This window comes from Microbacterium saperdae, from assembly GCF_006716345.1.
Classification (GTDB): Bacteria; Actinomycetota; Actinomycetes; order Actinomycetales; family Microbacteriaceae; genus Microbacterium; species Microbacterium saperdae.
Map to the genome: position 1 here is coordinate 334472 of NZ_VFOX01000002.1, position 57671 is coordinate 392142.

49 protein-coding genes, 2 tRNA genes and 1 pseudogene (2 of these 52 running past the window's edge) are annotated in these 57671 nt (G+C 66.8%); 32 read left to right on the forward strand and 20 right to left on the reverse strand.

Annotation, left to right across the window (positions count from 1 at the left end; all coding sequences use genetic code 11):
- Window positions 1–1219 carry the 5' portion of a CCA tRNA nucleotidyltransferase gene (locus FB560_RS16250; RefSeq protein ID WP_141873555.1) on the reverse strand. The gene continues 209 nt to the left of window position 1, outside the view, so the window shows 1219 of its 1428 coding nt (coding positions 1–1219); it begins with the start codon at window positions 1217–1219; its stop codon lies beyond the left edge, outside the window.
- A gap of 39 nt (window positions 1220–1258) precedes the next feature.
- Between FB560_RS16250 and FB560_RS16255 the strand changes: the two genes are divergently transcribed.
- Window positions 1259–1873, forward strand: a complete 615-nt coding sequence (locus FB560_RS16255; RefSeq protein WP_325058565.1) for an HD domain-containing protein — start codon at window positions 1259–1261, stop codon at window positions 1871–1873.
- Between the two features lie 13 nt (window positions 1874–1886).
- Here the strand turns inward: FB560_RS16255 and FB560_RS16260 are convergent, their stop codons facing one another.
- Window positions 1887–2177: a hypothetical protein gene (locus tag FB560_RS16260; protein ID WP_141873556.1), complete on the reverse strand. Its 291-nt coding sequence runs from the start codon at window positions 2175–2177 to the stop codon at window positions 1887–1889.
- 201 nt (window positions 2178–2378) lie between these two features.
- Here FB560_RS16260 and FB560_RS16265 point away from each other — a divergent pair, with 201 nt between their 5' ends.
- The 11 genes from FB560_RS16265 to FB560_RS16315 all read left to right on the forward strand — a co-directional run bounded on the left by FB560_RS16265 (window position 2379) and on the right by FB560_RS16315 (window position 15459).
- Window positions 2379–4922: a purple acid phosphatase family protein gene (locus tag FB560_RS16265; RefSeq protein ID WP_141873557.1), complete on the forward strand. Its 2544-nt coding sequence runs from the start codon at window positions 2379–2381 to the stop codon at window positions 4920–4922.
- A gap of 174 nt (window positions 4923–5096) precedes the next feature.
- A complete protein-coding gene (locus tag FB560_RS16270; protein ID WP_141873558.1) occupies window positions 5097–5753 on the forward strand; it encodes a hypothetical protein in 657 nt (218 codons plus the stop codon).
- Between the two features lie 186 nt (window positions 5754–5939).
- A complete protein-coding gene (locus FB560_RS16275; RefSeq protein WP_141873559.1) occupies window positions 5940–6965 on the forward strand; it encodes an Lrp/AsnC family transcriptional regulator in 1026 nt (341 codons plus the stop codon).
- A 114-nt stretch (window positions 6966–7079) separates the two neighbouring features.
- A complete protein-coding gene (locus tag FB560_RS16280) occupies window positions 7080–8570 on the forward strand; it encodes an aldehyde dehydrogenase family protein (protein ID WP_141873560.1) in 1491 nt (496 codons plus the stop codon).
- A complete protein-coding gene (locus tag FB560_RS16285; RefSeq protein WP_141873561.1) occupies window positions 8567–9325 on the forward strand; it encodes a gamma-glutamyl-gamma-aminobutyrate hydrolase family protein in 759 nt (252 codons plus the stop codon). Before FB560_RS16280 ends, FB560_RS16285 begins: the two co-directional genes overlap by 4 nt.
- The gene (locus FB560_RS16290; protein WP_017829890.1) at window positions 9322–9792 is read left to right on the forward strand and encodes a DUF3830 family protein; all 471 of its coding nucleotides are present in this window, start codon (window positions 9322–9324) and stop codon (window positions 9790–9792) included. Before FB560_RS16285 ends, FB560_RS16290 begins: the two co-directional genes overlap by 4 nt.
- Window positions 9793–9832: 40 nt before the next feature.
- Window positions 9833–10912: an extracellular solute-binding protein gene (locus FB560_RS16295; protein WP_141873562.1), complete on the forward strand. Its 1080-nt coding sequence runs from the start codon at window positions 9833–9835 to the stop codon at window positions 10910–10912.
- Window positions 10909–11736, forward strand: coding sequence for an ABC transporter permease (locus tag FB560_RS16300; RefSeq protein ID WP_141873563.1), 828 nt, complete (start codon window positions 10909–10911; stop codon window positions 11734–11736). The genes FB560_RS16295 and FB560_RS16300 overlap by 4 nt, the downstream gene beginning before the upstream one ends.
- 2 nt (window positions 11737–11738) lie before the next feature.
- Window positions 11739–12539: an ABC transporter permease gene (locus FB560_RS16305; protein WP_031205837.1), complete on the forward strand. Its 801-nt coding sequence runs from the start codon at window positions 11739–11741 to the stop codon at window positions 12537–12539.
- Complete coding sequence (locus FB560_RS16310) at window positions 12539–13582, forward strand: ABC transporter ATP-binding protein (RefSeq protein WP_141873564.1); 1044 nt, start codon at window positions 12539–12541, stop codon at window positions 13580–13582. Before FB560_RS16305 ends, FB560_RS16310 begins: the two co-directional genes overlap by 1 nt.
- Before the next feature lie 116 nt (window positions 13583–13698).
- Window positions 13699–15459 carry an alkaline phosphatase family protein gene (locus FB560_RS16315; RefSeq protein WP_141873565.1) on the forward strand — a complete coding sequence of 587 codons (1761 nt, stop codon included), beginning with the start codon at window positions 13699–13701 and terminating at the stop codon, window positions 15457–15459.
- A 12-nt stretch (window positions 15460–15471) separates the two neighbouring features.
- On the opposite strand, the gene FB560_RS16320 is transcribed toward FB560_RS16315, so the two are convergent.
- From FB560_RS16320 to FB560_RS16330, 3 genes are all read right to left on the reverse strand, one after another.
- A complete protein-coding gene (locus FB560_RS16320) occupies window positions 15472–17424 on the reverse strand; it encodes an MSCRAMM family protein (RefSeq protein WP_141873566.1) in 1953 nt (650 codons plus the stop codon).
- An 89-nt stretch (window positions 17425–17513) separates the two neighbouring features.
- Window positions 17514–18569 (reverse strand): LLM class flavin-dependent oxidoreductase, encoded by a 1056-nt coding sequence (locus FB560_RS16325; protein WP_141873567.1) that lies wholly within the window; start codon window positions 18567–18569, stop codon window positions 17514–17516.
- Between the two features lie 29 nt (window positions 18570–18598).
- Complete coding sequence (locus FB560_RS16330) at window positions 18599–20107, reverse strand: DUF7059 domain-containing protein (RefSeq protein WP_188895004.1); 1509 nt, start codon at window positions 20105–20107, stop codon at window positions 18599–18601.
- Between the two features lie 98 nt (window positions 20108–20205).
- On the opposite strand from FB560_RS16330, the gene FB560_RS16335 reads away from it, so the two are divergent.
- The 4 genes from FB560_RS16335 to trxA all read left to right on the forward strand — a co-directional run bounded on the left by FB560_RS16335 (window position 20206) and on the right by trxA (window position 25512).
- Complete coding sequence (locus tag FB560_RS16335) at window positions 20206–22401, forward strand: DUF6049 family protein (protein ID WP_141873569.1); 2196 nt, start codon at window positions 20206–20208, stop codon at window positions 22399–22401.
- A complete protein-coding gene (gene murJ / locus FB560_RS16340; RefSeq protein ID WP_141873570.1) occupies window positions 22394–24025 on the forward strand; it encodes a murein biosynthesis integral membrane protein MurJ in 1632 nt (543 codons plus the stop codon). The genes FB560_RS16335 and murJ overlap by 8 nt, the downstream gene beginning before the upstream one ends.
- A 119-nt stretch (window positions 24026–24144) precedes the next feature.
- Window positions 24145–25125, forward strand: coding sequence for a thioredoxin-disulfide reductase (gene trxB, locus FB560_RS16345; protein WP_141873571.1), 981 nt, complete (start codon window positions 24145–24147; stop codon window positions 25123–25125).
- Window positions 25126–25188: 63 nt separating this feature from the next.
- A complete protein-coding gene (gene trxA / locus FB560_RS16350; RefSeq protein WP_017203843.1) occupies window positions 25189–25512 on the forward strand; it encodes a thioredoxin in 324 nt (107 codons plus the stop codon).
- A gap of 87 nt (window positions 25513–25599) precedes the next feature.
- On the opposite strand, the gene FB560_RS16355 is transcribed toward trxA, so the two are convergent.
- From FB560_RS16355 to rpmH, 11 genes are all read right to left on the reverse strand, one after another.
- On the reverse strand, window positions 25600–26127 hold the full coding sequence (locus tag FB560_RS16355; RefSeq protein ID WP_141873572.1) for a GrpB family protein: 528 nt from the start codon (window positions 26125–26127) through the stop codon (window positions 25600–25602).
- A gap of 2 nt (window positions 26128–26129) precedes the next feature.
- Window positions 26130–26465, reverse strand: coding sequence for a tryptophan synthase subunit alpha (locus FB560_RS16360; RefSeq protein WP_141873573.1), 336 nt, complete (start codon window positions 26463–26465; stop codon window positions 26130–26132).
- A gap of 9 nt (window positions 26466–26474) precedes the next feature.
- On the reverse strand, window positions 26475–27923 hold the full coding sequence (locus FB560_RS16365; RefSeq protein ID WP_188895006.1) for a sugar porter family MFS transporter: 1449 nt from the start codon (window positions 27921–27923) through the stop codon (window positions 26475–26477).
- A 62-nt stretch (window positions 27924–27985) separates the two neighbouring features.
- Window positions 27986–28948 carry a ParB/RepB/Spo0J family partition protein gene (locus tag FB560_RS16370; protein ID WP_141873574.1) on the reverse strand — a complete coding sequence of 321 codons (963 nt, stop codon included), beginning with the start codon at window positions 28946–28948 and terminating at the stop codon, window positions 27986–27988.
- On the reverse strand, window positions 28948–29874 hold the full coding sequence (locus tag FB560_RS16375) for a ParA family protein (protein WP_141873575.1): 927 nt from the start codon (window positions 29872–29874) through the stop codon (window positions 28948–28950). The genes FB560_RS16370 and FB560_RS16375 overlap by 1 nt, the downstream gene beginning before the upstream one ends.
- A 1964-nt stretch (window positions 29875–31838) precedes the next feature.
- Window positions 31839–32471, reverse strand: a complete 633-nt coding sequence (gene rsmG / locus FB560_RS16380) for a 16S rRNA (guanine(527)-N(7))-methyltransferase RsmG (protein WP_141873576.1) — start codon at window positions 32469–32471, stop codon at window positions 31839–31841.
- Between the two features lie 25 nt (window positions 32472–32496).
- Window positions 32497–32988, reverse strand: a complete 492-nt coding sequence (locus FB560_RS16385; protein ID WP_141873577.1) for a Jag family protein — start codon at window positions 32986–32988, stop codon at window positions 32497–32499.
- On the reverse strand, window positions 32985–34055 hold the full coding sequence (yidC, locus tag FB560_RS16390; protein WP_141873578.1) for a membrane protein insertase YidC: 1071 nt from the start codon (window positions 34053–34055) through the stop codon (window positions 32985–32987). Before yidC ends, FB560_RS16385 begins: the two co-directional genes overlap by 4 nt.
- 3 nt (window positions 34056–34058) lie before the next feature.
- The gene (gene yidD / locus FB560_RS16395) at window positions 34059–34409 is read right to left on the reverse strand and encodes a membrane protein insertion efficiency factor YidD (RefSeq protein WP_141873579.1); all 351 of its coding nucleotides are present in this window, start codon (window positions 34407–34409) and stop codon (window positions 34059–34061) included.
- Window positions 34406–34762, reverse strand: a complete 357-nt coding sequence (gene rnpA, locus FB560_RS16400; protein ID WP_141873580.1) for a ribonuclease P protein component — start codon at window positions 34760–34762, stop codon at window positions 34406–34408. Before rnpA ends, yidD begins: the two co-directional genes overlap by 4 nt.
- A 6-nt stretch (window positions 34763–34768) precedes the next feature.
- The gene (gene rpmH, locus FB560_RS16405; protein WP_045278552.1) at window positions 34769–34906 is read right to left on the reverse strand and encodes a 50S ribosomal protein L34; all 138 of its coding nucleotides are present in this window, start codon (window positions 34904–34906) and stop codon (window positions 34769–34771) included.
- Window positions 34907–35225: 319 nt separating this feature from the next.
- On the opposite strand from rpmH, the gene dnaA reads away from it, so the two are divergent.
- The 13 genes from dnaA to FB560_RS20995 all read left to right on the forward strand — a co-directional run bounded on the left by dnaA (window position 35226) and on the right by FB560_RS20995 (window position 49309).
- Window positions 35226–36638: a chromosomal replication initiator protein DnaA gene (gene dnaA, locus FB560_RS16410; RefSeq protein WP_141873581.1), complete on the forward strand. Its 1413-nt coding sequence runs from the start codon at window positions 35226–35228 to the stop codon at window positions 36636–36638.
- A gap of 493 nt (window positions 36639–37131) precedes the next feature.
- Window positions 37132–38274, forward strand: a complete 1143-nt coding sequence (gene dnaN / locus FB560_RS16415; RefSeq protein ID WP_141873582.1) for a DNA polymerase III subunit beta — start codon at window positions 37132–37134, stop codon at window positions 38272–38274.
- A gap of 73 nt (window positions 38275–38347) precedes the next feature.
- The gene (gene recF / locus FB560_RS16420) at window positions 38348–39571 is read left to right on the forward strand and encodes a DNA replication/repair protein RecF (RefSeq protein WP_141873583.1); all 1224 of its coding nucleotides are present in this window, start codon (window positions 38348–38350) and stop codon (window positions 39569–39571) included.
- Window positions 39564–40073 (forward strand): DUF721 domain-containing protein, encoded by a 510-nt coding sequence (locus FB560_RS16425; protein WP_141873584.1) that lies wholly within the window; start codon window positions 39564–39566, stop codon window positions 40071–40073. The genes recF and FB560_RS16425 overlap by 8 nt, the downstream gene beginning before the upstream one ends.
- 118 nt (window positions 40074–40191) lie before the next feature.
- A complete protein-coding gene (gene gyrB, locus FB560_RS16430) occupies window positions 40192–42306 on the forward strand; it encodes a DNA topoisomerase (ATP-hydrolyzing) subunit B (RefSeq protein ID WP_229672915.1) in 2115 nt (704 codons plus the stop codon).
- Between the two features lie 74 nt (window positions 42307–42380).
- Complete coding sequence (gene gyrA / locus FB560_RS16435; protein WP_141873585.1) at window positions 42381–44942, forward strand: DNA gyrase subunit A; 2562 nt, start codon at window positions 42381–42383, stop codon at window positions 44940–44942.
- Complete coding sequence (locus tag FB560_RS16440; RefSeq protein WP_141873586.1) at window positions 44939–45343, forward strand: DUF3566 domain-containing protein; 405 nt, start codon at window positions 44939–44941, stop codon at window positions 45341–45343. The genes gyrA and FB560_RS16440 overlap by 4 nt, the downstream gene beginning before the upstream one ends.
- A gap of 148 nt (window positions 45344–45491) precedes the next feature.
- On the forward strand, window positions 45492–46760 hold the full coding sequence (locus FB560_RS16445) for a sensor histidine kinase (protein WP_141873587.1): 1269 nt from the start codon (window positions 45492–45494) through the stop codon (window positions 46758–46760).
- The gene (locus FB560_RS16450) at window positions 46748–47437 is read left to right on the forward strand and encodes a LuxR C-terminal-related transcriptional regulator (RefSeq protein ID WP_141873588.1); all 690 of its coding nucleotides are present in this window, start codon (window positions 46748–46750) and stop codon (window positions 47435–47437) included. The genes FB560_RS16445 and FB560_RS16450 overlap by 13 nt, the downstream gene beginning before the upstream one ends.
- Window positions 47434–48366 (forward strand): DUF4097 family beta strand repeat-containing protein, encoded by a 933-nt coding sequence (locus FB560_RS16455; protein ID WP_141873589.1) that lies wholly within the window; start codon window positions 47434–47436, stop codon window positions 48364–48366. Before FB560_RS16450 ends, FB560_RS16455 begins: the two co-directional genes overlap by 4 nt.
- Window positions 48367–48451: 85 nt before the next feature.
- Window positions 48452–48525, forward strand: a tRNA-Ile gene (locus tag FB560_RS16460).
- Window positions 48526–48551: 26 nt separating this feature from the next.
- A tRNA-Ala gene (locus FB560_RS16465) sits at window positions 48552–48624 on the forward strand.
- Window positions 48625–48757: 133 nt separating this feature from the next.
- Window positions 48758–49309 (forward strand): hypothetical protein, encoded by a 552-nt coding sequence (locus FB560_RS20995; protein WP_229672925.1) that lies wholly within the window; start codon window positions 48758–48760, stop codon window positions 49307–49309.
- Here FB560_RS20995 and FB560_RS21000 read toward each other — a convergent pair.
- A pseudogene (locus tag FB560_RS21000) lies at window positions 49229–50269 on the reverse strand (recombinase family protein); the annotation flags it as partial. The gene FB560_RS20995 and the pseudogene FB560_RS21000 sit on opposite strands and share 81 nt — an antisense overlap.
- A gap of 415 nt (window positions 50270–50684) precedes the next feature.
- Here FB560_RS21000 and FB560_RS16475 point away from each other — a divergent pair.
- Entirely contained in the window at window positions 50685–51380 is a 696-nt protein-coding gene (locus FB560_RS16475; protein WP_141873590.1) for a hypothetical protein, read from the forward strand.
- A 43-nt stretch (window positions 51381–51423) separates the two neighbouring features.
- Here FB560_RS16475 and FB560_RS16480 read toward each other — a convergent pair whose 3' ends face one another.
- Window positions 51424–52110 (reverse strand): DUF6036 family nucleotidyltransferase, encoded by a 687-nt coding sequence (locus FB560_RS16480; RefSeq protein WP_188895008.1) that lies wholly within the window; start codon window positions 52108–52110, stop codon window positions 51424–51426.
- On the reverse strand, window positions 52107–52598 hold the full coding sequence (locus tag FB560_RS16485) for a hypothetical protein (RefSeq protein WP_141873591.1): 492 nt from the start codon (window positions 52596–52598) through the stop codon (window positions 52107–52109). Before FB560_RS16485 ends, FB560_RS16480 begins: the two co-directional genes overlap by 4 nt.
- 339 nt (window positions 52599–52937) lie before the next feature.
- Here FB560_RS16485 and mobF point away from each other — a divergent pair, with 339 nt between their 5' ends.
- A complete protein-coding gene (mobF, locus tag FB560_RS16490) occupies window positions 52938–56405 on the forward strand; it encodes a MobF family relaxase (RefSeq protein WP_229672928.1) in 3468 nt (1155 codons plus the stop codon).
- A 481-nt stretch (window positions 56406–56886) separates the two neighbouring features.
- On the forward strand, window positions 56887–57228 hold the full coding sequence (locus tag FB560_RS16495) for a hypothetical protein (protein WP_141873592.1): 342 nt from the start codon (window positions 56887–56889) through the stop codon (window positions 57226–57228).
- Window positions 57229–57274: 46 nt separating this feature from the next.
- On the opposite strand, the gene FB560_RS16500 is transcribed toward FB560_RS16495, so the two are convergent.
- Window positions 57275–57671, reverse strand: partial view of an ISL3 family transposase gene (locus FB560_RS16500; RefSeq protein ID WP_141873593.1) — the 3' end only. It continues 911 nt past the right edge of the window; the window shows 397 of its 1308 coding nt (coding positions 912–1308); its start codon lies off the right edge, out of view; the stop codon is at window positions 57275–57277.

Consider the following 57671-nt stretch of genomic DNA (forward strand, 5'->3'; position numbering starts at 1 on the left):
GCGACTCGATGTCGTCGTAGGCCCCGGCGAGGCGCGCGGCCTTGCGCTTGTTGCGCGTGGTCACGTCGGCGCGCGTGAGGATGTGCAGCCGTTCGAGCTGGTCACCCGCGTCGCGCACGTAGCGGCGCACGGCGGCATCCGTCCATGCGCCCTCCGCGTAGCCGAAGAAGCGCAGGTGCAGCTCGATGAGGGTGGCGACGGCATTCGTCGTCGCGGTGTCGAAGCGCAGGGCCTGCATCCGCTTGCGGGCCATCCGCGAACCCACCACGTCGTGGTGATGGAACGTGACGATGCCGCCGTCCTCGAGCTTGCGCGTGCGGGGCTTGCCGATGTCGTGCAGCAGCGCGGCGATCCGCAGCGCCACGTCGGGCTCCGCACCCGGATTGCGCGCCTGCTCCAGCTCGATCGCCTGGCTCAGCACGGTGAGCGAGTGCTCGTAGACGTCCTTGTGGTGGTGGTGCTCATCGACCTCGAGCCGTAGGGCGCTGACCTCGGGAAGGAACTCCTCGATCAGGCCGCTGTCGACCAGCACGCGGATGCCGCGCACCGGGTCGTCGCTCTGCATGAGGCGCACGAGTTCCGATTGGATGCGCTCGGGGCTGACGATCTTCAGGGTCTCGCGCAGTTCGGTGATCGCGTCGGCCGTGGCGTCCTCGACCCGGAATCCGAGTTGAGCGCTGAAACGGGCGGCGCGCAGCATGCGCAGCGGGTCGTCACCGAACGAGATACGAGGGTCGGCAGGAGTGCGCAGGATGCCGGCGATGAGGTCTTCCACGCCACCGGTCGGATCCACGAGCTTGACCGACGGAACCTGCAGCGCCATCGAGTTGACCGTGAAGTCGCGTCGCCCGAGGTCGCCCTCGATCGAGTCGCCGAACTCGACGGTCGGCTTGCGGGTCACGCCGTCGTAGCTGTCGGCACGGTAGGTGGTGATCTCGACCTGCTCGCCCTGCACGCGGGCGCCGATGGTGCCGAACGCACGCCCGATGTCCCAGTGCGCGGTGGCGATCGGCTTCACGATCGTGAGGATCTCGTCGGGCGAGGCGCTCGTCGTGAAATCGAGGTCGTGCGTCTCGCGCCCGAGCAGCGCATCGCGCACCGGACCGCCGACGACGGCGAGGTCGAACCCGGCATCAGCGAAGGCCGTCGCCAGGGTGCGGACGACCGGATTCTCGGCGAGCGCACCGAGACGGGCGAGGCCGTCAGCCATGTTGAGCATGGGTTCCAGCGTACCGGGCGGGGTCGCGCAGGTAGTGTGATGCCCATCATGCAGCTGAGCACATTCGCGCCGCCCGCCACCCCCGCAGCCCGCGGGGCGCGAGCCCTGGCGGCGCAGTACCACTCCGAGTCGATGCAGAACCATGTGGTGAGGTCGTGGCTGTGGGCGGAGGCCTTCGCCGTCGTCGAAGACCGGGGCGACATCGATCACGAGCTCCTGTACGTCTCGGCGATGCTGCACGACATCGGCATCGTGCCCGAGTTCGACAACGTGAACCTGTCTTACGAAGAGGCGGGTGGACACGTCGCCGTGGCGCTCACGGCCGGCGCGGGGTGGGAGACGGATCGCAGCCGGCGTGCGCTCGACGTCATCATCCGGCACAACTGGCCGTCCGTCGATCCTGCGATGGATGTCGAGGGCTACCTGCTCGAGATCGGCACTGCGCTCGACATCTCCGGCGCGCGGGCCGACGTCCTCCCCGCACCCTTCCTGCGGGAGGTGCTGGCCGCATACCCCCGCCTGCAGCTCGCGCGCGAGTTCGGCGACGGCGTCGTGGACCAGGCCACACGCAAGCCGCACACCTCCGCCCAGCGTCTCGTCACCGGCGGAGTCGTCGGCAAGCTGGAGAACCACCCGCTCGAGCGCTCGGCATGACCGCCGGATCGGTTCAGAACAGCGGGTTCTCGCCCTTGGCCTGGGCGACGGCCTGCGTGCGCGCCTGCATCTGACGCACCAGGAGCGCGCTCATCAGGAACCCGCCGACCAGGGCGACCGCGACGAGCAGCCAGAGACCGAAGTCGGGGTCGATCACCTCGAAGCCGTAGATCGCGACCGCGAGGATCAGCAGCACGGGCCCTTCGACCAGCGCGAACCCGAGGAACAGCCGGGTCTGGCGGGCGCGGAAGTGCGCCTCGACGGCCTGGACACGGGCATCGATCGAGTCTCCGGTGTAGCTCATGCCCCCAGGCTAGCGACGGGCGATCAGGACTGCTCGGCCGACCCGCATCCCGCGACCTCGTCCAGCCGACGCCGGCGGGTGCCGCGGCATCCGTTCATCTCCCGGTTGCCCGGAGGTCAACCCGTGGTCATCCCTCTTCGATGGGCTGAAGGGGCCCCGTGCGGCTGAGCACGGAAACCCCCACCCCCACGAAGGACTCACATGACCTCCCCCACCCCTGCGGTGCGGTGGCGTCGTCACGGACTCACGTCCGTCGCGCTCCTCGCCCTGCTCGGCGGCGCCGTCGTCGCCCCCGCGGCCCTCGCGGCACCTGATCCCGAGGTGCCGACCGGTTCGTTGATCTCCGGCGACACCGCCTGGCACTACCTGGATGACGGCACCGACCCGTCGCCTGCGCCCGCGGCTCTGCGCGACTGGACCCTCCCGGCCTACGACGACAGCACCTGGAAGACGGCGCCCGGCTCCTTCGGCGCGAAGAACGGCAAGCTCGGCGCGGTCGGTCCGCAGACGCCGAAGACGCTCCTCAACCACTACCTCGACGGCACCAAGGCCCCCACGGTGCCGACGTACTTCTTCCGCACGACGTTCGAGCTCGAGGCGGGCGTGGCCGAGCAGGTCGCCGCGCTGCAGAGCACCATCACGTACGACGACGCGATCATCGTCTGGATCAACGGCACCGAGGTCGCCCGCTACGTCGACGGCCGGATCACCGACACCCAGAACGTCGAGTACGCCGGCGACTCCAACGGCGACCCCCTCACCAGCTCGTTCAGCGCCGAAGGCGAACTGCTGCACGACGGCACGAACACGATCGCCGTCTCACTGTTCCAGGACCGCGAGTCCAGCTCCGACATCTACTTCGACATGTCGTCGCTGACGCTGATCGAAGCGTCCGACCCCGGCACCCCGGTCGTCGCGGCGCCGACCCGCGTCATCCTCACCCCGACCGAGAACCCCGAGATCTCGCAGTCGTTCACCTGGCTCGCCGGTGACGCCTCGCACACGATCGGCCAGGTCGAGATCGCTCCGGCCGCGGGTGGTGACACGCGCACGGTCGACGCCTACGACGCGGGCGTCGTGAACGGCAACCCGAACAAGCACTTCTCGGCGACGGTCACGAGCCTCACGCCGGCCACCGAGTACCGCTACCGTGTCGGCCTGCCCGGCAGCTGGAGCGACTGGTACCAGTTCCGCACCGCCGACCCGAAGGCCACGGACTTCCAGTTCATCTACTACGGCGACGCGCAGATCGGCCTCGACACCACATGGCCGAGCGTCGTGAAGCAGGCCGAGGCGAACGCTCCTCGGTCGATCGGTTCCGTGCACGCGGGCGACCTGATCAACACCTCGAGCAACGAGAACGAGTGGTTGAACTGGTTCAAGGGCATGAAGGACTCCGCGGTCCGCACCAACGTGATGGCGGCGCCCGGCAACCACGAGTACTCCGGTGACAAGCTGCTCACGGCGTGGAAGGCCGCGTTCGAGTACCCGCACAACAACCCGTCCAGCAGTTCGGTCGGCGAACTGGCCGATCTCGCGAAGGGCGACTCCGAGGTCGCGCAGCAGTACCGCGCGTTCTTCGACCACTGGAGCTCGTTCGCCGCGGAGACCGCGTACTACACCGACTACCAGGACGTGCGCTTCATCACGCTGAACGCGACCCGCGACAAGACGTTCCTCACGCCGGCCGGACTCCCGTCCTGCACCGGAGCGGAATGCCCCGCGAACCAGATCGACGTGCTGTGGACCCGCTTCCAGGGCGCCTGGCTCGACCTGCTCCTGCAGAACAGCCCGTCGAAGTGGAACGTCGTCACGTTCCACCAGCCGGTGTTCTCCGCATCCGAGGGTCGCGACGAGCCGGTGCTGCGCGCCGACTGGCTGCCGATCTTCCAGCGCAACGACATCGACCTGGTGCTCATGGGCCACGACCACACCTACGCCCGCGGCTACGTGAACACCGACGCCACCGACACCCCCGGCCTCACGACCGGACCGGTCTACGTGGTGTCCAACTCGGGCGCGAAGCACTACGACCTCGAGACTCCGGAGAAGAACGTCTGGACCAACAACGGCGCCACCCAGGTGCTGCGCGGCCAGGGCGTCACGACCTACCAGGTGATCGACGTGTCGGGGAACCAGCTGGTGTATCGCTCGTACCTCGCCGAGAAGACCGAGAACTCCACGACCGACCTGCCCGTCGGTGCCGTCTACGACACCTTCACGGTGACCAAGTCGGACGCCGGTGAGAAATGGGTCACCGAGAAGGGCGTCACGCCGCCCGTGACCCCGGAGCCCGAGGTTCCCGCCGAGATCGAACTGGGCGCGGCGTCCGTCACGGCCGGCGGCACGGTCACGGTGTCCGGAAGCGGTTTCGCCGCCGACGCCGCGCTGCGATTCGAGCTGCGGTCCGAGCCGGTCGATCTGGGCACGGTCACGACCGACGCGAACGGTGTCTTCAGCCGCACGCTGACGATTCCCGCGAACACCCCGGTCGGCGCGCACACGCTCGCCGCGATCCGCACCGACGGCACCGAGGTCACCGCCTCGATCACCGTCACCGCGGCATCCACCGGGGGCAACGAGACCCCGGGCGGCAACACGGGAGGCTCGACCGATGACGACCTCGCCACGACGGGAGCCGACAGCACGCCGTACGTGATCGCCGCCGTGGTGCTGCTCGCGCTGGGCCTCGGCCTGTTCGCGATGCGCCGCCGCCGCCAGCACACGCAGGCGGGCGCCGAGTAGTCGTCGGCATCCGTCCACGAGGGCGCCGTCGAGGCTTCGGCCTCGGCGGCGCCCTGCGCGTCGGCAGCCCTCACGACCGCCCGACGGCCGACGCAGATCTCCCGTCGATAACGATGTCGAGTTCGTCCGTGTGCGCGAGATCGGCCGTGTCTTCCTTACCCCTATGCTCGTGCCATGCACCGTCGCGTTCGCCTCGCCCTCCTGTCGGCCACTGCCGCGATGATCGGCCTCTCGCTGGCAGCCTGCACCCCGGCGAGCAACCCCGACGGCGCCGCGTCACCCTCACCGACGGTGTCGCGAACGCCCTCCCCGACGCCCACACCCACTCCCACTCCGACGGACCGCATCATCGAGGTCTCGGTCGACGGTCTCTCGATCGACGGTGGCGCCGCGATCACCTACCGCGACCCGGATGGTGCTGTCGCTCTTCTCACGGACGCGTACGGGTCGGCACCGGAAGAAGGGACCGTCGATGCCCCCTACGGCGGCGTGAACTCCCGATTCGACTGGGGCGGCGCGTGGGTGATCGTCGATCAGGACCTCCTCTGGGTGCAGATCTCGGCGGATGCTCCCGGCACGATGTTCCGCACCCCGGAGGGCATCGGCATCGGTTCGACCCGTGCTGAGGCGATGGCCGCCGGCGCAGCGGACGTGTGGGATGAGGACGGCGACGGTGTCGCCGATTACCTGAGCATCGGTATGCGAGAGGTTCCCGACACGCAGTCGCTCGTCCATCCGGGTGAAGTCGGGGTGGAGTACATCGAGCTCCAGATCACCGGTGACGTCGTGACCGGTCTCCGAGGCGTCGGCAACGACTTCACCGACATCTGACCCGGGCCGGCGACACCGCTTGACCTCTACGGCGGCGCGATCGCAGACACGGTTCCGCATCTCACCCTCGTGGTCGACCCGCGCTGAGATGCCTCTCGGCGGATGACGAGAGCACGGCACGGAGGGCGACCACCTGCCGTACTGGGATAACCTTCCACCGAGTCCGTCCCGTCTAAGGAGAACCCCGTGCCCGCGAACGATGTGATGGCCGACGAGACCGATCGGATCGTCGCTGCGGCCCTGCAGGTGAACGGGCGCGCCTCGTGGGGCGAGATCGGCCGCGTGGTCGATCTGCCCGAGCGCACCGTGGCCCGCCGGGGCCAGCGGCTGCTCGATCGCGGACTGGTGCGTGTCTCCACCTACGTGGATCCCGCCCGCGTGCTGCACGCCCGCGCCGTGCTCTTCCGCATCACGACCGAGCCGCAGGCCCTCTGGTACGTGGCCCGCACCCTCGCCCGCCGATCGGATGCCTCCTCCGTCTCGGTGCTGGAGGGCAGCAGCGACATCGCCGGGATGCTGCTGCCGCGCGATGACGCGTCGATCCGCGAGTTGCTGTTCACCGACTTCCCCGAGCTGGAGGGCATCGCGTCGATCAACGTGACGACGGTGCTGAAGTTCTTCCGCTCCGGCCACGACTGGCGCGCCGGGGTGCTGACCGACGAGCAGGCACGCATGCTCGACGAGTCATCGGGGTCGGAGGTCGACCCCGCCGATGCGCTGAGCGACGACGAGGAAGCGCTCATCAAGCTGCTGCTGAAGGACGGACGGATGCCGGTGGCCCAGCTCGCGCGCGCCCTCGGCCTGAACGTCACGACCACGCGCCGACGCATGGAGTCGCTGAACCGCCGCGGTCTGATGCACCCTCGCACCGAGGTCGTGCCGAGCCTGTTCGGCCTGGGTCTGGAGGCCCTGGTGTGGTTGCGCGTGCCGATGGATCGCCTGGAGAAGGTGGGCACGGCGCTGGCGGCCGCCCCCGAGGTGAAGTTCATCGCGGCGACCACCGGAACCTCGCAGCTGCTCGCGAACGTGCTCGTGAAGGACGCCGACGAGTTCTACCGATTCCTCACCGGGCCCGCGGTGGCGGGGCACGACGGCCTCGAGGTCGTCGAGTCGCTCGTGGTCATCACCCCGGTGCTGCGCGGGTCGCTCATCGTGGACGAGGCACCCGAAGCGCTGGCGATCGACATGCCGACGGGGGCGATTCGCCTGTAGGCCGATTCTGTTACGAGCGTGTAAAGAAATGGCGAGATCGTTCGCTAGAGCTTGACCTCATGGCGAAATAGGGCGACTATCTCTCCAGGGCCTTCACCCCTGGAGAGGACGACCGTGTTCACGGCAACTGGAGACGACTGGGCGGATCGCGCTGCGACCCTGCGCCTGCGCACCCGCATGTTCATCGACGGCGCATGGGAGGCCGGTTCGGGCGAACCCCTCACCCCCACGAGCCCGCGCGACGGACGGATCCTCCCCGAAATCGCTGCGGCATCGGATGCAGACGTCGACCGGGCCGTGCGCTCCGCACGTCGCACCTTCGACTCCGGTGCGTGGTCGCGTATCGCGCCCCGCGAGCGCGGCCAGCTGCTCATCGCCTTCGCCCAGAAGATCCACGACAACGCCGAGGAGCTCGCCCTCACCATCTCGCTCGAGATGGGCAAGCCCGTCCGTGAGGCGCTGCAGACCGAGCTGCGCGCGGTCGTGAACTGCTTCCGCTGGTACGGCGAGGCGGTCGACAAGGTCCTCGATGAGATGCCCGTCACCGCACCGGACAGCCTGGCGCTCGTCACCCGCGAGCCGGCCGGCGTCGTTGCGGCGGTGGTGCCCTGGAACTTCCCCCTGACGATGACCGCCTGGAAGCTCGCCCCCGCTCTCGCGGTCGGCAACAGCGTCGTGCTCAAGCCGGCCGAGCACACCACGTTCTCGGCATTGCGCCTCGCGGAGCTCGCCCACGAAGCCGGCATCCCCGCCGGCGTACTCAACGTCACCCCTGGCGCCGGACACATCGCCGGCCGTGCGCTCGGCGAGCACCCCGACGTCGACGTCGTGACCTTCACGGGTTCGCCCGAAGTGGGTCGCCGGTTCCTCGGATACTCCGCAGCATCCAACGGCAAGCGCGTCTGGCCCGAGCTCGGCGGCAAGACCGCGAGCCTGGTGCTGCCGGATGCCGACCTGGAGAATGCCGTGCGCGCCACGGCCGACGGCTGCTTCTACAACCAGGGCCAGATGTGCACGGCATCCTCCCGCCTGCTCGTGCCGCGTTCGCAGCATGAGCGAGCGCTGGAGATCGCCGCCGACGTCGCGAGGAACAGCCTTCCCGCCGACCCGTTCGATGTCCGCACCTCGATGGGTGCGATCGTGAGCGAGAAGCAGCTCGCGGGGATCGCCGGATTCGTGGAACGCGCCCAGGCCGAAGGCGGCGTGCTCGCCGCCGGCAGCGCGGAGCGGTTCTCCGCTGTCGACGGCGGCAGCTACTTCGCCCCGGTCGTGCTCGGCGTCACCCCTGCGCACGAAGTCGCCCAGCGCGAGGTCTTCGGCCCCGTGCTCTCGGTCATCGCCTACGACGACGTGGAGGACGCACTCGCGATCGCCAACGGTACCGAGTTCGGGCTGGCCGCAGCGCTCTGGAGCAACGACCTCAACGCCGTCCACACCCTCTCGCGTCGACTCCGCGTCGGCATCGTGTGGGTCAACTGCTTCGAGGAAGGCGACATGACGATCCCCTTCGGCGGCGTCAAGGGCTCCGGCTTCGGCCGCGACAAGAGCCTGCACGCCATGGAGAAGTTCACCGATCTGAAGACCACCTGGATCGCCCTCTCATGACGCGTCCTTTCGTCGGCATCACCACGTGGCGCCGTTTCATCGACACCGACCTGGGCACCGGACGACCGGCGCACAGTCTGGGCACCGAGTACTCCGCTCCCATCGAGGCCGCCGGCGCAGCCGTCGTGCTGCTGCCGCCGACCGCCGGTGTCGACGAGGTGCTCGACCGCCTGGACGGACTCGTGCTCTCCGGCGGCGAAGACGTGCATCCTGCTCGCTACGGCGCCGAGCCGCAGCCCGAGAAGACGTACGACCCGGCCCGCGACGCGTTCGAGATCGCACTCGCACTCGGAGCACGCGAGCGCGGTCTTCCCGTGCTGGCGATCTGCCGCGGACTGCAGGTCAGCAACATCGCGTTCGGCGGCTCGCTCATCGTCGACATCCCGTCGACCGCAGACCACCACCCCGTGCGCGGTGCAGATGAGCAGCTCTCGGCCCGGCATCCCGTCTCGTTCGCGGAGGACAGCCGGCTCGCCGCCCTGTACGGCGTCCGCGACCGTGTCGTGAACACCATCCACCATCAGTCCGTCGACATCCCCGCACCCGGCCTGCGCCCTGTCGCGTGGGCACCGGACGGCATCGTCGAAGCCGTCGAGGCCGACGGCGACTGGCCCTTCTGGGCGGTGCAGTGGCACCCCGAGAAGATGATCGACCCCGTCGAGGCCGCAGAGGAGCTCCCGCTGTTCGCGGCGTTCGTCTCGGCCGCCCGTGAACGAGCAGCGGAACACGCCGCTGTGAAGAAAGGAACACGATGACCAAGCAGGTCTTCCTCGAGTACGAGAACGGCGTCCGCGCCGTCGCCACCCTGTTCGAGGACCTCGCCCCTCGCACCTGCGAGGCCATGTGGGGTGCGCTGGAGAAGCCGGTCACCATGCAGGCGATGCACGCGATGTACGCCGGACCCGAGGTCATGGTCGGACTGCCCGAAGAGGCGCAGAACTTCGACCCCGAGAAGGTGCCGTTCGAGAACCAGCAGGTCGTGCCCGCACCGGGAGATCTGCAGTGGTACTGGCAGCGTCCGATGCAGATGGGCGGCCTGCCGTTCGAGTGGTACGAGATCGGAGTCTTCTACGATCGTGGTGCACGTACTCTCGGCCCGCTCGGATGGACACCCGTCAACATCTGGGGCGGCATCACCGAAGGACTGGCGGAATTCGCCAAGGAGAGCGCAGCGATCCGCATCGACGGAGCGAAGCAGCTCACCATCGGACGCCTGGTCTAGGCGTCCATTCCGTGCTGGACCCATCCCGAAGGAGCAGTGCATGAATACCCGAAGAATTCTCACGACCGGAGCGCTCGTCGCCGCCGGTGCCCTCGTCCTCGCCAGCTGTTCAGCCGGTGACGACTCCGCAGCAAGCGGCGACAAGGAGTTCGCCGGCGAGACCATCGTCGTCACCTCGTTCGGCGGCGACTGGGAGAAGGCCTTCATCGAGGCCGTCGTCGATCCCTTCGAGGAGGAGACCGGCGCGAAGGTCGAGCTGATCACGCTGTACAGCGCCGACGCCCTCGCGCAGGTCACCGCCCAGAAGGCGAGCCCGCAGATCGACGTCGTGCACTTCTCCGGCGGCCAGGAGTTCACCGCGGCCCAGGACGGACTCATCGCGCCGATCGCGGCCGATGAGCTGTCGGAGTCCGGTGACCTCATCGACCTCGCCACGGCAGGTCTCGAGCGCGGCGAAGGACCCGTCATCCAGCTCGCCCCGATCGGACTCGTCTACAACACCGAGGCGGACGCCCCCGCTCCCACCTCGTGGTTGGACCTGTTCGACGAGGCCTACGCAGGGCACGTCGCGCTCACGGACTTCTCGAACACGTACGGCGTGCTCTCGATGCTCCGTGTCGCCGACGCGCTCGGCGGCGGTATCGACGACCCGTCCCAGGCGATCGCGGACCTCGGCGCGCTGGCGTCGTCCGGTGACGCGATCGTCGTCCCCACCTCGCCCGACCTGCAGACCGCGTTCGCCCAGCGCGCGACGTGGATCGCCCCTTACGCGATGGACTATGCCGGCACGCTGCAGGACGCAGGTCTTCCGGTGGAGTTCATCGTTCCGGAGGAGGGTGCCACGGCATCCCTCATCACCGCGAACGTGGTCGAAGGCCGGGACAACCCGGAGCTCGCCAAGCTCTTCATCGACTTCGAGCTGCGCCCCGAAGCGCAGACCGTCTTCGCGGAGAACATGCGGTACTCCCCGGTGAACACCAAGGCCGAGCTCTCGGGCGACGCGGCGGATGCAGTGCTGACCGGTGACGAGCTGGACAACGTGGTGGTCTACGCGCCCGGCGACATCGCCGCCGACCGGCAGTCCTGGACCGACGAGTGGAATGCGCTGATCACCAAATGAGCGTCCGAACCCGTAGGGAGCCCTGGCTCCTGCTCCTGCCGGCGATCGTGCTGCTCGCGCTCGCCTTCATCACCCCGGTGGCTGGCATGCTCCTCATGAGCGTGCAATCGTCGGCAGGCGGGTTCACCCTCGACAACTTCACCCGGTTGTTCACGAGTGAATATCACCTCCAGGCGGCGCTGCGTTCGCTCCGCCTGGGGGTGATCCAGACGGTGATCACCCTCGTCCTGGCCATCCCGCTGTCCTATGTGATGGCGCGCGCCGGATCGAAGGTGCGCTCCTTCCTCCTCATCGTGGTGATCCTGCCGCTCATGACCAGCGTCGTCGTCCGCACGTTCGGATGGGTCGTGCTCATGGGCCCGTCCGGCCTCCTGATGAAGATCCCCGGCGCCGAGTTCCTCGTCGGCGGCACCCAGGGCTTCCTCGGCACCGAGACCGGTGTCGTGATCGCGATGGTGCAGGTGCTCCTGCCGTTCGCGGTCTTGAGCGTCCTCGGCGTCATCTCCGGCATCACTCCGCAGCTGGAGGAGGCATCCCGCACGCTCGGCGCCGGCTTCTGGCGCACCCTCCGGCACGTCGTCCTCCCCCTCGCGGTCCCCGGCATCGTCGCCGGAGCCTCGCTGGTCTTCGTCCTGTCGGTGAGCTCGTTCATCACCCCCCGCTTCATCGGCGGGGCGCAGATCCCGGTGTTCGCCCAGACGATCTACGTCGACGCGACCACCAATCTGGACTGGTCGTTCGCGGCCGCGCAGGCCGTCCTGCTGTTCGCCGGCGTCATGCTCGTGCTGGCAGCGACGTCCCGACTCGGGAAGCAGAAGGTGTGACCATGGTCCGTTCCGTTCCGATCCTCGGCAGAGTCCTCGCCATCGTCCTCGGCGTCGTCGTCACGCTGTACATGCTCGTCCCTCTCATGGTCGTCGCCGGTGCATCGGTGGGCGAGAACCGCTTCCTGACATTCCCCGGCCAGGGGTTCACGCTCGACTGGTACGTCGAGGCGCTCACCTCCGACACCTACCTGGAGCCGTTCCGGCTGAGCCTGCTGGTGGGCATCACGGTCGCGATCGTCGCCGCCTCCATCGGCACTGCCGCCGCCCTCGCCCTCACCCGGTTCAAGGTTCCGGGCGGGGCGGCGATCCAGGGGCTGCTGATGTCGCCGCTGACGATCCCCACCATCATCCTCGCGATCGGCGCACTGTCGATCTCGTCCCTCACGATCGGGGCACCGAACGTCGGCGTGCTGATCGCGATCCACGTGGTCATCGCGATCCCCTATGTCATGCGCACCGTCACGGGTGTCATGACCAGGGCCGACCATTTCACCGAGGAGGCGGCCCGCACGCTGGGCGCCAGCGCCTGGAACCGCTACCGCCTGGTCGTGCTCCCCATCGCCCGACCCGGCATCGCCGCCGGTGCCTTCTTCGCCTTCAACATCTCCTTCGACGATGCGGTCATCGCCCTCTTCCTGCGCACCCCGCAGCTCGAGACGCTCCCCATCGCCATCTACGGCCAGCTGGAGTTCAGCACGTCGCCCACCGTGGCGGCTGTCTCGACCCTGATGGTCCTGCTCACCGTCGTCCTCATGATCGTGCTCGAACGCATCATCGGCCTGGGAAGGTTGTTCGTCTGATGACAACACTCACCATCACCTCACTCACCAAGGATTTCAAAGGGACGTCGGTGCTCAAGGGCATCGACCTCTCGATGCAGTCGGGGGAGTTCGTCTCTCTGCTCGGCCCGTCCGGGTGCGGGAAGACGACGCTCCTCCGCTGCATCGCGGGGTTGGAGTCGCCCAGCGGCGGCACCATCGAGATCGCCGGGCAGGATGTCACCAAGCTCCCGCCCGAGAAGCGCCACCTGGGCATGATGTTCCAGAGCTACGCGCTCTTCCCGCACATGAGCGTGGTCGAGAACGTGCGCTTCGGCCTGCGCATGTCGGGTGAGAAGTCCAAGACGGAGCAGAAGGAACTCGCCGTGCGCGCACTCGAGCGGGTGCAGATGGGACACCTCGCCGATCGGATGCCGGCGCAGCTCTCCGGCGGTCAGCAGCAGCGCGTCGCGCTCGCCCGCGCCATCGCCTTCGAGCCGCGTGTGCTGCTGCTCGACGAGCCGCTCTCGAACCTCGACGCCCGGCTGCGTGAAGACATGCAGGTCGAGCTGAAGGAGCTGCACCGCACGCTCGGCCTGACCACGGTGTTCGTCACGCACGACCAGGAGGAGGCCATGAGCCTCTCCGACCGGATCGTGCTCATGAACGCCGGCGTGATCGAGCAGGAGGGCGCACCCGCCGAGCTCTACGGCGCCCCGCGCACCCCGTTCGCGGCCGACTTCATCGGTGCGGCGAACCTGCTCCCCGCGACGCGCGCCGGTGCCGTCGCCACCCTGGACGGCACCGCGATCCAGGTTCCCCTGACCGGTGCCGGCCCTGATGGTGCCGGCGAGGTCGTGCTGCGCCAGGAGGATCTGCGGCTGTCGCCCGTCGTGGGCAGCGATGCTCCCGTGAGCGTCGAAGTCGTCACGCACGTCTACCGCGGTGCGGACATCGTCTACATCGTCGAGCTCGCCGGAAAGCGGATGCGCGTCGTCCGCCCGCGTCACGAGGAGCCGATCCCCGAGGGCACGGCCGGTCTCGGCTGGCGCGACGGAGCCGTGCTCTGGATCGCGGCCGCCTGACCCCCGGGTCCAGGTGCCCGGCCCCGGGCGCCTGGACTCGGGCCCTCCCCGCGAGCCCGTCCTGGGATGCCCCCGAAAGCCTGCGGCCGCGTCGGTCACGGTCATAGGATCGGCTCGTGGCCACTGATGACACCGAGTCCTCCCCCGCACACGACACCTCTCGCCGAGGCTTCCTCAAGATCGGAGGTGCCGCACTGGCCGGCGCCGTGGTCGGCGGGGCGGGCGGAGCTGCGATCGGCGCGGGAATGGCCGCGAACAGCCGCAGCGGATTCGCGGCGGAGCCCGATCCCTTCGCCGCACTCACTCCGCGCAGGGAACCGGGTTTCGATCACATCGTCGTGGTGATGGGCGAGAACCGCTCGTTCGACAATCTGCTCGGCTACCTCTACGCGAAGGACACGCTGCCCGACGGTGAGACCTTCGACGGGCTGGCGTTCGGCGATCACAGCAACACCGCGCCGGACGGCACCGTGGTCCCCGCCCATGTGCATACGGGTGACACCGATCGCATCATGAGCCTCCCCGACCCGGATCCGGGCGAGGAGTACCCGCACGTCAACACCCAGCTGTTCGACACGATCGACCCGAAGTCGAACGCGGACCTCTACGTCGACGGCATGCACGCCCCGTTCAACGCGCCGGCGCACGGGACGAAGGCCACCATGGCCGGGTTCCTCACCGACTACTTCGTCAACCTGCGCCGCCTGCGCAAGGGGGTCGAGCCCACGCTCGACGAGGCCAGGCACATCATGGGCTCCTTCTCCCCCGAGATGCTCCCGACGCTGTCGACCCTCGCCTCGGAGTTCGCGGTGTTCGACCACTGGTACGCCGGTGTGCCGTCGCAGACCTTCTGCAACCGTTCGTTCTTCCACGCCTCCACCTCGCACGGCTTCGTGACCAACCAGGCGGGGGGCGGTTACCGCAAGTGGCTCGACGCCCCGGCCGCCCCGACGGTGTTCAACCGCCTCGAGGACGCCGGCATCTCCTGGAAGGTCTACATCGACAAGCTGCAGCTCGTCTCCTTCACCGGGATGCTGCACGCCGCCGTGCTCGAGAAGTACTGGCGCACCGAGCACTTCGGCACGATGGAGGACTTCTACGCCGACACCAAGAACGGCACGCTCCCGGCGTATGCGTTCATCGAGCCCCGCATGGTCTACGACCACAACGACTTCCACCCGCCGTTCGGATCCGTCCGAGAGAGCGATGTCGACGGCACCGAGATCTTCGACAGCGCGATCTCCGATGTGCGCGCCGGCGACCGGCTCATCCACGACATCTACGAGGCCGTGCGCACGAGCGCGTCGGCGAAGGGATCGAACGCGGTCAACACCCTGCTGCTGATCACGTTCGATGAACATGGCGGTTGCTACGACCACGTGCCGCCGCCCACCGCCACGAAACCGACGCCCGACACGGGTCCCGGTGAGATGGGCTTCACGTTCGACCGCCTCGGATGCCGGGTGCCGGCGATCGCGGTGTCGGCCTACACGAAGCGCGGAACGATCATCCACGACGAGATGCATCACGGATCGGTGACAGCGACCCTGTCACGCCTGCACGGTTTGAAGCCCCTGAATGATCGCGACCAGTCGGCCAACAACATCCTCGGCGTCGTGAACCTCGATCAGCCGCGGCATCCCGCCGACTGGCCGATCACGACGCCCGCGTACACTCCGCCGAACCCCGAGCAGAACGCGCCGCATCCGGGTGAGAAGGATCAGGAGAAGCCGCTCACCCCGCCGGCGCGAGGACTGCTCGGCCTGCTGATCGCGCGCTACGGAAAGCCCGACGAGCCGGAGCCCGAGACGTTCGCCGACGCCTACCGCCTGCTGCACGAGCACGGCGAGGAGCTGTTCGGCCCGCCGAAGGGCTGAGGCGCCTCCCGCTCAGTCTCGCGTCGAGCGACGACGGGAGGCGATCAACAGCGTCGCTCCGAGGATCAGCACGACCGCGCCGCCTGCGGCCCAGGCGAACGTCTCCGGACCGAGGCCCGTTCCCGCGAGCGGCCCCTGCCCACCGCCGGTGCCGGGCGTCGGCGCGACCGTGTCGGTCGGCGTCGGCGTCGGAGTCGGGGTGACCACGACGGCCGAGAGCGTGAAGTCCTGGTCCGCGATCGCCTCGCCCGCAGCAGTGATCACCACGGTCCGTGTCGCGGCTCCGACCACGGTCGTGCCATCGGGCGCGACCACGGTGAGCGTGTAGGTGCCAGGAGGCAGGGCTCCGAGTCCGTAGGAGCCGTCTGCATCCGTCGTCAGCCGCTGGGTGCCGCCCGGACCGGAGACCTCGACCACGACTCCGCTGACGGGGCCCCCTCCGACGTCGCGCACGACACCGTCGAAGGATCCGAGACGAGCGAGCGCGAAGTCCACGTCTTCCACGTCATCCGCACCGACCTGCTCTGCCCGGGTGGCCGGGCCTGCGGCGACGTATCCGCCGGGCGTCGTGATGGTGATGTCGTAGTCGCCCGCCGGCAGGCGCGGGAACGAGTAGTCGCCGTTCGCGTTCGTGACGGTGCTCAGCGTGCCGCCGGGGCCGCTCGCCGTGACGGTGACGCCGGCGACACCGGAGCCGTTCGACGAGACGGTACCGCTCAGCGTCGGGTTCTCGGCCACCTCGAAGTCGACATCCGAGATCGGGTTCTCGCTGTCCTCGGGCACCGTGAACGGGGGCGGCGAGTCCGTGATCGTGTATCCGGGAGGCGCGGTGATCTCCGCCGTGTGCTCTCCCACGGAGACCGAATCGAACAGGTAGCGCCCATCGGCGTCCGTCGTGGTGGTCTGCCCGTCGATCGTCACGGTCACTCCGGGGACCGGGTTCCCTCCGTCATCCGTCACCTGGCCCGATACGGCGACCGGGATGATGTCGCGCACGGTGAAGTCGGCGACCGCATCCGTATCCGTCAGATCAACCGCCCGGGTGGTGGCTCCGGTCGAGATCTTGCCGTCGGGCGGCGTGACCCGCACGGTGTAGCCGTCGGTCGCCACGAACCCGGGGAACGAGTAGGTTCCGTCGGCCGCCGTGGTGGTCGTGCCGACGACCGTGCCGTTCGCGTCTGTGAGGCTCAGCGCGACTCCGGTCAGCGGCCCCTCGACCAAGTCGTCGACAGCGCCGGTGATGTCGCGGGCGAGCGAGGCGAACCACGTCTGGTAGACCGGGAATCCGGCGCGGCGGGTGAAGATGAGGCTCAGCGAGGTGACGGGGACGTTCGGCTCGAACCAGGCGGCGGAACCGCTGGTGTCGGCCGCGGCCGCGTTGCCGGTGAGCGTGAGGGTCGCCGGGTTCCACGCGGGCACGTCATCGGCCGCGCCGGTGCAGGAGGGCTTGCCCGCGACACCCGGCGCGCAGTAGTTGAAGCCGCCCTGGAAGCCGAGCTGGGCTGCCGTCAGCGCCTGACCGTCTGCGCCGACCGCGCTGATGCGCACGGCGTCGGCATCGATGTCGCCGAGCACGAAGGCCCACCCCGACGCGGGGGTGGGTGCGGCGAAGGAGTAGGTGGTCGTCGAAGGGCTCGTCGCATTGTCGGCCTTCGGGCGGAGATTCAGGTACGGCTGGTTGATGCTCGAACCGTATTTGGCGCCGACGGGCGTTCCCTGCGACAGCCAGACGGATGCCCCGGAGATGATGCCGACCTGGCCGGCGCGTGAGTCGCTCGTGACGGTGGCCGTCACGGCGGGCTTCGCGGCTATGGAGACCGAGGATGTGAAGGCACCGCCCGCTCCGGTCAGCGGTTGCCACGCCGCCCAGGCGGACGTCGTGGCCGCTGATGCAGGCACCGCCAGCACAGCCGCCGTGAACAACGCCACAGCTCCGATGACAAGGCCTCTCCCACGCACACGCATGCGGACAGGCTACCCCGGTATATCGGAATGGCACAGGATGGATTCCGGGCGGATGTCGCGGCATCCGCCCGGAAGTTCTCTTCTGGTGGTCAGACCGGATCGCCCTGAACGGGCCCCTCCGTGTTGGGCTTCCACCCGAGCGCAGGCGCCACGTGCTCGGCGAACGCCTGCAGCACGTGCAGGTTGTAGTCGACACCCAACTGGTTCGGGATCGTCAACATCAGCGTGTCTGCCGCCATCACGGCTTCATCGTTCTTCAACTGCTCGATCAGCACGTCGGGCTCCGCGGCGTAGGTCTTGCCGAACGTGGAGCGGAAGCCGTCGATGATGCCGATCTGGTCGCCGTTCTCCTCGCTGCGCAGTCCGAAGTACGCCCGATCCATGTCGGAGATGAGCGGGAAGACACTGCGGCTCACCGAGACACGCGGAGCGCCGGTGTGACCGGCCTCCTTGTACGCGGAGCGGAAGAGTTCGATCTGCTCGCGCTGCAACTCGTGGAACGGCTGCCCCGTCGCCTCGGTGACCAGGGTCGAGCTCATCATGTTGAGACCCTTGCGACCGGTCTCCTCCGCCGTGGCGCGAGAGCCCGAGCCCCACCAGATGTGGTCGCGGAGGGTCGGCGACTGCGGCTCGATCGCCAGATAGTGTCCTGCCCCCACCATCCGGGGGTCGCCCTGGGCGAGGCGTTCACCGTCGATCGCGCGCAGGAAGATGTCGAACTTCTCCCTCGCGAGCACGCTCCCGCGCTCGGGGTCCTCCTCGTCGCGGAAGCCGAACGCCTCATAGCCGCGCAGTGCCGTCTCGGGTGACCCACGACTCACGCCGAGCGCGATGCGTCCGTCGGCGATCAGATCGAGAGCCGCCGCTTCCTCCGCGAACTGGAGGGGGTTCTCGTACCGCATGTCGATCACACCGGTACCGACCTCGATGCGCTTCGTGCGCGCGGCCATCGCGGCGAGCAACGGCATCGGAGACGCCGCTTGGCGCGCCCAGTGATGCACACGCACCGCAGCGCCGTTGACGCCGATCTCGTCAGCGCCCTCGGCGATCTCGATCGTCTGCTTCAGCATGTCGCCCGCGGTGCGGGTCGCCGAGCCGGGGACGTCGGCGTAGTGCCCGAAAGAGAGGAATCCGAAAGCCTTCATGATCTATTCGAACGCATGGATGCCGCGGGCTATTCCGCCGGTACCAGGAAGCCGTCCAGCACGAGCGATCGGATGCGCGGCTCCAGCTCGGCCCACAGCTCGGGAAGCGGCACATCGAACAGGTCGGCGAGCGCCTGGGCGATCTGGCCGACGGTGAGCTCGCCGTCACTCGCACCGACGAAGGCGGCGAGCGCGGGATCCACGTTCACGGTGCGCGCGAAACCGCCGCCCTGGCGCAGCTCGATCACGCTCGGGTCGTCGTTTCCGGGAAGCAGATGCCGAGCCTCGGTGACATCGGGGGCCGTGAGCAGCGTCGCAGGCACCCCCTCGGCGAGAAGATCGTGACCGTGCAGCCCGGTTCCGAGCGCCTGGCCGACACCGGAGACGTGCTGGACGAGCCGCTCCGTGCGGCGCAGGGGCATTCCGCCTCCTCGGCGCAGCAGCACGTACCCGAATCCGATCGACGTCACTCCCCGCGCCGCGAAGTCGTCGAGCCACGCGGTCAGCAGGGGCGTGAAGGCACGGTCGCGCGGGGTCGTGCCGCCGTCACGGATCCACAGTTCCGCATAGGCCAGCGGCGAGAGCTGCTCCCGCTCGATCACCCACAGGTCGAGCTCGGCGGGCACCCACGCCTCCAGCCGCGCGAGACCCGTCACACCGTCGCGCGATTCCCAGTTGCCCAGCAGCTGAGCGATGCCGCCCGCGGTGAGGTACGTCGGCGCGGTGCGCACGAACAGCTCCACCAGGGCGTCTCCGACCAGTCCGCCATCCCGGTACTCGTACTCCGGCACGTCATCGCCTCGGGGCGTGATCACGAACGGAGGATTCGACACGATCAGATCGAATGCCTCACCGACGACCGGTTCGAACATGCTCCCGAGACGGAACTCGATGTTGCCCACGCCGTTGAGCAGGGCGTTCATCTCGGCGTATGCGAGCGCACGGGCCGAGATGTCGGTGGCGACCACCGTCCCCGCGCGGCGGGCGACCAGCAGGGCTTGGATCCCGCATCCGGTGCCGAGGTCGAGAGCCCGGTCCACCTCGATCGGCACCACGATCTCCGCCAGGGTGCGTGAGGCGCCGCCGACACCGAGCACGTGATCGGGCGGCAGTGCGCCGTCGAGGGCCACCTCATCGAGGTCGCTCGCGATCCACCACTCGCCCACCCCCTCCGCGTCGACAAACGACTGCGGGCGCAGCAGAGCGATCGGGGTCACCGTCTCGTCGTCCGCTGTCGCGAGGCCCAGGGCGACGAGCCCATCGACGCCCAGTCGTGGCAGCGCGGTGTCCACGGCGGACCGAGGCTGCGGCATTCCGAGCACCAGCAGACGCCCCAGGGTGGCGAGAACCCCGTCGTCGCCGCGGATGGCGCGCAGGATCGGTTCGCGCATCCCGCGGGCGAGTGCGTCGTCCGCCTCCTCTCCCCACAGGCTGCGCAGGGGCTCCGAACGGAGGTCTGCGGCGTCGAGATCGGCGGCGAGCGCCGCGCACAACAAGGGCGCGGGGGTGGGTGCAGGGGTGTCGGACACGGCCGTCACTCTACGCGTCTTCAGGGTTCTCCTTCCTCGAGCCTTCTAGAATCACAAGGTCAGTACTCACGATCAGCCCCTGTCCCGGGCGTTCGAGGAAGACCTTCATGACCGTGACCACCCCCGAAATCGGCCTCCGTGCGCGCGTTCTGCGACTCACGCGCAGGACCGCGGTCTTCGCGATCGCACTCGGGATCTGCGGTCTCGTGGCGCCCGGCACAGCGATCGGTGCGACGGACGACTCCACGACGAAGGATGACGGGACGGTCGAGCTCTACGTATCGGCGGGTGCGCGCGGCGCGGTCGCTCCCGGCGGCTCGACCTCTGCGATCGTCACTGTGCACAACGAGACGGATTCGCCGTTGAGCAGCGGACGGGTTCTCGTGGAACTCAACCGCACTCCGCTCACGGACGACGACGCGGTCACGGGCTGGCTGGACGACGGCGATGCATCCGGTGACTTCACCGCTCTCGGCAGTGAGGCGACGACTTCCGTCGATGCCGGTGACGAGGAGACGACGACGGTCTTCGTTCCCGATGACGTGCTCGGCGACCTCGCCCCCGGCATCTACCCGCTCCGGGCCGCCCTGTCCGGGGCGAGCACGGGAACCCCGGGATCCGACGAGCAGATCGATCATGATGCCGCCGCGACGAGCGTCATGGTGGTCACGGCGGGTCAGACCGCGCAGATCGGGGTCCTCGTGCCGATCACAGCGACTCCGGCAGGAGGAGCACTGCTCACGTCCGAGGAGCTCAGCACACTCACCGCGGAGGACGGAGCGCTCACCGCGCAGCTCGACGGCGTGGTGGGCACCGCCGCGATCCTCGCCATCGACCCCGCGATCATGGCATCGATCCGCGTGCTCGGTACCGCGGCGCCTGCCTCGGCGACCGAGTGGCTCACCCGACTCGACGAACTGCCGAACGAGAGGTTCGCTCTGCAGTTCGGCGACGCGGATGCCACCGCGCAGGCGCATGCGCAGCTCCCCTCTCTCCTGCAGCCGACCACGCTCGCGCCGTTCCTCGATGAACGGAACTTCCCGAAGGAGCCCGCTGCTCCGATCACCGACGCGCCCGGTACGACGGCCACGCCCTCCCCCGCGGCGACGGACTCCCCGGTGTTCCCGGACGATGCCGCGCTCTCCGAGGTCGAGGGCGCTTCATCCGGTGTTCTCTGGCCGCGCGGAGATGTCACGCAGGACGATCTGGCGACCTTCGCGGAGTACCTAGGGCGGGCGCCCCTCACGATCCTCCCGTCTGGCAGTGTCGGCGGCGCAGTGTCGGCGCATGCCACCGCCGGCTCCTCCGGTCTCCTGGTCACCGATGACGCAGCATCCGCGGTCCTGTCGCAGGCGGCTGCGGAGAAGGATCCTGCGGCCCGCCAGCGCGCCCTGGCGGCAGCGAACGCGCATCTCTACCTCGCGGCTCAGAAATCCCCCACGGCTCCCCTGCTGATCGGGCTCGAACGCGACGAGACCCGCAGTGCCGACGCGCTCCGGGATGCCATCTCCACGGCCGACACCGCAGGCTTCAGCCTCACGGATCTGCGCGCCACACCGGCTGCGGCCGTGACTCTGACGGCAGAGCCCGACGAGAGCCGGGCCGTCGCGGTGAACGAGCTGCTCGTCGACGAGAGCACCCTCACGGGCTTCTCCTCGATCCTCGCGGACCCGCAGGTGCTTCTCAGCCCGGAACGCATCCGAATCCTGCGTACGCTCGCCGTCGGCATCCCGACCACCGCTTTCGGTGCCGAGGTCCTCGCGCACCGCGACGCGACCCGCGACACCCTGAACGCCGTCAGCATCCCTCCGTCGAGCACGATCCAGCTGCTGACCGCGGCGGCCGATCTGCCCTTCCGGGTGCGCAACGACCTGCCCTGGCCCGTCACCGTGCGGCTGACGGTCATCCCGACCGACCTGCGGCTCGACGTGGAGCCGGTCACCATCGCCGAAGTGCCGGCGAACTCCAGCACCCGCGTCAAGGTCCCGGTGTCGGCCCGCGTCGGCAGCGGTGAGCTCTCACTGCGCTTGAGTCTGTCGAGCCCGACCGGCGTGCCGATCGGTGGAACCGAGAGCGTGCGGGTCGCTGTACGGGCCGAGTGGGAGACGATCGGACTCGCCGTCTTCGGCGGTCTGATCGTGCTGCTGATCGGTCTGGGCGTGTGGCGCACGGTGCGACGCCGCCGGAACGAGGCGAACGAGAGCGCAGCGGATGCAGATGCAGCCGCTGTTCCGGATGCCGTGGAAGAGGACGTCGTGAACACTGCCCCGGATGCCGCCTCGACCGAGAAGCCGAATGAGTAGCCTCGGTCGCGCGAGCGCCGTCATCGGCGCGGGCACCATGGTCTCCCGTGTGACCGGGCTGCTGCGCAGCATCGTGCTGGTGGGCGTGATCGGCTCCTTTTCGGGGCCCGCCAACGCCTTCACGTTCGCCAACCAGCTTCCGAACAACGTATTCTCGCTGATCTCCGTGGGCATCCTCACGGCCGTCATCGTCCCCCAGATCGTGAAGGCGGCGGCGGATGCCGACGGCGGCAACGCCTTCATCTCGAAGCTGTTCACGTTGGGAACAGTCGTCCTGATCGTGGTCACCGGAATCGCGACGGCCGCTGCCCCCTGGCTGGTTCATCTGGCCGCAGGCAAGGCATCGCCCGACATCCTGGCTCTCGCCACAGCACTCGCGTACTGGTGCCTCCCGCAGATCCTGTTCTACGGCCTCTACGCCCTGTTGGGCGAGGCTCTGAACGCCCGCCGCATCTTCGGCCCCTTCACGTGGGCACCCGTCATCAACAACGTCGTCTCGATCATCGGGTTCCTCATCCTGGGCGCCGTGTTCGCTCCGGTCTCCACAGACGCGGCGGAGTGGACGCCCGCGATGATCAACACCCTCGGCGGCACGGCGACACTGGGCATCATGCTGCAGGCGGTCGTCCTCCTGATCTTCTGGCGCCGCACCGGTCTCGCCCTCAAGCCGGACTTCCGGTGGCGAGGTGTCGGGCTCGGTGCTGTCGGCCGCCTCGCCGGCTGGACCTTCCTGATGGCGTTCGCGAGTCTGGCCGCAGGGATGCTGCAGGGATTCATCGTCAGCGAGGCCGCAGGTGCGGGAGCGTCGGCGACGGTCACGGCGAACGCCTGGCTGATCTTCATGCTCCCGTACTCGGTGATCGTGCTGTCGATCGGGACGCCGTACTTCACCCAGATCAGCGAGCACGCCGCTGCCGGACGCGACGGCGAGGTGCGCTCCGACATCGCCCGCAGCATCCGCACCCTCCTCTTCTTCATCGTCGCCGCCGTCGCAGCGGTGGCTGCCGCTGCCGTGCCCGCATCGCGAGTCTTCTCGAAGGCCACGGAAGACATCAGCGCCGCGAGCGCCGCCGAAGCCGCCGCCCTCGTGCTGCTCTGCTATCTCGTCAGCCTGATCCCGCTCACGATCCTCTTCATCGTGCAGCGCACGTTCTACGCCTATGACGACACCCGCACGCCGTTCTGGTTCACGATCTTCCAGTGCGTCATGATCGTCGCCACCACTCTGGCGGCATGGGGCCTGCTCGAAGCCGACGTCATCCCGATCACGGCTCTCGCGGCAGCTGTCGCCCTGGGCCAGTCGATCGCGAGCATCCTCCAGACCCTGGTGGCCACCTGGCTGCTGCACCGCAAGATCGGCGGGCTGCAGATCGGCTCCTGGATGGCGGCGATCGTTCGCTTCGCGGTCGCCGGCATTCCCGCCGGCTTCGCAGGATGGGGCGTGTACCTGCTCTCCGGCGCTGCCGACGGGTGGATGGTCGGGGGGCAGTTCCTCGGGGCCATCGGCACCGCGGTCGTCGGTCTCGTCGTGGTCGTGGTGTACATCGGCATCCTCGCCCTGATGCGCGCCCCCGAGCTCAAGGTCGCCGGCTCTCTGGTTCGTCGGTTCCTGCCCGGCCGCTGACCCGTCCGTTGAGCCGTCTCCCAGCCCGGCGCGCGACCCTGGTCAGGGAATGCCTCGCGGCTACCATGGGTTGAAGCACTCGAAGGTCATTCGACTGCAGTTTCTAAGACGGAGAGCACATGCGTCAGGTCATCATCATCGGCTCCGGCCCCGCCGGATTCACGGCTGCCATCTACGCAGCCCGAGCGAACCTCAAGCCGCTGCTCATCGCGAGCTCGGTCGAGGTCGGCGGAGAGCTGATGAACACCACCGAAGTCGAGAACTACCCGGGCTTCCCCGAGGGCATCCAGGGTCCCGAGCTGATGGCGAAGTTCCAGGAGCAGGCTGAGAAGTTCGGCACGGAGGTCGTCTACGACGACGTCACCGAGCTCCAGCTCGACGGACCCGTCAAGAAGGTCATCCTCGGCAGCGGCGCAGAGCACGAGACCCAGGCGCTGATCTACGCGACCGGTTCGGCCTACCGCAAGCTCGGCATCGACGGCGAAGAGCGCCTCTCGGGCTACGGCGTCTCGTGGTGCGCCACGTGCGACGGCTTCTTCTTCCGCGAGAAGACGATCGCCGTGGTCGGCGGCGGCGACTCGGCGATGGAGGAGGCGACGTTCCTCACGCGCTTCGCGGAGAAGGTCTACGTCATCCACCGCAAGGACTCCCTGCGCGCCTCCAAGATCATGCAGGAGCGTGCGTTCGCGAACGAGAAGATCGAGTTCGTGTGGAACAGCGAGGTGGCAGAGGTGCTCGGTGGCGATTCCGTCACCGGCGTGCAGCTGCGCTCCACGGTCGACGGCACCCTGAGCGATCTCGCGCTCGACGGCCTCTTCATCGCGATCGGCAACGACCCGCGCACGCACCTCGTGCACGACAAGCTGACCCTGACCGACGAGGGCACGATCTGGGTCGACGGCCGCTCGTCGAAGACCTCGGTTCCCGGCGTCTTCGCGGCAGGCGACGTCATCGACCCCACCTACCGTCAGGCCATCACGGCTGCCGGCTCCGGAACGGTCGCCGCTCTCGACGCGGAGCACTTCCTCGCGGATTTTGACGACGCCTCGGTCGAGTTCCCGGCTGCCGAGGCCGCCGAGATCCTCACCGCCACCGCATAGGCGGGAACAGTTTCACCTCGTCCGCTGTTGTAGCTGGCGAACCTCGAATCAAGGAGAACTCTGATGAGTGCAAAGGCTACGAGCCAGGCGACCTGGGAGCAGGACGTTCTGCAGGCCGACGGTCCCGTGCTGGTGGACTTCTGGGCGGAATGGTGCGGCCCGTGTCGCATGGTCGCCCCGGTGCTGGACGAGATCCAGGCCGACAACCCCGACAAGATCACCATCCTCAAGCTCAACGTGGATGAGAATCCCGAGCTGGCGATGAAGTACCAGATCACGTCGATCCCGGCGATGAAGGTCTTCAGCGGTGGTGAGGTCAAGACGACCATCATCGGCGCGAAGCCGAAGTTCGCTCTCGAGAAGGACCTCGCCGCTTTCATCGGCTGATCTCCTGATACGTGACAGGCCGTCGTCTCCTCCGGGAGGCGGCGGCCTTTCGTCATCCTGCTGTCGGCCGGAGGTCTCTCGCGTCAGCTACTTGTCCGAGACGGAGACCGAAGGCAGGCCCTGTGCCTCGCGTGCACGGTCGACGATCTCCTGGATGACGGGCGTCTTCGCGGCGTTGTACGACGAACGGCCGCGAGCCGCCGCCGCGACCGCGTCGCACTTGGCGTGCGTGTAACGATCGGCGTCGTCCGGATGCGCGAGCAGCCAGTCGCGCAGGATCCGCTGGTTCACGGTGTCCCAGTCCGCCGCCGTGAAGAAATGCGCGATCCGGGTACGGATACCGTCTTCTTCGAACACCATCACCGGATGCGTGCGGACACCGCTGCCGAGGGACCATCCGTGCTTCTCGAGCGTCGGCCTGTGCCGCTCGAAGTCATCGAGGTCGGCCACCCGCACGGCGAGGTCGATGATCGGCTTCGCGCGCATCCCCGGTACCGCGGTCGATCCGATGTGCTCCACGGACCATGACGGGTCGCCCTGCGTGCGCAGTTCGTCGGCGATGCGCTCGAACCTTGCGGGGCAGGCGGGATCGTAGGAGACGAGTTGCCGCGGCATCGTCAGGAGGCGTCGGCGACCGAAGGGTCCCAGCGCCAGTGGCGCTGCTTCTCGTCCAGGAGCCCCCAGACGGCCGGGGTGAGCTCCGGGTACTCCAGTGCGATCTGGCGCAGCACACGGTAGTGCCGAGCCGCGTTGGGGCGCACGCCGTCGTTCGCGGTGATGTTGTCTGCACGCAGGAGGTAGACCACGAGCTCGTCGACGCTCGGCAGCTCTTCCATGAACTCCCAGGGATCCTCACCGCCGAGGAGGCGCTCCTGGATGAGCACGGCGAGTTCGTCGGCAGCCTCTGCGCGCAGCACTTCCAGGCTGGCGCGGCGGGGGACGGACTCGGTCATACCTCCAGCCTACGCGCGCGTGCGACGTGGTCGGCGCTCGACCTTCACGTCCTCGCTCATCTCCTCGAGCTCTTTGCCCTTGGTCTCCGCCACCTGGAAGTAGACGAAGAAGAACGACAGCAGCGCGAAGAACGCGTAGAACCCGTAGGCGAACGGCAGGCCGATCTGCGCGAAGGCGGGGAAGGTCGTCGAGATGAAGAAGTTCGCCGCCCACTGGGCCGCTGCGGCGACGGCGAGGGCGCCGGCGCGGATCGAGTTCGGGAACATCTCACCCAGCAGGACCCAGACCAACGGGCCCCAGGTCGCGCCGAAGAAGACCACGAAGGCGTTGGCGCAGATCAGCGCCACCGTGGACCACGGATCGGGGAGCGTCACCGCACCGGCCGAGTCCAGGGTTCCGAACGAGAACGCGAGAGCCATCAGTCCGAGCGATATCGTCATCCCCACGGAGCCGACGAGCAGCATGATGCGCCGACCGACCTTGTCGACCAGCAGGATCGCCACGATCGTCACCACGATGTTGGTGACAGAAGTGATCACGGTGATCGTGAGGGCCTGCGCCTCACCGAATCCGACGGACTGCCACAGGGTCGTCGAGTAGTAGAAGATCACGTTGATGCCGACGAACTGCTGGAAGACGGAGAGCAGGATGCCGACCCACACGATCGGCTTCAGACCGAAGCGATTGCCCCGCAGGTCGCGCAACGATTCCGAGCGTTCCGTGTTGATCGTGCCGGTGATCTCCTTGATCTTCGCGTCGACGTCGACGGTGCCCGTGACGGCGGTCAGAACCTCGGATGCCTTCTCCAGCTGCCCCTTGGCGACCAGATAGCGCGGAGACTCCGGCAGACGCAGCGCCATGACGCCGTAGACGATCGCGGGGATCGCTTCGGCGATGAACATCCACCGCCACGCGTACAGGCCCCAGAGGGGCTCTGCCGCTCCTCCGGCGACATCCGCGAGCATCGCGTCGGACAGCAGCGCCACGAAGATGCCGGTGACGATCGCGAGCTGCTGGAGAGAACCCAGTCGACCGCGCATACGGGCCGGCGAGACCTCGGCGATGTAGGCCGGGGCGATGACGGATGCCGCTCCCACACCGAGTCCGCCCACGACGCGCCAGATGATGAGGTCGACGACGCTGAACGCGAGGCCGGAGCCGATCGAAGAGACGAGGAACAGGATGGCGGCGGCCACCATGATCGGGATGCGTCCGTAGCGGTTGGCGAGGGGGCCTGCGAACCAGGCTCCCACCGCACAGCCGATCAGTGCGGAGGATACGGCGAACCCCTTGAGCCCGACCCCGAGGTCGAAGCCCGACCCGGCGCCCGCGAGAGCATCCACCGCCCCGTTGATCACCGCGGTGTCGAACCCGAACAGGAACCCGCCCAGTGCCGCCGCGATGCTGATCGCGATCACGCGACCCTTCAGAGCTGAACCCGATGGTGTCGCTGACATGATGTCCTCCCCGACGTCTGTTGAGGGGAGTCTAGGCCTGTCGCGGTCCGCGCGGGATGGTGTCAGCTCTTGCCGTAACCTTCTTCGCCGAGCTCCTCGAGAATCCGATTCAGATCCTGAATTGAAGCGAAATCGATCGTGACCTGGCCTTTACGTGCGCCGAGTGTGATCTTCACCCGCGTGTTCAGGCGATCGCCGAGCTTCCCGGCGACCTCGTCGAGGTAGGCGCGTCGCGCACCGGGCGTCGGCTTCGGCATGGACCCTGCCACTGCCGGCTGGTGCTTGGCGACCTCTTCTGTCGCCCGGACCGACAGATCCTCGTTCACGACCTTGTCGGCGAGGCGCTGCATGGCCTCGGCGTTGTCGAGGCTCAGGATCGCCCGCGCATGTCCGGCAGTCAATACGCCCGCCGCCACACGCTGCTGCACGGGGACCGGAAGCTTGAGCAGACGGATCGTGTTGCTGATCTGAGGACGCGACCGCCCGATCCGCGTGGCCAGCTCCTCCTGCGTGATGCCGAAGTCCTCCAGCAGCTGCTGGTAGGCCGACGCCTCTTCCAGAGGGTTCAGCTCGGAACGGTGCAGGTTCTCGAGCAGGGCGTCACGAAGCAGATCCTCATCGGCGGTCTCGCGCACGATCGCGGGGATGGTCTCCAGTCCGGCCTCACGCGCCGCACGGGTACGCCGCTCCCCCATGATGAGCTCGTAGTCGCCGTCGGAGTTCTTGCGCACCACGACGGGCTGGAGCACACCGAACTCGCGCACGCTGTGCACCAGCTCTGCGAGGTCCTCGACGTTGAAGTGCGTGCGGGGCTGACGGGGGTTGGGGACGATCTTCTGCGGATCGACCTGCACCAGGTGGATACCGGGGACCGCGGCCAGATCGGCATCCACTGCCGGTGCCGTGCTCTCCGGCGACGGGCGCAGACTGGCGCCCGGGAAGAACACATCCACGGGACGCTCGGACTGATCGGCGGTGGGGATGAGAGCGCCGATTCCACGGCCCAATCCAGTGCGCTTCGCCATCATTTCTCCTTGCTCTGCGTCGCCGTACGCGACGCGATCTCGACAGCGGCCTCGCGATACGCGATCGCTCCGGCGGATTGCCCATCGTAGGCGATCACGGTCTGACCGAAACTCGGCGCCTCCGATACCCGCACCGAGCGCGGGATCACGGTTTCGAGCACCTGGTTCGGGAAGTGAGTGCGTACCTCGTCCGCGACCTGCTGCGCGAGACGCGTGCGGCCGTCGAACATCGTCAGCAGAATCGTGGACAGGTGGAGCGCCGGGTTGAGGTGCTTCTGGATCATCTGGATGCTGCCGAGAAGCTGGCTGAGCCCCTCCAGTGCGTAGTACTCGCACTGAATGGGGATGAACACCTCGGACGCTGCCGTGAACGCGTTGATCGTCAGCAGGCCCAGGGAGGGCGGGCAGTCGATGATCACGAAGTCTATCGGGCTGTCCGTGAGGTAGTCCTCCAGTGCCCGACGCAGACGATGCTCGCGTGCTACCTGGGCGACGAGTTCGATCTCGGCGCCGGCGAGGTGGATCGTGCTCGGCGCACAGAAGAGGTTCGGATTCTCCGGGCTCTGCTGAATGATGTCAGCGAGCGGGAACTCCTCGATCAGCACGTCGTAGACGCTCGGGACATCCGCGCTGTGGGGTACCCCGAGCGCGGTCGATGCGTTGCCCTGTGGATCGAGGTCGATCACCAGGACCTTGGCGCCGAGTCCCGCCAGCGCGGAAGCGACGTTGACGGCGGTGGTCGTCTTTCCGACGCCACCCTTTTGGTTGGACACCGTCAGCACACGAGTGTCCCCGGAGAAGTCCACCTTCGTGGATTCCAGGGCGCGTCGCCGAGCGGAGAGGTCTGCGAGTTCCCGCGCGAGCGGTGTATCCATACCGAACGAATCGTTCGAGGATGCCTTTTCGGACTGTTTCACGTGAAACATCCACTCCTTTCGGGGCCGCGTTCCACTCTAATCGCTGGGAGGGACGTTGATTCACGCAAGATCGGGCGTTCTGAGGCTTCTCCGAGGCCTCTGTGTGATTTCGTGACTGCTGGCGCCTGTCTGGGCAGGATGGGGCGGTGCCCCTCGCGGTCGACGCACCTCGCGGTGATGAGTCGACGCCACCGGCAAGGGTTCCCGTGCTGTCGGAACGCCGGGCTCAGGGTCTACGGTTCCCCGTCCGCTCGGATTGCGGCCAGCGCAGACCTCCCCGCACCCGCGATGTCCAAATGGACGCCGTGATTCGCACGCGCATTGACCAGGAGCTGTGAGGCGGCATGCCCTGCGGATGCCCACGGGAGGAGACATCACATGCAGGGTCGTTCAGCTACAGTCTCGTGTCCTCCAGCGGCTCAGGCGGAACCGGCATCCGCACGAGGAGACGGAGGGTGCCTGCGCCGGTGCCATGTTTCACGTGAAACGTGCTGATGCGCCCCGCTGATGACGCCAGCCCTGAGCGCGACCGATCAGCGTGAAGCCCTCCCCGATCACGCATCGCTGCGGCCCTGGCTAAGATCCTGTTTCACGTGAAACATCGCGGGCCTGTCCGTGGCGGAGCTGCTCGTGGACGTGGATGGCTCACTGATCGGTAGACGGCGGACCAAACCACCTCTCGCCCCGCCTTCTGCCAACCCACCCCGTCATCGCCATCTCTACCAACTGCCCTTTACAACGCGGTCTCCACCGACCGGCCTCTACAGCGCCGCCAACGCGCACGGCGCGCATCCTCGACCCGACCAGCCATCCCCCGAAGATCGTGCAGGCATACCGCTCGGTGGGCGACTCGCAGAACCGCTTGGGAGCCACTGCCCCACCCTGGAGCCGCTCAGCACCAGAAGGCGCCCTCGGCAACTGGGTAGCCCAAAGCGTGTTTCACGTGAAACACCACTCCTGCGCCCTCACCACGTGCGCGGAGTTCCCAGACGAGCACCTTCGGGCTCGTGGGTAACGCGGCCCAATCCCTGGCGGTGAGACCCATGGTTCATGTTTCACGTGAAACACGGTGCCTTATCCGGACTCCTGGAGACCGAGAGGAATGCGGTCTACACCTGTGGATGGATCTGTGGAGCAACAGGCCGGCCGAGTGCGAGATGCCACGAGCTCCCAGCGACAAGCCCCCGTATTCCGCATGAATCAAGGGCATCGGCGCCCTTCCTCACCTCGCATCCCCAGTTCGTGCACCCTGTGGATAACGTGCACGAGAAACACATAGCCAGCACATCGCATCGCCATTACCCCAGTCATCGCGCTCGCCCTGTTTCACGTGAAACATCCCCTCATCGCAAGCATGACTCCCCCGCAACAAGTCCTGGCCGCCAGCGCCATACCTCCCGCGGCAACACCCCTGCGCCCCCCGCGCGGTGTCCCTCACACAGTGACTCCTCACCCTTCACATACGCGACGGCTCCTCAGCAGAAGAAGTTTCGGGAAGCTCAACGCGAGCAAATGTTTCACGTGAAACACCTTTTCGCCGCTCCTCACCACCCTTCAGAAGGGACACCCACGGCAGGTCAAGTCGCCCTCTCCACTCAGGCGATCGATCATCCCCGATGACCCCAATGTCCTGACCCGCATGTTTCACGTGAAACATGCGCAAGAACGAGCGTCGGCGTTGCGCAGGCACCCCCACATCCGCACACAGCCAGCCGTGGAGCAAAGCGACACGCTGCCCCCACGCCCCCATCGATAGACATTGGTCGACGCACCTCACGTTCCGAAGGACGCGCGGATGACGGGATGCTCCCGGAGTGAGCATCGGGAGGGGCCCCGCTTGCGGGGAGGGTGCCCGTTCTGCGAACGAAGGGAGCATCCCGTCATCCACCCACAAGCACTCAACGAGCCACGGACCAGCATCAACAAGCGATCCGCCAGACAGCATGTTTCACGTGAAACATGGTCGAGGCGAACTACCGCACAACCGCCCGCACCACACGAGTGCTCTCGGAAAGCACCCCTTCACCCAGTACCTCGACGCGTACATTCGACAGCCGGAACTTCTTGATGGGCTTCTGTGCCGCATCGATCTCGTTCGCCGCGTTCATGCCCTTGAAGAGAGCGAGCTCTCCCCCGTCTTTGACCAGGGGCGCCGTGAGAGGGATGAGGGTACGCAACGCACTGACAGCTCGGGCGGTCACGACATCGAATCCCTCGGGGCGCTGCACTTCTTCAGCGCGAGCACGGTGCACCTCGACGTTATCCAGCCCGAGCTCGGCCACCTGCTCGTTGAGCCAGTTCACTCGGCGCTCCATGGGATCGATCAGCGTCCACTGCACATCGGGTCGCGCGATCGCGAGCACCAGCCCGGGGAGTCCCGCACCGGAGCCGATGTCTGCCACCGACCCGTAGAAGAGCGGTGCGCCGATCACGCTGTTCAGGATGTGCCGCGTCCACAGGCGAGGAAGTTCGAGTGGACCGATCAGGCCACGCTCCTCACCTTCTCGTGCGAGCGCATCCGTGAAAGCCCGTGCGACATCGATCCGGTCTCCGAAGAGCTCCGCCGCGATCGCCGGCTCGGTCTCGAGGCCGGTCATGAACGGCATCCCGAAGAATGTTTCACGTGAAACATCAACGACGGCGGAGAACCGTGTGCCGGTCTGCGCCCTCACCGTAGGACTCCGACACCAGGCCGCGGTCCGAAGCGATGTCATGAACGAGCTTGCGCTCGTAGCTCGACATGGCCGGGAGGGATGCCTGCGACGACCCCTCGTCGAGCTTCGTCGCAGCAGCGTCGACGAGCGTCTCCAGCTGACGGCGACGGATGTCGCGCGATCCTCCGATGTCGAGGATGAGGCGGGAGAATGCGCCGGTCTTGTTCTGCACGGCAAGCCGAGTCAGCTCCTGCAGAGCCTGCACGGTGTCGGGCGCGGAGAGCAGAGCAAGGCCGTCATCCTCCGCTTCCACCGACACATAGGCACGACCCTGGCGAACGTCCAGGTTCAGGTCACCGTCGATGTCTGCGATGTCGAGGAGTTCCTCGAGGTAGTCCGCAGCGACATCGCCTTCGTTCTCGAGCTGAGCCACCGTGGGCTCGACGCTCTCCGTCACGCTCTCGGTCATGAGGCGCTCCCCTTCTTCTTCGCACGCTTCTTGCCAACGGGCTGCTGACGCTTGGGAGCCTCGGCCTTCGCCTTCTCGACTTCCTCGAGCTTGCGCTGCTGCTCCGCCTCGAAGACCGACATCGGAACGACCTTGCCCGAGGCATCGATGGCCTTGCCCTTGCGAGCCAGGCGCTCTTCACGAGCCTTCGCCGCTTCGGACCCGGGGGTCGGCATCTCGCGGATGACGAGGAACTGCTGTCCCATGGTCCAGAGGTTCGAGATGAACCAGTACACGACGACGCCGAGCGGGAAGAAGACACCGGAGAAGATGAAGCCCAGGGGCAGCACGTACAGCATGATCTTCTGCATCTGGTACGCCTGGCCGGTCTTGGCCTCGGGCGAAAGGTTCTTGGAGATGATCTGCAGCTGAGTGAAGAACTGCGAACCGATCATGAGCACGACGAGCGTGACGAGGATGATGATCGCCGTGGTGTTGCCGGTGTCAACGGCATTCCCGAGCGTCTCGTGCAGTGAGGCCACCCCGAAGAGCTTCGCGTCGTAGAACTGCTGGGTGAGTTCCGGGTTGAGGAGCCCCACTCCTCCGATGCTGTCCTTCGCGTGCTTGCTGACATCGCTCAGCACGCTGAAGAGGGAGAAGAAGATCGGCATCTGCACCAGCAGAGGCAGGCAGCTCGACATCGGCGTCGTGCCGTGCTTCTTGTACAGGGCCATGGTCTCGCGGCTCATCGCCTCACGAGACAGCTGATCCTTCTTGCCGCGATACTTCTCCTGAACTTTTCGCAGCTCAGGAGCAATTTCCATCATCTTTCGCTGACTCTTGATCTGCTTCACGAAGAGCGGGATCAGAGCAGCGCGAACGACGATGACGAGACCGACGATCGACAGCACCCACGTGAGCCCAGATGCCGCCGGCAGACCGACCGCGGTGAGCAGCCAGTGCCATGCGACGAGAATCAGCTCGACGACCCACTTCAGCGGCCACAGAATGGTGCCGAGCAGATCGAAACCTCCCGCTGCGGGGGCGTCGCTGGGAGTTGTGCTGGCTAGCAGGAGATCAAGACCCACTGATCAGTCCTTTCGGGCAGGGACGACGAAACCGCGAGCAGTCAGGTCGTAGCGGAAGTGCTTGTGCGGCTGAACGTCATCGACGCCACCGCGAGACCAAGGGTTGCAACGGAGGATGCGCCAGGCTGAGACCAGGGATCCCCGCACAGCGCCGTGCTGTTGCACTGCACCTACAGCGTAGGCGGAACACGAGGGGTAGTACGCACAGACATCTCCATATAGAGGGGAGATCACCGTGCGGTATCCCGAGAGGAATCCCAGCACCAGATTGCGGGGGATGAGCGGGATGCTCCGCAGCAGGTCACGACCCTGCAGATGCGCCTCGCCGATCGACGAGGCCGGAAGAGCCGTCATGCCCGTACCTCGACAGGCGCGGTACTCAGTCGACCGAGGCAGCGGTTCACATCCGCACTCAGTTCGGCATAGGTCGCGGTGGCAGACGCAGGAAGGGCACGGATGACGACATCCGTGCCCTCGGGGACGCGCGGCAGCGCCTCCGCACAGACGGCTTTGAGCCGTCGACGTACGGAGTTGCGCACCACGGCGTTCCCCACCTGCTTGCTGATGATGAAACCGAACCGTGCAGCGGTGCTCTCGCCCGTCGACAACATCGAGGTCACGACGCGCGCCCCGCCACAACGGGATCCACGTCGAACGACCAGTCGATAGTCGCTCCCGCGGGTCAGCCGATACGGGCGGGCGAGCACAGCGGACTACGCGGAGAGCTCGGTGCGGCCCTTCGCGCGACGAGCGGCGAGGATGCCGCGGCCGGCGCGGGTGCGCATGCGAGCACGGAAGCCGTGCTTCTTGGCACGACGACGGTTGTTGGGCTGGAAGGTGCGCTTAGTCATGGAATCACTCCGGGAATGCTGCCACCGGGTTCACTGCGACCGGAGACATGGGGTACTGCCAAAAATGGCATAAGTCAACCAAGTAAGGGTACGTCTTGGCGGCGCGCAGAGCAAATCTGCGCGCTGAGGCATACGGCGTCCAGAGTGAACCGCACAGCCATTATCCACAACCCCGAGCAACTCGGCGGGTACAACACGCTCGCGTGTTTTCAAGGGCAGGTTGCCGTTCACAGCCGGGATGACTACCGTGGCAGAGCAAGTTATCCACAGGGGACCGCGGCATCGGGGAACCCACATCGAAACCCCCGCGCGGAGCGTCATGTCCACACCAGCCCAGCCCGACGTTCCGATCTGGACCACGGTGCAGGAGCTGCTGGAGTCCGACGATCGCGTCACTCCCCAGCTGCAGGGATTCCTCAGCCTCGCCGTCCCGGCCGGCGTGATGGCGGCGACTCTGTACCTCGAGGTCCCCAACGACCTCACGGCGGCGCAGATCAACAAGAGACTGCGCCTCCCCATCATGGAAGCGCTGACGCATCTCGGTGACGAGGTCACTGCCTTCCGCGTCGTGGTGAACCACGAGCTCGCGGAACAGCCGACCGCCCCGATCCCCGTGAGTGAGTTCGGGCGGCAGGACGGCGACTTCGCCCGTCAGGACCACGTCCGCGTCGAATCCCCCATGGAACAGCCGACGCCCATGCGGCACGAATCGCGACTCAACCCGAAGTACACCTTCGACAACTTCGTGATCGGTCAGTCCAACCGGTTCGCCCACGCCGCCGCGGTCGCGGTGGCCGAGGCGCCGGCCAAGGCGTACAACCCTCTCTTCATCTATGGGGACTCGGGACTCGGCAAGACACACCTCCTGCATGCGATCGGCGACTACGCACAGTCCCTCTACCCGGGCGTCAAGGTGCGGTACGTCTCGAGCGAGGAATTCACGAACGACTTCATCAACTCGATCGCGAACAACCGCGGTGCGGCATTCCAGGCGCGCTACCGCGAGGTCGACATCCTCCTGATCGACGACATCCAGTTCCTCCAGGGGCGGGCCGAAACCCAGGAGGCGTTCTTCCACACCTTCAACACCCTGCACGACCACAACAAGCAGGTGGTGATCACCAGCGATGTCGCGCCGAAGCACCTGACGGGGTTCGAGGACCGGATGCGCAGCCGCTTCGAGTGGGGCCTCATCACCGACGTGCAGGCCCCCGACCTCGAGACGCGTATCGCGATCCTCCGCAAGAAGGCGCAGAGCGAGGCGCTTCACATCCCCGACGAGGTGCTGGAGTACATCGCCACCGTCGTCTCCTCCAACATCCGCGAGCTCGAGGGGGCGCTGATCCGCGTCTCGGCCTTCGCGAGTCTGAACCGGTCGGCACTCGACATCTCGCTCGCGCAGACAGTGCTGCGCGACATCATCGACACGGCGGAAGACAACATCATCTCGCCGACCGACATCATCACCGCGACCGCGCAGTACTTCAAGCTCACGGTCGACGATCTCTACGGGTCGAGCAGATCGCAGCAGATCGCCACATCCCGCCAGATCGCGATGTACCTCTGCCGGGAGCGGACGAGCCTCTCGCTGCCGAAGATCGGTCAGCTCTTCGGGAACCGCGACCACACGACGGTGATGTACGCCTATAAGAAGATCAGCGAACTCATGAAGGAGCGTCGCTCGATCTACAACCAGGTCACCGAGATCACCACGCAGCTCGGTCGACGCTGACCCCACGTCGACTCCGAAGAGGGGGACACCGCATCCGTTCGGGTGAGGTGTCCCCCTTTTTGCTGACTTGACACGCCAACGAGGCCTCAGATAAATGCGTCTATGCACATGTGGATAACTTGTGGATGACTGTTGAACAGCGAGGCCTGGATGTGGGCTGATCGACCAAACCTGTGGATAACTTCGGGGAAGTCCAGAAGGCCTCGATCCCTCCCCACCCCCGGTTTCCTCAGGGATTCCACAAGTGACAACTGTGTAGTTCCTTACTCCCGACAGCTATCCACCGAGTTATCCACAGAATCCACAGCTGTTAACACCGTTAAGGAGTTAAACCAGTTAAGGCGCGATCCGATCACCAGAGAGTGTGAAAACCGGGATCCGAATCACAAATCCCTCGGGCGTAGGGATACGTGTGACTGTGGGGCTAGCATGGGAAGCCCTGCACAGGGAAAGACGACGACACGCGTCGCAGAATGACGACAAGGGAGCACCCGTGAGGTTTCAGGTCAACCGCGATGTCTTCAGTGAGGCCGTGTCGTTCGTCGTCAAGCTTCTGCCGCAGCGCAATCCGCAGCCGATCCTCGCCGGAGTGCTGATCGAGGCGGACGGTTCGGGCCTCACGCTCTCGGCCTTCGACTACGAGGCATCCGCTCGCACGACCATCGAAGCCACGGTCGACACTCCGGGCACGATCCTGGTCCACGGCCGCCTGCTCTCCGACATCGCGAGCCGTCTTCCGAACGCGCCGATCGAGATCGCCGTCGAGGAGGACGGCGGGATCACCGTCACGTGCGGATCCGCACGTTTCACGCTCGCCGCCATGCCTGTCGAGGAATATCCTTCGATCCCCGAAGTCTCCGGTTCCTCGGGCGTCGTCCCGGCCGACGATTTCGGCACCGCGATCTCGCAGGTGGGCTTCGCCGCTTCTCGCGACGACGTGACTCCGGTCCTCACCGGTGTCCAGCTCGAGGTGTCGGGTCACAACCTCAGCCTCGTCGCGACGGACCGCTACCGTGTCTCGCTCCGTGACGTGCCGTGGGATGGAGAGACCGTCGAGACGACCGCTCTCGTTCCCGCACGCACCCTGCTCGAAGTCGGAAAGACCTTCGGCCATGCGGGTACGATCCAGATCGCCTTCTCCGGGGCCGGCGACCGCGAGATCATCGCCTTCACCGCAGGCAACAAGACCGTCACATCGCTCCTGATCAAGGGCAATTTCCCGCCTGTTCGCCGCTTGTTCCCCGAGCAGACCGATCACTACGCCGTCGTCAACACGGCTGATCTGGTCGAGGCCGTGCGCCGTGTGGCTCTGGTGCTCGACCGGGCAGCTCCGCTGCGTTTCACCTTCTCGAACGACAGCGTGACCATGGACGCGTCCGGCAGCGAGCACGCACGGGCATCCGAGTCGGTCGACGCGATCCTCAACGGCGGCGAAGAGGTCACCCTCGGCCTGAACCCGCAGTACCTGATCGAGGCGCTCGGCGCGGTGAAGAGCGAGTTCGTCCGCGTGACGTTCACCTCGAGCGACAATGCCAACAAGCTGAGCCCGGTCCTCATCACGAGCCAGACGTCGGTCGACCAGGCCGGACTGGATTCCTTCAAGTACCTGCTGCAGCCCAACCTGCTCCTGCGCTGATCCGGGCTGCTCTCAGGGGGCGTCCCCCACTCGTCGTGTGTCCGGTGTCAGACGCCGAAGGTAGTGTGAACCCGTGATTGTGGAGCACCTGAGTCTGGTCGATTTCCGCAATTACGCGACCGCGGAACTCACCCTGCATTCGGGACCGAACGTTCTCGTCGGCCTCAACGGACAGGGCAAGACGAATCTGGCAGAAGCGGTCGTCTTCCTTGCGACGCTCGGTTCTCACCGGGTGTCGTCCGATGCGCCGATGGTGCGTGACGGGCAGGACTACGCGATCATCCGTGCTCGTCTCTCGCACGGGGAACGTCGCGTGCTGGTCGAGGTGCAGTTGAACCGCCAGGGATCGAACAAGGCGCGCATCAACGGGTCGCCGTCGAAGACGAACGAGCTCCCCCGGTACGCGCATGTCGTGCTCTTCGCGCCGGAGGACCTGCAGATCGTGCGCGGGGATCCGTCGTCTCGGCGCCGTTTCGTCGATCAGCTGCTGATCCAGCGCACTCCCCGGCTCTCCGCCGTCCTCGCCGACTACGACCGGGTGCTCAAGCAGCGCAATGCCCTGCTGAAGTCCGCGCGGGCGCGGGGTATCAAGGGTGAGGCGCTGAGCACACTCGACGTGTGGGACGACAAGCTCGTCTCACTCGGATCCGAGATCATCGTCGCTCGGCAGCGATTGGCCGCCGATCTGCAGAAACCGGTGGCGGATGCGTACGCGGCGATCGCCGGCGCGGATCATCGACCGCAGCTCGAGTGGGCCTTGTCGGTGCGGGGCGCCGATCCGGAAGAGGATGCCGGTCGTCCGGAGGCGGAGGGCGCTGCGGCGGTGGAGACCTCCGCAGACATCGCCGAGATGTTCCGCTCGTCGCTCCTTGCGAAACGGTCGAGCGAGCTCGACCGCGGTCTGACGCTGACCGGACCCCATCGTGATGACCTGATCCTGCGCGTGCGTTCTCTGCCGGTGAAGGGGTACGCGTCGCACGGCGAGTCGTGGTCGGTCGCGCTCGCGCTGCGCCTCGCCTCGGCGGAACTGCTCCGCAGCGAGTCGCCGGCGGGCGATCCCGTACTGATCCTCGACGACGTGTTCGCCGAACTCGACGCCAACCGCCGTCAGCGCCTGGCCGATCTCACGGCGGGTTACGAGCAGGTGGTGGTCACCGCGGCCGTGGAGGAGGATATTCCTGAGGTGCTGCACGCGCATGTGGTGCGTATCGACGCAGGCACCATCAGCGACGACCGTGTCCCTTCGGCACCGTCAGAGGCCCAGAACGAATCGGATGAGGAGGCGACGGATGATTGACATCAGCACGAACGCCGCCGCGGCATCCGACGCCCCCGAGACGGTGTCCACATACCTGCGACTGCGGGGTCTCAAGCCCAGCTCGAATTCCTGGAAGCGCAAGCGCCGCATCCGCGACGACGATGACAACGCGCCGTTCACCCCCGGTCGCGATCCCGGAACGCTGGGCGATGTGCTCGACAAGCTCAGTCGGGACTCCGGATGGCAGACCACGCTCGCCCGCGAGGATCTGGTGCGTCAGTGGGCGGATCTCGCCGGTGCCGACACCGCGAAGCACTCCGAGCCGGTCTCGCTCGAGCGCGGTCTGCTCACGGTCAAGTGCGATTCCACGGCCTGGGCGAAGAACCTCCAGTACATGCGCGCGACCATCGTCACGGAGATCGGCCGGCGCTATCCCGATGCCGGCGTGGAGAACCTGCGCTTCATCGGACCGGACGTTCCCTCCTGGAAATGGGGTCCCAGAGCCGTCCCAGGGCGGGGCCCGCGCGATACCTACGGGTAGGACACCATCGGCAGGGTCCAGACGGCTCAGAGGCCCACACGCGGCCGTTGAGCGGCATTTCACGACAAAACCCGGCTAGAATGGGAGTTCGTGATATCGATGTGGAGAATGCCCTCTGATGACGCCTGAATCCCCTGCTGACGAGACGGAATCCAACACCGAGGGAACCTCGAACCCTTCGACCGGCTCAGAGACCCAGACACCGGCAGACGAGGGAACCCAGTCCACGTCGATCTCCCCGAAGGTGAAGCAGCCCGGCGAGTACGGTGCGGACTCGATCCAGATCCTGGAAGGCCTCGAGGCCGTTCGCAAACGTCCTGGTATGTACATCGGATCCACGGGTCCGCGAGGTCTTCATCACCTGGTCTACGAGATCGTCGACAACTCGGTCGATGAGGCGCTGGCCGGCTATGCCGACACCATCCTCGTCACGATGCTCGCCGACGGCGGGGTGCGTGTCGTCGACAACGGTCGCGGCATCCCCGTCGATCCGCACTCCTCCGACCCGACCAAGTCGACGGTCGAGGTCGTGCTGACGATCCTGCACGCGGGTGGAAAGTTCGGCGGCGGCGCCTACGCCGTCTCCGGCGGTCTGCACGGTGTGGGTTCCTCGGTCGTGAACGCGCTTTCGACGCGCTTCGACGTCGAGGTCAAGCAGAAGGGCTTCGTCTGGCGGCACAGCTTCGCCAACGGCGGCGCCCCGCAGCAGAAGCTCGAGAAGGGCGAGGCCACCGACGAGACCGGAACGACGATCACGTTCTGGCCGGACGCCGAGATCTTCACCGAGACGATCGAGTTCGACTACGACACGCTGCGCACACGCTTCCAGCAGATGGCGTTCCTGAACAAGGGGCTGCGCATCGACCTGCGCGACGAGCGTCCGCAGTCGGCGTATGAGATCGAGGTCGACGGGCAGACGGTCTCGAAGCAGCCGGGCGACGTCTTCTTCTACGAGCGCGGTCTCGTCGACTACGTCGAGTACCTGAACAAGGTGCGCCATGCCGAGGTCGTGAACGAGGAGATCATCGCGTTCGAGTCCGAGGACATCGCGCGCAAGATCTCGCTCGAGGTCGCGATGCAGTGGACGACCTCGTACACCGAGAACGTCTTCACCTACGCGAACACCATCAACACGCACGAGGGTGGCACGCACGAGGAGGGCTTCCGTGCGGCGCTCACGACCCTGGTGAACAAGTACGCGCGTGCGAACAACATCCTCAAGGAGAAGGACGACAACCTCTCCGGTGATGACGTGCGCGAGGGACTCACCGCGGTCATCTCGATCAAGCTCGGTGAGCCGCAGTTCGAGGGTCAGACGAAGACCAAGCTCGGCAACACCGAGGCGAAGGCGTTCGTGCAGAAGGTCGTGGGCGATCAGCTCGGTGACTGGTTCGACCGCAATCCGACGCAGGCGAAGAACATCATCCGCAAGGCGCTCGACGCCGCGACCGCCCGCCTCGCCGCTCGCAAGGCGCGCGAGACCGCCCGCCGCAAGAGCGTCTTCGAGTCTGCTGCGATGCCGGACAAGCTCAAGGATTGCACCAGCAAGGACCCGTCGATCAGCGAGATCTTCCTCGTCGAGGGTGACTCCGCAGGTGGCTCAGCCGTGCAGGGTCGCGACCCGCACACCCAGGCGATCCTGGCGCTGCGAGGCAAGATCCTCAACGTCGAGCGCGCGCGCCTCGACAAGGCGCTCGGCAACAAGGAAGTCCAGGCGATGATCCAGGCCTTCGGCACGGGCATCGGTGAAGAATTCGACATCGAGAAGGCGCGCTATCACAAGATCGTGCTGATGGCCGATGCCGACGTCGACGGTCAGCACATCACGACGCTGCTGCTCACGCTGCTGTTCCGCTACATGCGCGGTCTCATCGAGGCGGGTTTCGTCTACCTCGCGATGCCGCCGCTGTACCGCCTGAAGTGGTCGAACTCGGCGCACGAGTACGTGTTCAGCGATGCCGAACGCGACGCCCTGCTCAAGCACGGTCTCGACAACGGCAAGCGCATCCCGAAGGATGCCGGCATCCAGCGCTACAAGGGTCTCGGTGAGATGAACCCGAAGGAGCTGTGGGAGACCACGATGGATCACTCCACTCGTACGCTCCAGCAGATCACGATCGAGGATGCCGCTGCCGCCGACGAGATCTTCAGCGTGCTGATGGGTGAGGACGTCGAATCCCGACGCAGCTTCATCCAGCGCAACGCCAAGGACGTCCGCTTCCTCGACATCTAGTGGAGACCTGGGTCCCTGAGCTCGTCGAAGGGACCCGGACGCTTCGACAAGCTCAGCAACCCAGGAAATGACACATGACTGACGAAGAACGCACCGAGCCGGCGCACGACCACGGCAAGATCGATCAGGTCGACCTGCAGTCGGAGATGCAGCGCAGCTATCTCGACTACGCGATGGCCGTGATCGTGGGGCGCGCGCTGCCCGACGTCCGTGACGGACTCAAGCCCGTGCACCGCCGCGTGATCTACGGCATGTACGACGGTGGATTCCGCCCTGACAAGTCGTTCTCGAAGTGCGCCCGTGTGGTCGGCGAGGTCATGGGCCAGTACCACCCGCACGGTGACTCCGCGATCTACGACGCCCTCGTCCGCCTCGTGCAGCCGTGGTCGCTGAGGTATCCGCTCGCGCTCGGGCAGGGCAACTTCGGCTCCCCCGGCAACATGGGCGCCGCCGCTCCGCGTTACACCGAGACGAAGATGGCTCCGCTCGCGCTCGAGATGGTGCGCGACATCGAAGAGGAGACCGTCGACTTCCAGGACAACTACGACGGTCAGACCCAGGAGCCGACGGTTCTGCCCGCCCGGTTCCCGAACCTCCTGGTCAACGGCTCGGTCGGCATCGCGGTCGGCATGGCCACCAACATCCCGCCGCACAACCTGCGCGAGGTCTCGGATGCGGCGCTGTGGGCTCTCGACAACCCGGGCATCACCCGCGAAGAACTCCTCGACGGTCTGATCCAGCGCGTTCCCGGTCCGGACTTCCCGACCGGTGCGCAGATCCTCGGCACCAAGGGCATCCACGAGGCGTACCGCACGGGTCGTGGATCGATCACGATGCGCGCCGTTGTGAACGTCGAGGAGATCCAGGGCCGCACGTGCCTCGTGATCACCGAGCTGCCGTACCAGGTGAACCCCGACAACGTGGCGGTCAAGATCGGTGATCTGGCCCGTGACGGCAAGATCACCGGCATCGCGGACATCCGTGACGAATCCTCCGACCGCACGGGTCAGCGTCTCGTCGTCGTGCTCAAGCGCGATGCCGTCGCCAAGGTCGTACTGAACAACCTGTACAAGCACACGCAGCTGCAGGAGAACTTCGGCGCGAACATGCTCGCGATCGTCGACGGCGTTCCGCGCACGCTCGCGATCGACGGGTTCATCACGCACTGGATCACGCACCAGATCGAAGTGATCGTGCGACGCACCGGCTTCCGCCTGCGCAAGGCCGAGGCACGCATGCACATCCTGCGCGCCTACCTGAAGGCGCTCGACGCGCTCGACGAGGTCATCGCGCTCATCCGCCGCTCGCCCACGGTCGACGAGGCCCGTTCGGGTCTGAAGACGCTGCTCGACATCGACGACGACCAGGCCGACGCGATCCTCGGAATGCAGCTGCGTCGACTCGCCGCTCTCGAGCGTCAGAAGATCCTCGACGAGGCGAGCGAGCTCGAGGGGCAGATCGCGGACTTCAAGGCGATCCTCGCCGACGAGTCGCGCCAGCGCACCATCATCCGCGAAGAGCTGACGGCGATCGTCGACCGCTTCGGCGACGACCGTCGCACCCACATCCTGCACGGCTTCGACGGCGATGTCTCGATGGAAGACCTCATCGCCGAAGAGGAGATGGTCGTCACCGTCACGCGCGAGGGCTACATCAAGCGCACGCGCAGTGACAACTACCGCTCGCAGCACCGTGGCGGCAAGGGTGTCAAGGGCGCGCAGCTGCGCGCGGATGACATCGTCGAGCACTTCTTCGTGACGACCACGCACCACTGGCTGCTGTTCTTCACCGACAAGGGACGCGTCTACCGGGCGAAGACCTACGAGGTGCCCGAGGCCGGCCGTGACGCGAAGGGTACGCACGTCGCGAACCTCCTCGCGCTGCAGCCGGATGAGAACATCGCGCAGGTGCTCGACATCCGCGACTATCAGGTCGCCGAGTACCTGGTGCTCGCGACCCGAGAGGGCCTGGTCAAGAAGACCCGCCTCGAGGCGTACGACACCAACCGTCAGGGCGGCGTCATCGCGATCCGTCTGAACGACGAGGACGAGCTGGTCAGCGCACTCATGGTGAACAAGGAGGATGACATCCTCCTGATCAGCCGTCGGGGCATGTCGGTCCGGTTCGAAGCGACCGATGAGGCGCTGCGTCCGATGGGCCGCGCGACCGCCGGTGTGCGGGGTATGAAGTTCAAGCTCGACGGGGACTGCCTGCTGTCGGCGTCGGTCGCGGCACTGGGCAAGTTCGTGTTCGTCGTCACCGACGGAGGCTTCGCGAAGCGCACCGCGGTGGAGGAATACCGCGTGCAGGGACGAGGCGGAACGGGCATCAAGGTGGCCAAACTCAACGATGATCGGGGCACTCTCGCGGGTGGTCTGATCGTCGCCGAGGACGACGAGGTCTTGGTGGTTCTGTCCAGCGGCAAGGTGGTACGCTCTGCCGTGGCCGAGGTGCCCGCCAAGGGTCGAGACACCATGGGAGTGGTGTTCGCACGGACGACGGAAGCCGACCGTATCCTCGCCATCGCCCGCAACAGTGAGCGGGGCCTCGCGAACGACGAGGACGCCGCAGACGCGGAGGGGGAATCCGAAGCCCCCGAGTCGACACAGAACCCTGAGGAAAGTACGGACGCATGAGCACAGTAGCCGACAAGCTGGCGAAGAAGTCCACGCGCAAAACCAGTGGCAAGCAGGTCCGCCTGCGTCTCGTCTACGTCGACTTCTGGTCGGCCGTGAAGCTCTCGTTCCTCGGAGCGGTGGCCCTCGCGATCGTCACGATGGTGTCGTTCTTCCTGATCTTCCTGGTGCTCCAGGCGACCGGCATCATGGCGACCGCCAACGAGTTCATCAACAAGTTCTCGGATGGTGCGATCGCACTGTCGGAGCTGGTGGGGCTGCCTCAGGTCATGGCGTTCGCCGCGGTCGTCGCGATCCTCAACCTGATCGTGTTCACGGTGCTCGGCGCCGTGATCGCGGGAATCTACAACCTCGCCGTGAAGGTGACGGGCGGACTGCTCGTCGGCTTCATGTCGAACTGACGTCTCCCGGGCCGACAGGCCCCGGCGATCGAAGGGCGGATGCTGCGGCATCCGCCCTTCGTCGTTCCCGGCGGAGTAGGGAAAACCCGAACGCAGGAGTCCGGATGACTCGGTGTCGGCGCGAACGGGGCGCCCGTACCTTGGAAGCATGACCACTCAGACTGCGACTGCGCCGCCGGTGACGGCCGCGAAGCCGCCGCTGCGCATCTTCACGACCATCCTGCATCTGGCAGGGGTGGGCGTGATCGGCGGCATCATCTTCTCCACTCTCGGCGGGTTGCTCGGCACCGGCCTCGGACTGCTCTTCGCCGCCGGCATCGGCGCCGTCCTCCTCGTGGGCCTGGTCTACGCGCTGTTCGGGGTCGGCTGGTTCGAGGTCGCCCGCGTGGGCGCTCTCTACCGCACGCCGATCGCACCGCTGGGTCTGCGTCGCCGTGATCGCCCCGGTTTCGGCGGGTGGCTCCGTTCGCTCGGCCGACAGGCCATCGACGGACGCATGTGGCGGGCGATCGCCAACTTCGCCATCGCCGCCGTCCTGGGCTTCATCGTGCTCCGCCTCGCGTGGACGCTGGTGTGGTCGATCATCATCTCGTTCGCACCGCTCACCTCGGCCGAGTCCGTGATGGGTCCGTTCGGCGGGGGCGGTATCCCCGTCGCCTGGGCGCCGCTGGTCGGCATCCTGGGAATCGCCGCATCCGTCGTCGGCATGATCGGACTCGCGCTGCTGCACCGCACGCTGTCGCTGGCGATCGTCATCCGCAGTCGTGAGACCGAGCTCACCGAGAAGGTGCGCACCTCGACGGCGCAGCGGGAGGGCGCGGTGCGTGCGGCCGACCTCGAGCGGACGCGTATCGAACGCGACCTGCACGACGGCGTCCAGCCGCGACTCGTGTCGGTCGGCATGACGCTCGGCCTCGCTCAGCAGAAGATCGACAACGACCCCGACACCGCGAAGGAGCTGATCGCCGAGGCGCACACCTCCACCAAGGCAGCGATCACCGAGTTGCGGCAGCTCGCCCGTGGCATCCATGCATCAGTGCTCGACGATCGCGGGCTGGATGCGGCACTGTCGGCGCTGGCCGGGCGCTCGCACATCCCCGTGAACCTGGACGTGCGGATGGACGGACGCTGCAGCAGGGATGCCGAGGCAGCCGTCTACTTCTCCATCGCCGAATCGCTCACCAACGCCGCCAAGCACTCGCGGGCGAGCGAGGCACGCGTCACGGTGCGGATCCGTGAGGGCAATACGCTCTGGGCACGTGTCGAGGACAACGGCATGGGCGGTGCGCAGGTGCAGCCCGGTGGCGGCCTCGACGGCATCGCCAACCGTGTGCTCGCGGCCGGCGGCACCTTCCGACTCGACAGCCCCCAGGGCGGTCCGACCAGCCTGGAGGTGAACGTGCCATGCGCATCCTGATCTGTGAGGATTCCGTCCTGCTGCGTGAAGGTCTCGTCCGCCTCCTCGAGGACGCCGGCCATGAGGTCGTCGCGGCTCTCCCCGACACCGCTGGTCTCGCCGAGGCGGTCGCCGGAACCGATCCGGAGCTCTGCATCCTGGATGTGCGGCTTCCCCCGACCTTCACGGACGAGGGCATCCGTGCGGCTCTGGGTCTGCGGTCCACGCATCCCCAGCTGGCGATCCTGGTGCTCTCGCAGTACGTCGAGGAGCGTTACGCCTCGGATCTGATCGCAGCGCAGGGCGGACCACTGGGCTACCTGCTCAAGGACAGGGTCGCCGATGTGTCGGATTTCCTCGCCTCGGTGCAGCGCATCGCGGAAGGTGCGACCGTGCTCGACCCCGAGGTCGTCGCGCAGCTCCTCACCCGCCGCAACCGTGATGACCGGATGCTCCGCCTCACGGAGCGCGAGCGCACCGTGCTGGCGCTGATCGCCGAGGGCAAGTCGAACCAGGCGATCGCCGCACTGCTCTTCCTCTCGGAGGCGAGTGTCGAGAAGAACATCACCGCCATCTTCCAGAAGCTGGGCTTCGAGCAGGACGAGTCGGGAAACCGCCGCGTGCTCGCCGCCCTCGCGCACATCGAGAACACCGGAGGCCCGACGCCTCCGGCCGGCCAGACAGGAGTGGCACGATGACCACCGAGCAGAACGACTTCCAGGGCGGGCACACCCCGCTCACTCCCCCACCGGCGTCCGGCCGTCAGGACTCCGTCCCGCCGGCATCCGTGCCGCCGACGCCGACAGGACCCCCTGCGGCCGGGCGTTCCTCCGGCGCCACGGCCGTCATGATCGTCACGGCCGTGGTCGGGGGGATCGCGCTGTTGGGTTCCGGCGGTGCCGCTGCGGCGGCCGCGGCGGGGAGCATCCGATCCACGAGCACACCGGATTCGGTGCAGACCGTGTCGATCGACGGCGTCGCCGGGATCGACCTCAGTGCGGATGCCAGCAGCATGCGTGTCGAGTACGGCGATGTCGATGAGGCGGAGCTCGCGATCACGAACGGACGTGGCGCTGCGTGGACCTTCGAGCGCGACGGCGACGAGTTGGTCGTCCGCAGCCCGGAGGGCGTGTGGGGTTGGTGGTTCGGGAGCTGGTTCGGCGACGAGGAGGTGGCAGTCCTCACGCTGCCGGAAAGCCTGCAGGGGAAGTCGCTCGACGCCGACCTCACCCTCAACGCAGGGAGCCTCGACGTCCTCGGTGACTTCGGTGTTGTCGACATCAACGTGAACGCCGGTGCGCTCGACGTGCAGGGCTCGGCTACGAGCTTCGAGGTGAACATGAATGCGGGTCGTGCGGATGTCCTGCTCGACGGTGTCGATGAGGCCGACCTCGGGGTGTCAGCCGGCGATCTCACCGTGGAGCTGACCGGCACGGCGCCCAGCCGGACCTCGATCGATGTGAGCGCCGGATCATTGGATCTGACCATGCCTGATGTCGAGTACGACATCACGCAGGATGTCAGCGCAGGCTCGCTCGATGCGAAGGTCGAGCAGTCGCCCAGCGCCCGGCGCACGATCGACGTGTCGCTCTCCGCGGGCAGCGCGACCATCCGACCGGGCCGCTGATGCCTGTCGAGGGCGAGGGTCCACAGGGGTCCTCGCCCTCGATTCGGATTTTCCGTGAATCTCGGGTAAAGTTTCGGAGGTTGACGGGGCTATAGCTCAGGTGGTTAGAGCGCTTCACTGATAATGAAGAGGTCCCAGGTTCAAGTCCTGGTAGCCCCACACTTTCAATTCAATATTTCCCTCACGGGGCCTTAGCTCAGTTGGTAGAGCGCCTGCTTTGCAAGCAGGATGTCAGGAGTTCGAATCTCCTAGGCTCCACCCAAAGTGTCTTACGGGAACACGCGACATCGCTAGACGTGGTGTGTTCCCGTTTCGCTTCCTTGCCTTCGTCGCCGTCCGCGTGTGCTTCGCGGAAGATCGTCGCGAACGGTTCGGCGAGGCGTGGGCGTAGTTGTTCGTCGTCGGTGATGTCGAGGCGCGTGTAGAACGCTTGGTTCGCGAGCCGCCGGTCGGCATCGTCAGAGTGGGCGTAGGCGCGGTGCGCGTCGGTGAGGAGCCGCAGCGAGTCGTGGAGGAATGCGCGCCCGCCGGTGTAGTGTTCGCTGTGCTCCGCGAGGCGACGGTTGATGTCTGCGAGGCCCGCACGGATGCGGTCTTGGTGCCGCTTCAAGGTGGGCAGGTCGATGGCGTCGGCGAAGTGCGCGGCGAGGAGCTTGTCGGATTCGGCTTCCAGGCGTGCCCGGTTCGCGGCCAGATCAGCGACTTCCTGATCCTGGCCCGCGTTGCGTTTGTCGAACGCTGCGTCCACGTCGGCGGCGAGCCGCTGATAGGTGGCGTCGCTGATCGTGATCGAGGCATAGGAGTCCGCCACGAGCCGTTCCGCGACAGCGACGGGCACGGCGCGTCTCGTGCAGTTGGTCTTCTTCGCGGCGCGGCCGGAGCACACGAAGTAGGCGTACGTGGTGCCGCGCGGGTTGGTGGCGAAGTCCAGCAGCATCCGTGATCCGCAGGTGCCGCAGTGCAGGAGCCCTTTGAGGTGGTGGGCGTGCTGAACATGCCGGGTCATCTTCGCCGTCCGCGCTTTCAGAAGTGATTGCACTTTGTCGAACAGTTCCGGTTCCACGATCGGTTCGTGCGCGCCGGGATGCAGTGCGCCCTTGTAGCGGATCACTCCCGCGTAGTACGGGTTCGTCAGCAGTTTGTAGAGGGTGTTCTTCCCCAGCGGCTTCGAGGGGCGCTTCGGCGTCGGCACCGTCAACAAACCCCGTGCTGTCAGCTCACGCAGGAGGCCGGTGACGGAAATCTCGCCCTCCGCGTAGCGCTCGAACGCCCAGGTGATGAGCGGGGCACGATCAGGATCAACCTCGACCGTGCGCATCTCACGGCCTGCCTCATCCGTCTTGCGGACGTTGAGGTAGCCGATGGGTGCGCGCATCGGGGTGCCACCCTGCGCGACCTTCTGCGACAACCCCTTAGTGACTTCGGTGGCGAGGTTGCGACTGTAGAACTCGGCGATGGAGGACATGATGCCGTGCACGAGCATCCCCGAGGGCGTGTGATCAATGGACTCGGTTGCGGAGACGAGCGTGACCCCGGCGGTCAGGAGGGCTTGGTGGATGGCGACGTCGTCGGCGCGGTTGCGTGCGAGGCGGTCGAGCTTGTGCACGATACAGAACTGCACCCGCGTCGCCGCGATGAACGCCAGCATCTCCTGCAACCCGTCGCGGTCGGCGGAGCGTGCAGACTCCCCGGCGTCCACGAACTCCCGCACGATCCGCGCGCTCAGCTCGTCGGCCTTGCGATGGTTCGCCTCGCGCTGCGCCGGGATCGAGAACCCTTCCTCGGTGCCGCCGCGCTCGGCCTGCTCACGAGTGGAGACGCGCAGATAGGACACGGCCAGCAGCACCGGCTTGTTCTCCGCGTGTTCGTTGGTCGGCGTGAGGGTGGGAGCGGTCATGCTCATGCGGTGCTCCTTCGACGGTGCAGCAACTCGGGTTCTTGTTCGTCTTCTACCCTGCCTCGCCGGTCTGACATCAGGCTCAGATTCTCCGGAGCTGGGAGGCCGTAAGGGTCGGGTCGGCCGTCTCGGTAGGCGTCGTAGCGGGTCTGGGTGATGTTCAGCACCCACTCCACCAGCTTCCCCACATCCGGCTCCGCACGGCGGATCGAGCGGAGCCGAAGCACCGGATCGCCGCCTGGCCCTGACCCGAGCGCAGCCCTATCTTGCGCCGCGCGTTGGTGGCGCTGACGGGTCGGGGCTGGGGCCAGGACACTCACCTCAATCTAATGCGATAGCAGATACGCCATATCAAGGTAACACACTCTTGGCGTAACGGCCATTGTTTGAGATGAATCCGTGGTTCCACTACCCTGGAAGCATGAGTCAAGACGTGGAGGATGTTCCGCTGCTGGTCTTCTCCGACCTGCCAGCGGGCTGGGTGATACCCGATCCTCCCGTGATCGCCTCTTCCGCTGAGTCGGTCGCCATTGATGCGGCGCTCAAGTATGACAAGCGGAGATACCCCACACCGGGGCTGGACGGAGAACTGCGCGGGTACAACGACGGTCGCGATGGACGTTGGTTCCTCATCGAGCATGTGCAGTCTCATACCCGTGTGCTGCTGCGGTTGCAGCGCCAGTACCTGATGCATCAGGAGCCGATGGGTGAGGTGCGGATCACGGGGATCATCTACCTGCCCGAGCAGGCCGGTGACCCGGTGGCAAGCCCGATGCTCCGCAACCTTCCCACGTCGCGGATCGAGGCGGCGATCAACCGCCGCCAGTTCGCCGTCACCGGAGTCACTCGGTTTGAGGGCGGCACCCTCACCATGCCCTCAGGCCGCGTCATGCGCGCCGAGGACGTGATGAAGCCACTCGGGAACCCGAAGCGCACCCCGGACTTCTACGAGGTTGTCGCTTTGCAGCACACCCGCCTCGTGGATGACGGGGAGGCGAATCCGACGGCGAAGATGGCGGAGCTGAGTCGGGTGCCGCTCTCGACCGCTCAGGGCTGGGTTGCTCGCGCCCGCGCCAAAGGACTGTTGCCGCCCGGAAGACGTGGACGCGCGGGGTAACTAGCGCTGTCCGCCGTTGTTGGAGTTATTGCGGGCGTTTTCTCTACAGGCTCCGCCCCGGCCCCTGCGTGCCCGAGCCTGGGCGGTGCTGCCAGGGGTCATGGAACGGGTCGAGGCCGTCATCGATGCCGCTCACCGAAGTACGCTTGACAGGTTCCGAACTACGCTTCACAGATTGCCGCCTCGGCGTGTCTTTACGGGCGTGTACGCGGGCGGCGATGTCTTCGGCGATGTAGCGGTGGCGCGGCAGGAGCTGACTGGTCGGGTAGGTCGCGGTCAGCAGGTCGATGCAGTCCTGCGCGGAGGTGTACCCGAGCCGGTTGAACAGGATCGCGGCATCGTTCAGGTCGCGCTCGTCGCGAGAGGCGTGCAGCTTCATCGCCAGCAGGTAGCTTGGCGACGGTACTTGCACGAGCAGCGATTCCGACTCGAACACGGTGCGCGGGTGATCGTCCGCGCCGGGCAGGAACCCTTTGGCTGCGTCGTTGAGCCAGTCAGGTTCGAGCCCGTGCGGGCCGCTCATCTCTTCCGCGATCCGCCGCACTTCAGGTGCCGGTACGAATAAGGCGTCCACGTCCCGCGTCAACCGGCCCCGGTCATACGCCAACGCCATCGCCGCCCCGCCGACGACGAACAACTGCGCAGACACCCCGGCTGCTGCGAGTCGGTCAGACAGCTCCTGGAAGAGGGCGAGCACCCCGTCAGCGTCGAGTTGCCCGCGATCGTTCATGCCCTCGCCAGCGAACGGGAAGTGATGAGAATCCCGCGCCGCCGGAACGCGTCCGGGCTCTCCCGATCCGCGTCCTCACGAAAGATCACAGGAACCGCCGGATACCACGCGGTCGTGCACCGCGACGGGTCCAGCGCCCACGCAGGGGCAGCCCACCCGTCACGGTCGGCGAGGTAGTCGGCGAGAGCTGCGAATGCCGCATCGATCTCCGCCGCACCTACACGGGCCGGTTCGTCGGTAAACACTTCGGCGGCAAGGCTCGGGCCGCCTCGTCGCAGGGCGGAGGTGTAGTCGTCCAACGTTTGCAGGACGCCGAACCGCCAACACACGTCGAGAGGCTCTCCATCGCTGAGGAGTCGGCGGCAGTCGGCCGCGTTCTGCGCTGCCGTGTGACGCACCCCGATGCCCGGAGCGGGCGTGGCCTCGGGGGCGTCGCGGGCAGCGTCGAGCAATGCGGTAACCGAGAGCACTTCACCCTGAAACACCATGACCACGCCTCCTTCCTCGGCCTCCATTCTCTCAGACACACCCGGAGAAGTCCCGGGATCATCGCGCGCGCCACAGCGACGCGACATCGGGGCGGAGCGCCCGATTTTCAAGTCCATAGGCACCGCCTCCATCAACACCGATCCCTGACCCCAGCGCCGAGCAGACCGCACCCAGAAACGCTGCAACAGCAACGCTTCTCACCGCGCCCTTCGCCTGCCCTCACCTCTCGACTCAACCGACCTTCCCACTCTCATGTAGTTGCCAATATCAGAGAGAATGAACGTATCCTAAGTGCCGTAGTTGCTGATACGCTAGATGCTCAGTGGGGCGGCGGAAGGATGGTGGTCGAGATGCATGGCGGCGTGATTCCGTTCCGGGGAACCGGGGCTGATGCGCTGCGTTATGTCGAGGCCGACCGCTCCCGCGCCGACGACTACTACTTGGGCGCGGAAACCTCGGTGGCACAGTTCACGGCCCTGGACGGGTCGGGTGCGGTGACCGCTGAGCTGAGTCTTGACCCTGCGGGGTATGCGGGGTGGGTGGACTGGGTGAACCCGCTCACGGGCGAGTCGATGGGGAAGCCCCGCCGCGCGGGGTCGGATCGGCGGGGCTCGCCCCGGTTCATGGAAATGGTCATCAACACACCAAAGTCACTGTCGATCGCGGCGGCGCTGCACCCGGAGGTCTCCGACGCCTTGGATGCCGCCCAGCAGGATGCCCTCGCGGAGATTCGGCGCTGGCTCGCCCGCCACTCCGTGACTCGCGTTGGTCCGTTGGGGGCGCAGGAGGTCGTGCCCATCGAGCAAATGCAGGTCGTCGGGATCACGCACCGCACGAGTCGGGCGGGTGATCCGCACCGGCACATTCATATGCAGATCGGCACCCGCGTCTTCGCGGCAGGCAAGTGGCGGGGCCTGTTCACCGCCGCCTTGTTCAAGCAGCAAGGAGCGATCCGCGCCCTCGGCACCGCCGTGATCGCCGCCAGCCCCGAGCTGGTTGACGTGCTTGACCGGCATGGCCTGACCCTCGACCCCGCCACTGGCGAAGTGGTCGAGTTGCAGCCGTTCAATGCGTTGATGAGCAAGCGCGGTGCGCAGGTGGGTAAGAACCTGGAACGCCTCGAAGCCGACTGGGAGAAAGATCACCCCGGCGAGAGTATGGGGCCGGTCGTCGCGACACGCCTGCGAGCGGAGGCATGGGCGCATGAACGTCCCGCGAAGAAGCCGACCACTTTGGCTGAGGAAGCCGGATGGGTGACGGAGTTGCGCGAGGCCGGATACAACCCCGAGGCTCTGCGTCGCCTCGCGCCGCGTGCATCGGTGGGGTTGGATGACCTGAGCGTGCAGGAGGTCGCCTCTCGCACGCTGGATCGTTGCGCCGCCGCTACATCGGCGTGGACGGCGCACACGGTGACCGAGCACGCGATGCGGATCATGACCGAGCACGGCGTGACCGCTGCCCCCGAGGAGGTGCGCGAGTTCGTGCAGGTTGCAACGGCGCTGGCGCTGGAAGACTGCTTCACGGTCCTTCCCCCCGGCGCGCCACGGCTGGAGCATGTGGCGCATCTGACGAGCGTGCACGTCATGCAGGTCGAGACCGAGCTGCGCGACCTCATCACCGCCCGCGTACCCGAACGGGAACCGAAGCACCCGGACGTGCAACGCCTCGCAGAAGCTGTTGGACTCGACACCGGACAGACCGAAGCAGCGGCAGCGGTCACGTCCGCTGATCCGTTGGTGATCGTGGAAGGGGCAGCGGGGAGCGGGAAGACGACGATGCTTGCCACCGCCATCCAAGCCGCGAATGAGCGGGGTGGTGTGGTGCGGGTGGTTGCGCCGACGAAGAAGGCCGCCGATGTCGCACATCAGGCCCTCGGTGTGCCTGCTGATTCGGTGGCCGCGCTCGTCCATGCCCACGGATACCGCTGGAACGCCGACGGCGTATGGATACGCCTCGCCATCGGTGACATCGACCCGGAGACCGGCCGCGCATACACCGGCCCACCGGAGGCAACGCGGCTACTTCCGGGTGGGCGGATCGTGGTGGATGAGGCAGGGATGCTCGACCAGGACAGTGCGCTCGCCCTGTTCACCGTCGCCGCAGAGCACGGCGCAACCCTTGCCCTGATCGGCGACCGCGCGCAACTCCCTGCCGTGGGGCGCGGCGGTGTACTCGACATGGCCGCGCAGATTCGGGGCCGCACCATCGACATGTCAGAGGTGCATCGCTTCACCGACCCCGTCTACGCCGAACTCTCCATCCGGTTGCGGGGCCGGGATGATCCCGCCGCGATCTTCGAGCAGCTACAGAACCTGGGTCTGATCCAGTTGCACGCCGACACCGACGAACTGCACGAGCACATCGCCACGCAACGGGGCGACAGTCAGGCAGTCACCGTCGCCACCAATGACGAAGCCACCCGGTTGAACGCCCGCATCCGCGACGAGCGCGTGCACGCCGGAGCCGTAGACGACGCCGCGACCACGACCGGCAGCGACGGCCTCCCCATCGGGCGGGGCGACCTGATTCAGACGCGGAAGAACGACACCAGCCTGGGGGTGGCGAACCGGCAGCAGTGGATCGTGCAGCACGTCGAGGAAGACGGCACCGTCTGGGCGGTCGAGGCAGAGAACGGCCGCAAGCGAGACCACACCGTGCGCATGCCCGCCGCGTATGTTGCCGAGCATGCGCACCTGGCTTATGCCTCCACCGCCTACGGGGTGCAGGGGGTGACAGTTCCCGTGTCGCACACGATCCTCACCGACGCGATGAGCGGACCTGCCGTATACGTCGGCATGACCAGAGGCAAGGACGAGAACCGGCTGCACATCATCGCCGAGAGCCTGCCGGAGGCGCGGGAGCAGTTCGTTGAGGCGTTGGAACGCGACCGCGCCGACCGTGGCCTCACCGACGCAACCCAGCAAGCAGCGGAGGCCGTGCGTGGGTTGGTCGATGACGGCCCGGTGAAGGTCGTACGCTCCGAGATAGCAGCCCTCGAACAGCTTGCCGAACAAGCCGAGGCCAGTGCCGCGCGGTGGCAGCAGGCCAGTGATGGCCTGGAAGAGCTGCACGCCCGGCAACGGTTCGAGCGCGAGCAGGCGGCTGAGGCCAACGGTACGGCGAGACAGCAGCTCGAACTCGTACGCGCCAAGGTCGCCGAACCACTCATCGCGCAGGCACGCGCCGCGTTGACGGAGTGGCAGTCTGCTGACGCTGCCGAGCAGGTCGCAAGCGCGAAGGTACGCACGGCGGGGAGGTTCAAGAAGCGCCGCGCCACCGCTGAGCACGGCACCGCCCAGACCGTCGCACGTGATGCGAAACGACGCCTTGTGAAGGGGTGGGGCGAGCCTGCCCGATGGGGCGAGGCTCAAGCTGATTGGGTTGAGCGCGTCACTGGGCCCCAGGTCAACGCTGACCCCCGTGTGGTCGAGGCAGAGCAACGGCGTGCCGCCACAGGGCGGGCCCTTCACGCTGCGATCGAGCCGAACCCGTGGCCGACCATCGGCGTCTACGCCCGCGTCTTCGGCGACGACGCGGTGAGGAAGAACCCCGGTGCATACGTCAACGCCCGACCCGCACGCCAGGCCGAAGACGCGACCCGCACCGCACAGCAGGCCCGCGCCGAAGCCGAGACGCTACGCGCCCTGACCCCGTCCGAAGCGATCGAACGGATCGCGCAGACTCGCGCAGCCGAAGAAGCAGAACGGGAAACCGCCCGCATGCTCGCAGAACGCGGACGCCAGCTCCGTGCCTCCCGCTCGGCCCATAGCGGTCCGAGCCGCGAGGGGCCGAGCCTGGGCCGGTGAGCGGAGAGGGCGGCGGTGCTCCGTAGCCTCGGACTGGCGTCGGAGAGATCATTTTCGGATCGATGTCACACTCCGGGCGCCTGAGGCAACGTTACAGGTGAAGCCACAGCGTTTGGGCTGTCGCTCAGATTGTCCTCATCGCAGTCGTCACTTCCCGAAGGAGCTACCCTGATGTCACTGATAACCACCCTCGCGGCGATACCACTCGTCGCCACTCTTGCTCTCGGTGGATCCGGGACAACCGTGGGAAACTTGTCTGATTCCGTTCCTGTCTTCACAGCAGCAGTGCCGTCGGCCGCGGTCCTCACGGTTGACGCTTCGGCGCAGGCTGGTCGGATCGCACCAATGCACACGAAAGCGTCTTGCGACCGCCAGATGAATGCGGGCGCAAAGAAATGCTCGCGGATGCGTCCGCTGCAAGTGGCTGCAATCTGTCACGCTGCGAACATGACGCGTTACGCTGGATGCTTGGCAGGCGCAAATGGTTGACGACGACGAGCGGCAGATCGTAGCTAGCCGACTATTCCAGACCGATGACGGTGACTTGACGCTCCAGATTCTCGCGGGTGGTGATGGTTCGACGTCGTTTGGATACCAGTTTCTCAACGAGAGCGGCGAGGTGACTGAGTCGCTCGACACTTACGGCGCCGACTCTCTGCAGGCGTTGCTGTTTTGCATCACTGCCGCGGGCGACTACCTGCAACGCTATGTCCCATCGGCGTCGTTCGCCGAGCTCGGCGTCACTGCAATGCTGACGACCGATCTCGGCGCAGTGGGTGAGTGGCGAGCACAGGTTTCGATGCCTGCTGTCTTGCCCGCATGAGTACGCGACGCGCTCGGAAGTTTGGCTCTCCTGACTGTTCCGTGGGTCATGCTCGGTTGGGGAGGGTGGGCCGGTGGCCGCCGAGGTTGAGCGTGGCGAGGGCGATGAGCGCGTCGGGTGAGCGGAACCCGAAGGCGACGCGGGTGATGAGCCGGATCTTGGTGTTGACCGATTCGATGCGCCCGTTGGAGAGGCCGTGCTCGATCGCGGCGAGGATCGATGCCCTGTGCTTCACGATGCGGCGCTGCAGGTTCACGAACGCGGGGATGCGGGAGCGGCGCGCCCAGCCGATCCACTTCTGTAGCGCGGCGTCGGCGTCGGCGTGGCCGAGCTGGAACACCAGGCGGAGGCCTTCTTTGAGGAGGTAGGCGCGGTGCAGTCTCGGATCGGTCTTCGCGATCCACGCGAGCTTCTCGGCCTGCCTGTCGGTGAGGTTGTCCGGG

Coding starts and splice junctions, on each gene's coding strand:
- FB560_RS16255 (WP_325058565.1), top strand. CDS start 1,259: ATGCCCATCATGCAGCTGAGCACATTCGCGCCGCCCGCCACCCCCGCA.
- FB560_RS16260 (WP_141873556.1), bottom strand. CDS start 2,177: ATGAGCTACACCGGAGACTCGATCGATGCCCGTGTCCAGGCCGTCGAG.
- FB560_RS16265 (WP_141873557.1), top strand. CDS start 2,379: ATGACCTCCCCCACCCCTGCGGTGCGGTGGCGTCGTCACGGACTCACG.
- FB560_RS16270 (WP_141873558.1), top strand. CDS start 5,097: ATGCACCGTCGCGTTCGCCTCGCCCTCCTGTCGGCCACTGCCGCGATG.
- FB560_RS16285 (WP_141873561.1), top strand. CDS start 8,567: ATGACGCGTCCTTTCGTCGGCATCACCACGTGGCGCCGTTTCATCGAC.
- FB560_RS16290 (WP_017829890.1), top strand. CDS start 9,322: ATGACCAAGCAGGTCTTCCTCGAGTACGAGAACGGCGTCCGCGCCGTC.
- FB560_RS16295 (WP_141873562.1), top strand. CDS start 9,833: ATGAATACCCGAAGAATTCTCACGACCGGAGCGCTCGTCGCCGCCGGT.
- FB560_RS16300 (WP_141873563.1), top strand. CDS start 10,909: ATGAGCGTCCGAACCCGTAGGGAGCCCTGGCTCCTGCTCCTGCCGGCG.
- FB560_RS16305 (WP_031205837.1), top strand. CDS start 11,739: ATGGTCCGTTCCGTTCCGATCCTCGGCAGAGTCCTCGCCATCGTCCTC.
- FB560_RS16310 (WP_141873564.1), top strand. CDS start 12,539: ATGACAACACTCACCATCACCTCACTCACCAAGGATTTCAAAGGGACG.
- FB560_RS16320 (WP_141873566.1), bottom strand. CDS start 17,424: ATGCGTGTGCGTGGGAGAGGCCTTGTCATCGGAGCTGTGGCGTTGTTC.
- FB560_RS16325 (WP_141873567.1), bottom strand. CDS start 18,569: ATGAAGGCTTTCGGATTCCTCTCTTTCGGGCACTACGCCGACGTCCCC.
- FB560_RS16335 (WP_141873569.1), top strand. CDS start 20,206: ATGACCGTGACCACCCCCGAAATCGGCCTCCGTGCGCGCGTTCTGCGA.
- murJ (WP_141873570.1), top strand. CDS start 22,394: ATGAGTAGCCTCGGTCGCGCGAGCGCCGTCATCGGCGCGGGCACCATG.
- trxB (WP_141873571.1), top strand. CDS start 24,145: ATGCGTCAGGTCATCATCATCGGCTCCGGCCCCGCCGGATTCACGGCT.
- trxA (WP_017203843.1), top strand. CDS start 25,189: ATGAGTGCAAAGGCTACGAGCCAGGCGACCTGGGAGCAGGACGTTCTG.
- FB560_RS16355 (WP_141873572.1), bottom strand. CDS start 26,127: ATGCCGCGGCAACTCGTCTCCTACGATCCCGCCTGCCCCGCAAGGTTC.
- FB560_RS16360 (WP_141873573.1), bottom strand. CDS start 26,465: ATGACCGAGTCCGTCCCCCGCCGCGCCAGCCTGGAAGTGCTGCGCGCA.
- FB560_RS16365 (WP_188895006.1), bottom strand. CDS start 27,923: ATGTCAGCGACACCATCGGGTTCAGCTCTGAAGGGTCGCGTGATCGCG.
- FB560_RS16370 (WP_141873574.1), bottom strand. CDS start 28,948: ATGGCGAAGCGCACTGGATTGGGCCGTGGAATCGGCGCTCTCATCCCC.
- FB560_RS16375 (WP_141873575.1), bottom strand. CDS start 29,874: ATGTTTCACGTGAAACAGTCCGAAAAGGCATCCTCGAACGATTCGTTC.
- rsmG (WP_141873576.1), bottom strand. CDS start 32,471: ATGCCGTTCATGACCGGCCTCGAGACCGAGCCGGCGATCGCGGCGGAG.
- FB560_RS16385 (WP_141873577.1), bottom strand. CDS start 32,988: ATGACCGAGAGCGTGACGGAGAGCGTCGAGCCCACGGTGGCTCAGCTC.
- yidD (WP_141873579.1), bottom strand. CDS start 34,409: ATGACGGCTCTTCCGGCCTCGTCGATCGGCGAGGCGCATCTGCAGGGT.
- rpmH (WP_045278552.1), bottom strand. CDS start 34,906: ATGACTAAGCGCACCTTCCAGCCCAACAACCGTCGTCGTGCCAAGAAG.
- dnaA (WP_141873581.1), top strand. CDS start 35,226: ATGTCCACACCAGCCCAGCCCGACGTTCCGATCTGGACCACGGTGCAG.
- FB560_RS16425 (WP_141873584.1), top strand. CDS start 39,564: ATGATTGACATCAGCACGAACGCCGCCGCGGCATCCGACGCCCCCGAG.
- gyrB (WP_229672915.1), top strand. CDS start 40,192: ATGACGCCTGAATCCCCTGCTGACGAGACGGAATCCAACACCGAGGGA.
- gyrA (WP_141873585.1), top strand. CDS start 42,381: ATGACTGACGAAGAACGCACCGAGCCGGCGCACGACCACGGCAAGATC.
- FB560_RS16440 (WP_141873586.1), top strand. CDS start 44,939: ATGAGCACAGTAGCCGACAAGCTGGCGAAGAAGTCCACGCGCAAAACC.
- FB560_RS16445 (WP_141873587.1), top strand. CDS start 45,492: ATGACCACTCAGACTGCGACTGCGCCGCCGGTGACGGCCGCGAAGCCG.
- FB560_RS16450 (WP_141873588.1), top strand. CDS start 46,748: ATGCGCATCCTGATCTGTGAGGATTCCGTCCTGCTGCGTGAAGGTCTC.
- FB560_RS16455 (WP_141873589.1), top strand. CDS start 47,434: ATGACCACCGAGCAGAACGACTTCCAGGGCGGGCACACCCCGCTCACT.
- FB560_RS16475 (WP_141873590.1), top strand. CDS start 50,685: ATGAGTCAAGACGTGGAGGATGTTCCGCTGCTGGTCTTCTCCGACCTG.
- FB560_RS16480 (WP_188895008.1), bottom strand. CDS start 52,110: ATGAACGATCGCGGGCAACTCGACGCTGACGGGGTGCTCGCCCTCTTC.
- FB560_RS16485 (WP_141873591.1), bottom strand. CDS start 52,598: ATGGTGTTTCAGGGTGAAGTGCTCTCGGTTACCGCATTGCTCGACGCT.
- mobF (WP_229672928.1), top strand. CDS start 52,938: ATGGTGGTCGAGATGCATGGCGGCGTGATTCCGTTCCGGGGAACCGGG.
- FB560_RS16495 (WP_141873592.1), top strand. CDS start 56,887: ATGGTTGACGACGACGAGCGGCAGATCGTAGCTAGCCGACTATTCCAG.